Origin of the sequence: Clostridium sediminicola (genome assembly GCF_050402865.1) — a bacterium.
In the GTDB taxonomy this organism is placed as follows: Bacteria; Bacillota; Clostridia; order Clostridiales; family Clostridiaceae; genus Clostridium_AF; species Clostridium_AF sediminicola.
In genome coordinates this window covers 1-57,671 of sequence record NZ_BAABMF010000010.1, presented here as the reverse complement: position 1 = coordinate 57,671, position 57,671 = coordinate 1, and the positions used below count along the sequence as shown (strand labels likewise).

Annotated in this window: 64 protein-coding genes and 1 pseudogene (1 of these 65 running past the window's edge); 14 read left to right on the top strand and 51 right to left on the bottom strand. The window is 30.2% G+C overall.

The genetic code is table 11. The features are described 5' to 3' along the window. Positions 1-245 carry the 5' portion of a GNAT family N-acetyltransferase gene (locus tag ACQ3F0_RS15955; RefSeq protein ID WP_428866366.1) on the bottom strand. The gene continues 211 nt to the left of window position 1, outside the view, so the window shows 245 of its 456 coding nt (coding positions 1-245); it begins with the start codon at positions 243-245; its stop codon lies beyond the left edge, outside the window. A 558-nt stretch (positions 246-803) separates the two neighbouring features. On the opposite strand from ACQ3F0_RS15955, the gene ACQ3F0_RS15950 reads away from it, so the two are divergent. Continuing rightward, complete coding sequence (locus ACQ3F0_RS15950; RefSeq protein ID WP_428866365.1) at positions 804-998, top strand: hypothetical protein; 195 nt, start codon at positions 804-806, stop codon at positions 996-998. Positions 999-1,007: 9 nt separating this feature from the next. On the opposite strand, the gene ACQ3F0_RS15945 is transcribed toward ACQ3F0_RS15950, so the two are convergent. From ACQ3F0_RS15945 to ACQ3F0_RS15930, 4 genes are all read right to left on the bottom strand, one after another. Then, entirely contained in the window at positions 1,008-1,493 is a 486-nt protein-coding gene (locus ACQ3F0_RS15945; protein WP_428866364.1) for a pyridoxamine 5'-phosphate oxidase family protein, read from the bottom strand. Between the two features lie 49 nt (positions 1,494-1,542). Then, positions 1,543-2,139, bottom strand: coding sequence for a DUF6273 domain-containing protein (locus ACQ3F0_RS15940; protein ID WP_428866363.1), 597 nt, complete (start codon positions 2,137-2,139; stop codon positions 1,543-1,545). Between the two features lie 498 nt (positions 2,140-2,637). Then, entirely contained in the window at positions 2,638-3,153 is a 516-nt protein-coding gene (locus tag ACQ3F0_RS15935) for a hypothetical protein (protein ID WP_428866362.1), read from the bottom strand. Between the two features lie 253 nt (positions 3,154-3,406). Beyond that, on the bottom strand, positions 3,407-3,688 hold the full coding sequence (locus ACQ3F0_RS15930) for a transposase (RefSeq protein WP_428866361.1): 282 nt from the start codon (positions 3,686-3,688) through the stop codon (positions 3,407-3,409). Between the two features lie 374 nt (positions 3,689-4,062). Here ACQ3F0_RS15930 and ACQ3F0_RS15925 point away from each other — a divergent pair, with 374 nt between their 5' ends. After that, the gene (locus tag ACQ3F0_RS15925) at positions 4,063-4,800 is read left to right on the top strand and encodes an NAD-dependent protein deacylase (RefSeq protein WP_428866360.1); all 738 of its coding nucleotides are present in this window, start codon (positions 4,063-4,065) and stop codon (positions 4,798-4,800) included. 182 nt (positions 4,801-4,982) lie between these two features. Here the strand turns inward: ACQ3F0_RS15925 and ACQ3F0_RS15920 are convergent, their stop codons facing one another. Then, positions 4,983-5,180 (bottom strand): hypothetical protein, encoded by a 198-nt coding sequence (locus ACQ3F0_RS15920; protein ID WP_428866359.1) that lies wholly within the window; start codon positions 5,178-5,180, stop codon positions 4,983-4,985. A gap of 281 nt (positions 5,181-5,461) precedes the next feature. Here ACQ3F0_RS15920 and ACQ3F0_RS15915 point away from each other — a divergent pair, with 281 nt between their 5' ends. Together ACQ3F0_RS15915 and ACQ3F0_RS15910 are read left to right on the top strand one after the other, a co-directional pair. Then, on the top strand, positions 5,462-5,809 hold the full coding sequence (locus ACQ3F0_RS15915) for a DUF3796 domain-containing protein (protein WP_428866358.1): 348 nt from the start codon (positions 5,462-5,464) through the stop codon (positions 5,807-5,809). Next, positions 5,802-6,017, top strand: a complete 216-nt coding sequence (locus ACQ3F0_RS15910) for a helix-turn-helix transcriptional regulator (RefSeq protein ID WP_428866357.1) — start codon at positions 5,802-5,804, stop codon at positions 6,015-6,017. The genes ACQ3F0_RS15915 and ACQ3F0_RS15910 overlap by 8 nt, the downstream gene beginning before the upstream one ends. A gap of 222 nt (positions 6,018-6,239) precedes the next feature. Here ACQ3F0_RS15910 and ACQ3F0_RS15905 read toward each other — a convergent pair whose 3' ends face one another. Beyond that, positions 6,240-6,386, bottom strand: coding sequence for a hypothetical protein (locus ACQ3F0_RS15905; RefSeq protein ID WP_428866356.1), 147 nt, complete (start codon positions 6,384-6,386; stop codon positions 6,240-6,242). 569 nt (positions 6,387-6,955) lie between these two features. Here ACQ3F0_RS15905 and ACQ3F0_RS15900 point away from each other — a divergent pair. From ACQ3F0_RS15900 to ACQ3F0_RS15885, 4 genes are all read left to right on the top strand, one after another. Next, positions 6,956-7,654 (top strand): response regulator transcription factor, encoded by a 699-nt coding sequence (locus tag ACQ3F0_RS15900; RefSeq protein ID WP_428866355.1) that lies wholly within the window; start codon positions 6,956-6,958, stop codon positions 7,652-7,654. Beyond that, the gene (locus ACQ3F0_RS15895; protein ID WP_428866354.1) at positions 7,651-8,688 is read left to right on the top strand and encodes a sensor histidine kinase; all 1,038 of its coding nucleotides are present in this window, start codon (positions 7,651-7,653) and stop codon (positions 8,686-8,688) included. The genes ACQ3F0_RS15900 and ACQ3F0_RS15895 overlap by 4 nt, the downstream gene beginning before the upstream one ends. Positions 8,689-8,760: 72 nt before the next feature. Continuing rightward, positions 8,761-9,444, top strand: coding sequence for an ABC transporter ATP-binding protein (locus tag ACQ3F0_RS15890; protein ID WP_428866353.1), 684 nt, complete (start codon positions 8,761-8,763; stop codon positions 9,442-9,444). Next, positions 9,441-11,252, top strand: a complete 1,812-nt coding sequence (locus ACQ3F0_RS15885) for an ABC transporter permease (protein ID WP_428866352.1) — start codon at positions 9,441-9,443, stop codon at positions 11,250-11,252. The genes ACQ3F0_RS15890 and ACQ3F0_RS15885 overlap by 4 nt, the downstream gene beginning before the upstream one ends. A 100-nt stretch (positions 11,253-11,352) precedes the next feature. Here the strand turns inward: ACQ3F0_RS15885 and ACQ3F0_RS15880 are convergent, their stop codons facing one another. From ACQ3F0_RS15880 to ACQ3F0_RS15870, 3 genes are all read right to left on the bottom strand, one after another. Continuing rightward, positions 11,353-11,661, bottom strand: a complete 309-nt coding sequence (locus tag ACQ3F0_RS15880; RefSeq protein ID WP_428866351.1) for a hypothetical protein — start codon at positions 11,659-11,661, stop codon at positions 11,353-11,355. A 164-nt stretch (positions 11,662-11,825) separates the two neighbouring features. Further along, complete coding sequence (locus ACQ3F0_RS15875; protein ID WP_428866350.1) at positions 11,826-12,887, bottom strand: serine hydrolase domain-containing protein; 1,062 nt, start codon at positions 12,885-12,887, stop codon at positions 11,826-11,828. A gap of 64 nt (positions 12,888-12,951) precedes the next feature. Beyond that, positions 12,952-13,125, bottom strand: a complete 174-nt coding sequence (locus ACQ3F0_RS15870) for a hypothetical protein (RefSeq protein ID WP_428866349.1) — start codon at positions 13,123-13,125, stop codon at positions 12,952-12,954. Positions 13,126-13,757: 632 nt separating this feature from the next. Here ACQ3F0_RS15870 and ACQ3F0_RS15865 point away from each other — a divergent pair. Next, positions 13,758-14,075 (top strand): annotated as a pseudogene (locus tag ACQ3F0_RS15865) (Sir2 family NAD-dependent protein deacetylase); the annotation flags it as partial. A 169-nt stretch (positions 14,076-14,244) separates the two neighbouring features. Here ACQ3F0_RS15865 and ACQ3F0_RS15860 read toward each other — a convergent pair. From ACQ3F0_RS15860 to ACQ3F0_RS15825, 8 genes are all read right to left on the bottom strand, one after another. Further along, on the bottom strand, positions 14,245-14,415 hold the full coding sequence (locus ACQ3F0_RS15860) for a hypothetical protein (RefSeq protein WP_428866348.1): 171 nt from the start codon (positions 14,413-14,415) through the stop codon (positions 14,245-14,247). Between the two features lie 186 nt (positions 14,416-14,601). Continuing rightward, positions 14,602-16,101, bottom strand: a complete 1,500-nt coding sequence (locus tag ACQ3F0_RS15855) for a phytoene desaturase family protein (protein WP_428866347.1) — start codon at positions 16,099-16,101, stop codon at positions 14,602-14,604. A gap of 3 nt (positions 16,102-16,104) precedes the next feature. After that, positions 16,105-16,677: a TetR/AcrR family transcriptional regulator gene (locus ACQ3F0_RS15850; RefSeq protein ID WP_428866346.1), complete on the bottom strand. Its 573-nt coding sequence runs from the start codon at positions 16,675-16,677 to the stop codon at positions 16,105-16,107. 421 nt (positions 16,678-17,098) lie between these two features. Next, positions 17,099-17,842: an ABC transporter permease gene (locus ACQ3F0_RS15845; RefSeq protein WP_428866345.1), complete on the bottom strand. Its 744-nt coding sequence runs from the start codon at positions 17,840-17,842 to the stop codon at positions 17,099-17,101. Then, complete coding sequence (locus ACQ3F0_RS15840; RefSeq protein ID WP_428866344.1) at positions 17,829-18,563, bottom strand: ABC transporter ATP-binding protein; 735 nt, start codon at positions 18,561-18,563, stop codon at positions 17,829-17,831. Before ACQ3F0_RS15840 ends, ACQ3F0_RS15845 begins: the two co-directional genes overlap by 14 nt. Positions 18,564-18,620: 57 nt before the next feature. Further along, positions 18,621-19,388, bottom strand: coding sequence for a MerR family transcriptional regulator (locus tag ACQ3F0_RS15835; protein WP_428866343.1), 768 nt, complete (start codon positions 19,386-19,388; stop codon positions 18,621-18,623). 372 nt (positions 19,389-19,760) lie between these two features. Beyond that, complete coding sequence (locus ACQ3F0_RS15830; protein WP_428866342.1) at positions 19,761-20,807, bottom strand: oxidoreductase; 1,047 nt, start codon at positions 20,805-20,807, stop codon at positions 19,761-19,763. 70 nt (positions 20,808-20,877) lie between these two features. Beyond that, positions 20,878-21,453, bottom strand: a complete 576-nt coding sequence (locus tag ACQ3F0_RS15825) for a TetR/AcrR family transcriptional regulator (RefSeq protein WP_428866341.1) — start codon at positions 21,451-21,453, stop codon at positions 20,878-20,880. 403 nt (positions 21,454-21,856) lie between these two features. On the opposite strand from ACQ3F0_RS15825, the gene ACQ3F0_RS15820 reads away from it, so the two are divergent. After that, positions 21,857-22,348 carry a nuclear transport factor 2 family protein gene (locus tag ACQ3F0_RS15820; RefSeq protein WP_428866340.1) on the top strand — a complete coding sequence of 164 codons (492 nt, stop codon included), beginning with the start codon at positions 21,857-21,859 and terminating at the stop codon, positions 22,346-22,348. Positions 22,349-22,765: 417 nt separating this feature from the next. Here the strand turns inward: ACQ3F0_RS15820 and ACQ3F0_RS15815 are convergent, their stop codons facing one another. The 9 genes from ACQ3F0_RS15815 to ACQ3F0_RS15775 form a co-directional block, all read right to left on the bottom strand. Further along, entirely contained in the window at positions 22,766-22,903 is a 138-nt protein-coding gene (locus ACQ3F0_RS15815) for a hypothetical protein (protein ID WP_428866339.1), read from the bottom strand. Between the two features lie 121 nt (positions 22,904-23,024). Beyond that, positions 23,025-24,050: a sensor histidine kinase gene (locus tag ACQ3F0_RS15810; protein WP_428866338.1), complete on the bottom strand. Its 1,026-nt coding sequence runs from the start codon at positions 24,048-24,050 to the stop codon at positions 23,025-23,027. Next, on the bottom strand, positions 24,043-24,732 hold the full coding sequence (locus tag ACQ3F0_RS15805; RefSeq protein WP_428866337.1) for a response regulator transcription factor: 690 nt from the start codon (positions 24,730-24,732) through the stop codon (positions 24,043-24,045). Before ACQ3F0_RS15805 ends, ACQ3F0_RS15810 begins: the two co-directional genes overlap by 8 nt. A gap of 8 nt (positions 24,733-24,740) precedes the next feature. Further along, a complete protein-coding gene (locus tag ACQ3F0_RS15800; protein ID WP_428866336.1) occupies positions 24,741-26,771 on the bottom strand; it encodes an FtsX-like permease family protein in 2,031 nt (676 codons plus the stop codon). Next, on the bottom strand, positions 26,761-27,534 hold the full coding sequence (locus tag ACQ3F0_RS15795) for an ABC transporter ATP-binding protein (protein ID WP_487250442.1): 774 nt from the start codon (positions 27,532-27,534) through the stop codon (positions 26,761-26,763). The genes ACQ3F0_RS15800 and ACQ3F0_RS15795 overlap by 11 nt, the downstream gene beginning before the upstream one ends. Before the next feature lie 1,008 nt (positions 27,535-28,542). Then, positions 28,543-29,184 carry a hypothetical protein gene (locus tag ACQ3F0_RS15790; RefSeq protein WP_428866335.1) on the bottom strand — a complete coding sequence of 214 codons (642 nt, stop codon included), beginning with the start codon at positions 29,182-29,184 and terminating at the stop codon, positions 28,543-28,545. Positions 29,185-29,283: 99 nt separating this feature from the next. Beyond that, on the bottom strand, positions 29,284-29,625 hold the full coding sequence (locus ACQ3F0_RS15785; protein WP_428866334.1) for a hypothetical protein: 342 nt from the start codon (positions 29,623-29,625) through the stop codon (positions 29,284-29,286). Positions 29,626-29,955: 330 nt separating this feature from the next. After that, positions 29,956-30,210 carry a hypothetical protein gene (locus ACQ3F0_RS15780; protein ID WP_428866333.1) on the bottom strand — a complete coding sequence of 85 codons (255 nt, stop codon included), beginning with the start codon at positions 30,208-30,210 and terminating at the stop codon, positions 29,956-29,958. A gap of 395 nt (positions 30,211-30,605) precedes the next feature. Then, positions 30,606-30,914 carry a hypothetical protein gene (locus ACQ3F0_RS15775; protein WP_428866331.1) on the bottom strand — a complete coding sequence of 103 codons (309 nt, stop codon included), beginning with the start codon at positions 30,912-30,914 and terminating at the stop codon, positions 30,606-30,608. A 316-nt stretch (positions 30,915-31,230) separates the two neighbouring features. On the opposite strand from ACQ3F0_RS15775, the gene ACQ3F0_RS15770 reads away from it, so the two are divergent. Then, positions 31,231-31,488 carry a hypothetical protein gene (locus ACQ3F0_RS15770; RefSeq protein WP_428866329.1) on the top strand — a complete coding sequence of 86 codons (258 nt, stop codon included), beginning with the start codon at positions 31,231-31,233 and terminating at the stop codon, positions 31,486-31,488. A gap of 149 nt (positions 31,489-31,637) precedes the next feature. Here the strand turns inward: ACQ3F0_RS15770 and ACQ3F0_RS15765 are convergent, their stop codons facing one another. Together ACQ3F0_RS15765 and ACQ3F0_RS15760 are read right to left on the bottom strand one after the other, a co-directional pair. Beyond that, positions 31,638-31,913 carry a serine hydrolase domain-containing protein gene (locus ACQ3F0_RS15765; protein ID WP_428866327.1) on the bottom strand — a complete coding sequence of 92 codons (276 nt, stop codon included), beginning with the start codon at positions 31,911-31,913 and terminating at the stop codon, positions 31,638-31,640. A 13-nt stretch (positions 31,914-31,926) separates the two neighbouring features. Further along, entirely contained in the window at positions 31,927-32,187 is a 261-nt protein-coding gene (locus tag ACQ3F0_RS15760) for a TfoX/Sxy family protein (RefSeq protein WP_428866326.1), read from the bottom strand. A 330-nt stretch (positions 32,188-32,517) separates the two neighbouring features. Here ACQ3F0_RS15760 and ACQ3F0_RS15755 point away from each other — a divergent pair, with 330 nt between their 5' ends. Continuing rightward, positions 32,518-33,459 (top strand): helix-turn-helix transcriptional regulator, encoded by a 942-nt coding sequence (locus ACQ3F0_RS15755; protein ID WP_428866325.1) that lies wholly within the window; start codon positions 32,518-32,520, stop codon positions 33,457-33,459. 55 nt (positions 33,460-33,514) lie between these two features. After that, positions 33,515-34,462 carry a phosphotriesterase family protein gene (locus tag ACQ3F0_RS15750; RefSeq protein ID WP_428866323.1) on the top strand — a complete coding sequence of 316 codons (948 nt, stop codon included), beginning with the start codon at positions 33,515-33,517 and terminating at the stop codon, positions 34,460-34,462. 87 nt (positions 34,463-34,549) lie between these two features. Here ACQ3F0_RS15750 and ACQ3F0_RS15745 read toward each other — a convergent pair whose 3' ends face one another. From ACQ3F0_RS15745 to ACQ3F0_RS15705, 9 genes are all read right to left on the bottom strand, one after another. Next, a complete protein-coding gene (locus ACQ3F0_RS15745; RefSeq protein ID WP_428866321.1) occupies positions 34,550-35,770 on the bottom strand; it encodes an ABC transporter permease in 1,221 nt (406 codons plus the stop codon). Next, positions 35,763-36,632, bottom strand: a complete 870-nt coding sequence (locus ACQ3F0_RS15740; RefSeq protein ID WP_428866320.1) for an ABC transporter ATP-binding protein — start codon at positions 36,630-36,632, stop codon at positions 35,763-35,765. The genes ACQ3F0_RS15745 and ACQ3F0_RS15740 overlap by 8 nt, the downstream gene beginning before the upstream one ends. Beyond that, positions 36,617-37,345, bottom strand: coding sequence for a hypothetical protein (locus ACQ3F0_RS15735; protein ID WP_428866318.1), 729 nt, complete (start codon positions 37,343-37,345; stop codon positions 36,617-36,619). Before ACQ3F0_RS15735 ends, ACQ3F0_RS15740 begins: the two co-directional genes overlap by 16 nt. Further along, the gene (locus tag ACQ3F0_RS15730; RefSeq protein ID WP_428866316.1) at positions 37,342-37,800 is read right to left on the bottom strand and encodes an RNA polymerase sigma factor; all 459 of its coding nucleotides are present in this window, start codon (positions 37,798-37,800) and stop codon (positions 37,342-37,344) included. The genes ACQ3F0_RS15735 and ACQ3F0_RS15730 overlap by 4 nt, the downstream gene beginning before the upstream one ends. A 197-nt stretch (positions 37,801-37,997) precedes the next feature. Then, a complete protein-coding gene (locus ACQ3F0_RS15725; RefSeq protein ID WP_428866315.1) occupies positions 37,998-38,339 on the bottom strand; it encodes a hypothetical protein in 342 nt (113 codons plus the stop codon). 976 nt (positions 38,340-39,315) lie between these two features. After that, positions 39,316-40,326: a hypothetical protein gene (locus ACQ3F0_RS15720; RefSeq protein WP_428866313.1), complete on the bottom strand. Its 1,011-nt coding sequence runs from the start codon at positions 40,324-40,326 to the stop codon at positions 39,316-39,318. Between the two features lie 393 nt (positions 40,327-40,719). Further along, positions 40,720-40,857, bottom strand: a complete 138-nt coding sequence (locus ACQ3F0_RS15715; RefSeq protein WP_428866312.1) for a hypothetical protein — start codon at positions 40,855-40,857, stop codon at positions 40,720-40,722. A gap of 640 nt (positions 40,858-41,497) precedes the next feature. Beyond that, positions 41,498-42,697 carry a hypothetical protein gene (locus ACQ3F0_RS15710; RefSeq protein ID WP_428866310.1) on the bottom strand — a complete coding sequence of 400 codons (1,200 nt, stop codon included), beginning with the start codon at positions 42,695-42,697 and terminating at the stop codon, positions 41,498-41,500. 10 nt (positions 42,698-42,707) lie between these two features. Next, entirely contained in the window at positions 42,708-44,771 is a 2,064-nt protein-coding gene (locus ACQ3F0_RS15705; protein ID WP_428866308.1) for an AAA family ATPase, read from the bottom strand. 92 nt (positions 44,772-44,863) lie between these two features. On the opposite strand from ACQ3F0_RS15705, the gene ACQ3F0_RS15700 reads away from it, so the two are divergent. Next, a complete protein-coding gene (locus ACQ3F0_RS15700; RefSeq protein WP_428866307.1) occupies positions 44,864-45,799 on the top strand; it encodes a tyrosine recombinase XerC in 936 nt (311 codons plus the stop codon). 159 nt (positions 45,800-45,958) lie between these two features. Here the strand turns inward: ACQ3F0_RS15700 and ACQ3F0_RS15695 are convergent, their stop codons facing one another. The 13 genes from ACQ3F0_RS15695 to ACQ3F0_RS15635 form a co-directional block, all read right to left on the bottom strand. Further along, positions 45,959-46,396, bottom strand: a complete 438-nt coding sequence (locus tag ACQ3F0_RS15695) for an SMI1/KNR4 family protein (protein ID WP_428866306.1) — start codon at positions 46,394-46,396, stop codon at positions 45,959-45,961. Between the two features lie 84 nt (positions 46,397-46,480). Further along, positions 46,481-47,224, bottom strand: coding sequence for a hypothetical protein (locus ACQ3F0_RS15690; RefSeq protein ID WP_428866304.1), 744 nt, complete (start codon positions 47,222-47,224; stop codon positions 46,481-46,483). A gap of 353 nt (positions 47,225-47,577) precedes the next feature. Continuing rightward, a complete protein-coding gene (locus ACQ3F0_RS15685) occupies positions 47,578-47,970 on the bottom strand; it encodes a hypothetical protein (RefSeq protein ID WP_428866302.1) in 393 nt (130 codons plus the stop codon). Between the two features lie 189 nt (positions 47,971-48,159). Further along, positions 48,160-51,069, bottom strand: a complete 2,910-nt coding sequence (locus tag ACQ3F0_RS15680) for a hypothetical protein (protein ID WP_428866300.1) — start codon at positions 51,067-51,069, stop codon at positions 48,160-48,162. 42 nt (positions 51,070-51,111) lie between these two features. Next, a complete protein-coding gene (locus ACQ3F0_RS15675; protein ID WP_428866299.1) occupies positions 51,112-51,645 on the bottom strand; it encodes an ABC-three component system middle component 1 in 534 nt (177 codons plus the stop codon). After that, positions 51,638-53,032 (bottom strand): hypothetical protein, encoded by a 1,395-nt coding sequence (locus ACQ3F0_RS15670; RefSeq protein WP_428866297.1) that lies wholly within the window; start codon positions 53,030-53,032, stop codon positions 51,638-51,640. Before ACQ3F0_RS15670 ends, ACQ3F0_RS15675 begins: the two co-directional genes overlap by 8 nt. Before the next feature lie 658 nt (positions 53,033-53,690). Next, complete coding sequence (locus ACQ3F0_RS15665) at positions 53,691-54,074, bottom strand: hypothetical protein (protein WP_428866295.1); 384 nt, start codon at positions 54,072-54,074, stop codon at positions 53,691-53,693. Between the two features lie 90 nt (positions 54,075-54,164). Beyond that, positions 54,165-54,848: a peptidoglycan recognition protein family protein gene (locus ACQ3F0_RS15660; RefSeq protein WP_428866294.1), complete on the bottom strand. Its 684-nt coding sequence runs from the start codon at positions 54,846-54,848 to the stop codon at positions 54,165-54,167. Between the two features lie 275 nt (positions 54,849-55,123). Continuing rightward, positions 55,124-55,348 (bottom strand): DUF2922 domain-containing protein, encoded by a 225-nt coding sequence (locus ACQ3F0_RS15655; RefSeq protein ID WP_428866292.1) that lies wholly within the window; start codon positions 55,346-55,348, stop codon positions 55,124-55,126. Between the two features lie 327 nt (positions 55,349-55,675). After that, positions 55,676-55,903: a DUF1659 domain-containing protein gene (locus ACQ3F0_RS15650; protein ID WP_428866291.1), complete on the bottom strand. Its 228-nt coding sequence runs from the start codon at positions 55,901-55,903 to the stop codon at positions 55,676-55,678. A gap of 81 nt (positions 55,904-55,984) precedes the next feature. Next, entirely contained in the window at positions 55,985-56,146 is a 162-nt protein-coding gene (locus ACQ3F0_RS15645) for a YvrJ family protein (RefSeq protein WP_428866289.1), read from the bottom strand. A gap of 166 nt (positions 56,147-56,312) precedes the next feature. Continuing rightward, the gene (locus tag ACQ3F0_RS15640; protein WP_428866287.1) at positions 56,313-56,672 is read right to left on the bottom strand and encodes a MerR family transcriptional regulator; all 360 of its coding nucleotides are present in this window, start codon (positions 56,670-56,672) and stop codon (positions 56,313-56,315) included. 61 nt (positions 56,673-56,733) lie between these two features. Further along, entirely contained in the window at positions 56,734-57,456 is a 723-nt protein-coding gene (locus ACQ3F0_RS15635) for an SDR family oxidoreductase (protein WP_428866285.1), read from the bottom strand. Positions 57,457-57,671: the final 215 nt, after the last annotated feature.

The following is a 57,671-nucleotide window of genomic DNA, read 5'->3' as shown; positions in this document are numbered from 1 at the left end:
TTTTCACGACATTTTTTCTTAACCGCTAACCAAACTATTTCATTTTCATCTTTATTAATTGCAATTATCCCATTAATATCATTATTATTAGTATTTATAATACAAAAAGCTGATAAATTAGATATGCATTCTTTTATTCCATTTTTGAAATCTTCACATCCCACCATTTCACCAAATAATGGTTCGACCTCTCTAGCTAATTCTAACCATGTATTGAAATCTTGTTCTGTAACAAATCTAATCATAAATGACCTCTCTTTCTATATTTAATACTTAAACTAATCATGTCTTTCCACATACTCAAAATATTGTATTCTCTTAAAAAATTATACTAGTTTTTTCAATAATTACAACATAATATTTTACAATTATATCATTGTAATTATTCTTTTCAATAATAATAAGAGAGCCTTGCATATACAAGACCCTTTTCTGTTACCCCATTAACTCTTTCATTATCTTTTCCAATAACATTTATTAGTTCATCTTCTATTACTAGTTTTGCACTATATGCTTTACTACCATGTTTGTCGTACTGACCACATATGTAGCCTCATCTATTCTTTTTATAGTGATAGCAAGCTCGTCGGCAAATCCTCCTCACTACGAGGTCCGGGGCATTTAGCGACTGAATCGCAGCTTCAGATTAGATTCATATATTAATTATTCTTGTAAGACATATATAAAAATAAATTTAATGGAGTCAATATATCTTTTTTCATTTTAGTTTTATGATATAATAAATCTCAAGCAAAATTACATTAACATATGTACAGATCTTTTAACGAGGGTAGGGTAAGAAAATGAAAACAATATTTATAAAAAATGAGTCAATGAATTTTTGGTGGGGCGAATATGGTTTTACACAGATTTGTGATGAAGAAGTTAAAATGTCCTATGAAGAAGCAGTAGAGATGGATAGAGAAATGGGAATATGTGAAGTACACCTTATGCTAGGAAAGTGTACTTCGGAGAATGCTCATTTAGATATCGTTTAATTCCTTACCTTATTTTCCTTCTTCAATCTCTAACTTATTCACAAAGTCCATATTGTAACGCACAGCACCGTGGTCTCTAAATATCGTGGCTTTTGTTATGCGGATTGCCAAAATAACGCAGTTTTCATTCTGTTCATTGTTTGCCTGGTCGTACCAATCGATAAATGCATTGCGAAGTTTAGCCCTTATTTCAGCATTTTTCGGGTCTAAAACCCATCCGAGGTTTTCGCCAACCCCACTTCCGGAAATCCCCTCGAAACAAACCGCAAATGCAACCGCTTTGTTTTGAGCTATCTGCTGCATCTTATTTGATTTTGCCCAAGTAGTAACATAAAACACGCCGTCTTCATAATAAGCGTCCACTTCACGTACATAAGGACAGGGGACTCCGTCAGCGCTCGGTTCCATTGCGATGGTTGAGAGAGCAATAACATTATCTTTTCCGTTACCGCAACTTTCTTCGATTAATCTTAATCCTTCTTCGTATCTGCTCATCCTTAACTCCTCCTCTAAATTTTTCATCATTATAGCCTGGCGAATTATATTACAGCTTCAGCCACAAAGCGGGGCGAACACCGCCTCTACACATGCCTTCGCTGATGTTGCCTTTCAATATATTGTTTCCTTGGATACCTATATTACCATCACCGTGGACGTATACAGCCTTTATATTAACGCGCCCAGGCGACCGAAGCCACCACCACCATATTCCACTCTTATACATGGCAATTCGCTTGCTATTATTTTGGTCTTTTCTTTGGAACCAATATCTTTGATTTTTCCCCGGATTTAGCAGTTTTGAACTGCTATCACCGAAATATTGGCACACTGCTTCCTCAATACTTAATAAAAATATTCTGTCTTGCGTATCTTCCCCACCTTTTGAACCATACCACTGATTGTCGAGGTTTTTGTTTAATACTGGTATTATTCTTGCTTTATCAATTGCGTCGAATTTGTTATAAAATTCACTGTTAAGATATTTTCTTAACGAGCAGTCTGCCCATGTTATATCCTTATAAGCATCATGATAAGCACGTTGTTCTATAATACATTCGGTTATAATCAATGCCACATTGTTTTGTATGTCAAGCACTCTCCAATCGTAACAGCCAAATGATATTTTATCTCCTACTTGCATATTTACCTCCCATACCTAATATAAATAATCTTTTAAAATGTAGGATTGCTGGAATTCTGACTCTTGAATTTTCGTTACAGTTTTTCGACAACTCTACCCACCTCTTTTTTTAACATACTAGTAATATTATACCACATTTTAATTATTGAGAATGATAGAGCTGTAGCATATCTGACCACATCAAAAAAACACGATCTTTTATAGTACGGTTCACCGTATCATATTCTAAATCTTCATAAATTTGTTCAATAATTAACAATTTTACTCTCTACATTCAACTTCCTGGCATTAGCCCAATAGGTATAATTAAGCATTAATTAGGATATGTTTCAAATTACTAATTTAGTATAATATTATCAACAAAAGCTATTCTAGTTTTTGTAATAGGTAGTCCCTTTGCAAAAATCAGTAATGAAATGAACGATTTTTGTTGCTAATAAATACTGGAAAACATCGCAAGTAATTGGATTACAAAATAAAAATAACATAAAATATACTTTAGAAATCTAACAAGTTTAACTCATTTATTATTTTCTTCCATTCTTCAACAAGCAACTGATTGTAGTGAACATTCTCTGAGTGCATATATTTTTCTAAATCTTTGTAGGATACTTTATGCTCAATTAATACTTCATCGATAATTTTATGTATCTTTAAAATTTCTGACCGCTTTAAGTCATTATATTTATCTGCTAATCTATTATCAAATGTTCCACTTTTACCAGAAACATCTAACATTCCATACGCTCTACATATCTCATTATATTCTTCATACATTTCATAATAAAATTTAGAAATTTTCTCTTCATCAACTTGTTCTATCTCATCATTTTCTAACAACTCAATGATTACAAAATTATTACTAGCGAATTTCCATGATTCAATATAAATAGTATCATTCACATAATTTCTCAAACTATTATATTTCCTACCCATTATTATAAACAGTGTAATTAAAATTGCTATTATAGTTGATAAAACTTTATTTTTCCAAATATACTTAACTAATCTCATACGTCTATCCTCACCTAAATCACATTATTCACATAAAAGTTTTTTATACCATCCTTTACTCTTTAACTGTTTTTTTATACTATACTCATAAACCTTGCTTGAATATATTTGTTAATTATTCACAGTTTATTAACTAGGTCCTGTGCACTTACTGAGTGCGTAGCGTCCCAGTTTTTTTTAACACATTATCAACTTTCTCATAATCCTTTGAATTTATATTAATAACAAGCTCTTCCGAACCTTTCCCTAAAGTTTATCTTTGATGACCACAATAATTATACTTATTATTGAAATAACGAGGATAAATACTATTTATTCTCTTCATAAAGAATTTCATATGTCTATCGTATGTATTTAAAAGTAGATGTACATGATTATCCATAAGACAATAACATAAAATTTCATATTCATTATTGTAATATTCAATATTTCCTTGCAATTGTGTTAGGTAAACTTCAAAATCTTCTTCATCTCTTAAAATGACATTCCTTCTATTCCCTCTAATAGTTATATGATGAGTAGTATTAGGATACATACTCTTTCTTTAACCAAAACTATTATTTGTGTTTTTCTTTACAGTTTGTTAATCAGTACCGCTTCTCTTAGTGAAGAGGCTCTGCTGACGAACTTGCTAACTAGAAATTTAAAATATATTTTTATCCTAGAACTTAAGTTTCCTAGACTTATCTATAATTTTATTATAAATTCTCATAAAATAAGGTTCCTTTGAATACTCCTGAGACCTTTAGGTTGAGCTTGCTACTTCCTAAGTTATTTTAGTTGTCCAATCTAAATAAAACAAATATAAAGGTATCACTATGATATTTTTAATATATTTATGTAGTTTTATTTTATCACAAATTATGCCATAATAAAGGTATTAAATTATGTTTTGGAGATGATTATTTTATGGAAACTAAAATAAAAAAGTTAACTCAAATTATAAAAGATAGTAACAACATAGTATTCTTCGGTGGTGCTGGTTGTAGTTGTGAGAGTGGTATACCCGATTTTAGAAGTTCAGGTGGTTTATTTAATGAAAAGTTAAATCTTACCTTTACTCCTGAGCAATTAGTTTCTCATAGCTTTTATATAAAATATCCTAATGAGTTTTTTAACTTTTATAAATCAAAACTCATATATCCAAATGCTAAGCCTAATGGTTGCCATATTGCCTTAGCTAAACTTGAAGAACTTGATAAATTAAAAGCTATTGTTACCCAAAATATAGACGGACTGCATCAAATAGCAGGAAGTAAAAATGTTTTTGAGCTTCACGGGTCTGTTAACAGAAATTATTGTGTTAAATGTCATGATTTTTATGATGTGAAATTTATTTTAGAAGCTAAAGGGGTTCCTACTTGTACTAAGTGTGGTGGTACTGTTAAACCTGATGTAGTACTTTATGAGGAAGGTTTAGATGATAGTGTAATTAGAGGCGCAGTAAATATAATTACTAAAGCTGATACTCTTATTGTTGGAGGAACTTCACTTGTAGTTTATCCTGCTGCTGGTCTCATAAATTATTTTAAAGGTAAAAATCTTATTCTTATAAATAAAAGTACAACTTCTGCTGATAACAAAGCTGACTTAATTATTAATGATAATATAGGAAAAGTATTTAATGAAGTTATGAAACTAATATAAAAGTGGGTTTACATTCTATTCTCTACGGTATCTAGTTTACAAACAATAAGAGATACAACAGTAAAAGCAACAAGAGAAATGGCGCTTGTAGCAGGCAATAACCTCCAGTTATTGCCATGATACCTAGGGTGGCACCTTCCCCCTTTGCGAGGGAACCTAAGACCGAGCTTGCTCTTTGTCTTCTAATTTATTTTGTCTACAAAATCTTCTAAACTGTCTGCTCTTGCAGAAAATCTCGCCCATTTCCTTAAGATTTCAATATTATATTCTTTATTAAACATTTCAATAATATCTTCTGTAACGATAGTTATGGTACTAGGACTTATTCTAGGCTTACTTTTTAATCCACAAATATCAGTTTTGCCTGAAAATTTGTACAAGCTCCTTGAAACATATGCATTTACCCCTATTGGTAAAATATTTATTAATGCAATAAAAATGTTAGTTGTTCCTATGGTATTTATATCTTTGGTAAAGATTTTAAAGAATCATTTATAAACTCCCAAAAATATTTAACATCCAATACTTGACATTTAATATAGGTATGCTATAATTACATCATAAATTGTTATAAATACATAACATTTTACGATGTATTTATAACAAATATAGTAATATCTATATTATTAACATCTATAAGAACAAGAAGGAGGAAGTAAAAATGAAAAAGTCTAAACTGTGGTATTTGGGTTTGCTAGGACTTGTTGGCCTAGGAGGACTGTTCACTGAAAATTATGGGATGTTTGGTTTCTTTGGTTTTTTTGGTTTCTTTGGACCAATATTGAAACAACAAGACGAACTTTTGCAGTTAAATACAAGAAAAGCATCACTAAATGCATTTGTATTGTCAATTGTAGTTGTTGTAGTAGGTATTTTAGCTGTTTCTATCTATGAATCTCTAGATATGGCAATACTATTTTTGATATTGATATTTATTATTCAAATCCTTACCTTTACTTTTAGTTTGATGTATTATGAGAGGAAGGGTGGTATAAAGGAGGATGAATAATCAAATTATAATTAAAAATCGTATCAAAGAATTTCGTGCTCGGCATAACTTAACCCAGGAAGAACTGGCTAATCGTGTAGAAGTTCGACGAGAAACTATCGGACATATTGAGAAAAGTCGCTATAATCTATCCCTAATACTTGCTTGGAAAATTGCTCAGGCTTTAGAAAGCAGTATTGAAGAACTTTTTCAATTTGAACAAGAATAATTAGAAGCTTTTATTTCCTAGAATATTTATTACTCTTTTTAAATTAGCAAAGGATAATTTCTAATTATCTCCATATTTCTAGTGCTACCTAAGACTAGAAATATGGAGGATTGTTTTCTTCATTTCTTCATATTCCAATATTAATTCATTCATTTGAACAGGTATAAGATTAGGAACAAAAGCATATATAGCTACAAAGACACTCCACTTCACTAAGAAATTCTAATTTATTTTGTCTACAAAATCTTCTAAACTATCTGCTCTTGCAGAAAATCTTGCCCATTTCTTTAAGGTTTCAATATTATCTTCTTTATTAATCATTTTAATAATATCTTCTGTAACGATAGCTATTTCGTTTAAGTTTTCCAATATATCTTCCCTTCTTGCTAAAACTGAACCTTCCTCTCTACCTTCCTCTCTACCTTCTTCTCTACCTTCTTCTCTACCTTCTTCTCTACCTTCTTCTACGCTTTCTTCTTTTGCAGTTTCTATTACATTAATATTATCTCTATATACTTTTAAACTTTCCTCATATTCTAATAATTCCTTAGAAGTAAATTTAGCTATTTCTGCTACTTTGAAAGTTTATAATTTATTTTCCTTCTTATTATATTTTGGTAGTTCAATAAATATAAAAGTTAATTTATCATAAAAAACTTTATTATTTTGATTTTTTAACTATACGGTATTTAGCAAGCAATAACTTCCAGTTATTGCTATAATCCCTGGAGTACTACCAATAATATGAGTACACAATTTCATATCATTGATAGTAATAGAGCATATTCTTTGCGGCCTGTATCTTGATTTTATTCGGTTGACCGTATACAATTATATATTGAATAAAATTGAAAGAAGATGTAGCTGATACCCAAAGAAGCTAAAAAGCCTGTTTAAGGCAGACATACCCGTAGAAAAATAAAGGACGGTGAAGACATATGAAACGCATTTTCTTTGTTGAAGATGATTTGAGTTTAATTAATGGTTTATCTTTTGCGATCAAAAAGCAAGGATACGAAATAGACGTTGCCCGTACAAGCCTTGAAGCAGAAACATTATGGATAAATGGGAAATATGATTTAATAATTTTGGATGTGTCACTTCCCGATGGCTCTGGCTATAATTTATGCAAAAAAATCCGCAAAACATCAAAAGTACCGATTATGTTTCTGACTGCTGCTGATGAAGAAACAGATATTATAATGGGACTTGATATAGGCGGCGATGATTATATAACAAAGCCGTTCAAACTGGCAGTATTTCTATCAAGAATAAATGCTTTACTTCGCAGAAGTAACAATTTTAATCAAACAGATACCGAATTAAATTCTAATGGTATAAAAGTACAACTGTTAAAAGGAGAAATCTATAAAAATGGAGAACAACTTGACTTAACAGCAAGTGAGTATAAAATGCTGTGCCTGTTTATGAGAAATCCAGACATTGTACTTTCCCCAGACCAGATTTTAAGCAAACTATGGGATTGCAACGAAAACTATATAAATAACAATTCCCTCACTGTATATATCCGCAGACTGCGTACAAAAATTGAGGACAATCCAGGCGACCCTCAAAAAATAATGACGGTTCGGCATATGGGGTATAAATGGAATACTGTAGATTGTGGTGTGCGATGAAAATACTGGTAAACAGGAAGATTAAAAAACTTTTTTGTGTGGAATTGCTGATTATCATTGCCTTTACCTTGATTTCTGCTACTTTCATAGGCTTAAAATTTAAAAATGCAGCCTTGTGTATATTGATATGCTCCTTGTGTATGAGTATCTCGATATTAGCAATAGGTTATAGTTATTTCAAGGAACAAAACGCAATCATGGAAAATGCAGTAACGCAAATTAAAGAGTATATTTCCGGAAATCAAAATGCACGTATTGAGTGTGATGACGAAGGTGAGCTATACAGATTATTTCATGAAGTAAATTCCTTAGTTTCCATTTTGAATGCCCATGTTGAAAATGAAGGTAAATCAAAAAAGTTTTTGAAAAATACCATATCCGATATTTCCCACCAGTTAAAAACCCCACTTGCTGCACTTAACATCTATAACGGTATTATGCAAGAGGAAGCAAAAGATTTACTGACAATTAAGGAATTCACTGTACTTTCTGAACAGGAACTTGACAGAATAGAAATGCTGGTACAAAATCTCTTAAAAATCACAAAGCTTGACGCTGGAACAATTATGATAGAAAAAACTATGGAAAATGTATCTGAAATGATGGATTGTATAGAAAGACACTTTTCATATCGTGCCGAGGGAGAGGAAAAGAAAATATATCTGTCAGGTAATGATACCGTCACCTTATTGTGTGACCGTAACTGGCTGATGGAAGCAATCAGCAATATTGTTAAAAATGCTTTTGATCATACACAAAACGGCAATGCTATCCGTATTGAATGGAAACAATTTGCTTCTGTTGTTCAAGTTATCATAAAAGACAACGGTAGCGGTATTCACCCAGAGGATTTACACCACATTTTCAAAAGGTTTTATCGCAGTCGTTTTTCTAAAGACTCGCAAGGTATCGGACTTGGACTTCCGCTTGCGAAAGCTATTGTTGAAGCACACAGCGGAACAATCGAGGTTGACAGTGAATTGAGTATTGGCACTACTTTTACAATTAATTTTTTAATTCCTACAAAATTGTAGGGTGAGTGTCATATAACCGTAGGATTGGCATGATAACCTTTCAATATAAAAACAGAAAGAGGTGGATAACCTATGAATTTATTGGAAGTTAAATCAATTTCTAAAACCTATGGCAACGGTGAAGCTACTGTACACGCATTAAAAGATGTTAGCTTTTCCGTTCCGAAAGGCGAATTTGTTGCAATCGTCGGAGAATCCGGCTCCGGCAAAAGTACACTTCTGAATATGGTAGGCGCACTTGATACACCTACTTCCGGCAAGGTATTTATTGACGGTAAAGATATTTTTTCAATGAAAGATGCCAGCATGACAATCTTTCGGCGCAGAAATATTGGCTTTATTTTTCAGAGTTTTAATCTGATTCCAGAATTGAATGTTGAGCAAAACATCATATTTCCTGTACTGCTTGACTATCAGAAACCTGATAAAAGATATCTTGAGGAATTGCTTACCGTGCTTAATTTGAAAGAACGCCGTAACCATTTGCCAAGTCAATTATCAGGTGGACAGCAACAACGTATAGCAATAGGACGTGCTCTCATTACGCGGCCCTCGCTTATCCTTGCGGACGAGCCGACTGGTAATCTGGATACACAAAATAGCAGTGAAGTAATTGCTTTACTGAAAGAAGCCTCTAAGAAGTATGAACAGACAATTGTTATGATTACTCACAATCGAAGTATCGCACAAACCGCAGATCGGGTACTACAAGTGTCCGATGGCGCACTGACCGATTTGGGGAGGTATCGCGAATGAAAAGCTATCTAAGCCTAATCCCCATTTCTGCAAAAATGCACAGACGGCAGAACCGCATGACGCTTCTGTGTATCATATTTGCCGTATTTTTGGTAACTGCTATTTTCAGCATGGCAGAAATGGGTGTTAGAATGGAGGAAACAAGATTACTGAATAAGCATGGCAGTCTGGCACTTCAAGGATTGAGCAACAATACAACTGTGCAGACATTATTTTCTGTGGCAGTAGTATTGTTTATTCTAATACTAATTGCAGGAGTATTGATGATTTCAAGCAGCATAAACAGTAATGTTGCCCAAAGGACAAAGTTTTTTGGAATGATGCGTTGCATTGGAATGAGCAAACAACAGATTATCCGTTTTGTAAGATTGGAAGCTCTTAACTGGTGCAAAACTGCGGTTCCGTTAGGGGTGATACTTGGAATTGTTGTTACATGGGGACTATGTGCTGCCTTACATTTTCTTGTCGGTGAGGAATTTTCAAATATACCCCTTTTCGGAGTGAGCTTCATCGGTATTTTCAGCGGAATAATTGTAGGAGTTGTTACAGTACTCATTGCCGCCAGATCTCCTGCAAAACGTGCCGCTAAAGTATCACCTGTGACAGCAGTATCGTGTAATGCTGAAAGCACAAATAATATGCACCATGCAGTAAATATCCGTTTTTCAAAAGTTGAAACCGCTCTTGGCATTCATCATGCAGTATCGGTAAAGAAAAATTTATTACTTATGACAGGCTCATTTGCACTTAGTATCATTCTTTTTTTGAGCTTTTCGGTTTTGATAGATCTTGTTGGCTACATAATGCCCCAGTCATCGAACACTTCTGACATCAACATTTACAGTAATGACAGTTCAAATTCGGTAGACACTGTACTGCTTGATAAAATCAGTAATATGGAGGGCGTAAACCATGTATTTGGTCGCAGGAGCTATCTTGATGTTCCGGCAAAAGTAAATAAAGATAATATAGCTTCGAACAAAATTGATATTATTTCTTATGATGAATATGATTTGGATTGTCTTACAAAAGATAAGCAACTTAGAAAAGGCAGCAATATTTCAAAAGTGTATGGGGACAGTGGTTATGTACTTGCAATTTGGGATAAGGATAGTACCTTAGAGATAGGTGATAAAATACAAGTAGGAAATAAAGAACTTGAAATCGCAGGTATGCTGAAATATAACCCATTCAGCGAAGATGGCAGTACAAACGGAACAATAACGCTTATTACTTCTGGAAAAACCTTTACGCACATAACAGGTGTATCCGATTATTCACTTATTATGATACAAACAACAAAAAACGTAACGGACGAAAATGTTGAAGCAATCCATAATGTGGTAGGTGATGAGTACACCTTTAGTGATAAACGTGACCAGCGAACTACCAGCACATATATGGCATTCCAGCTGTTTGTATATGGATTTTTGTCAATTATCACATTGGTTACTGTACTCAATATTATGAACAGTATTTCCATGAGTGTGTCCGCAAGAATAAAACAATACGGAGCAATGCGTGCAGTGGGTATGGATGAACGTCAGATAACAAAAATGATAGCCGCTGAAGCGTTCACCTATGCTGTGTCCGGTTGCACCGTTGGCTGTGTAGTTGGTTTGTTGATTAGCAAGCTATTATATGACAATCTTATTACCACTCATTTTAGCTATGCTACGTGGCATTTACCTGTTATACCAGTAATGATTATACTTGCGTTTGTTCTTGCTGCGGCTATTGCTGCGGTTTATGTTCCATCAAAACGGATTCGGAATATGGCAATAATTGATACAATAAATGAACTGTAAGCGTATTATTTATGGAATGGCGGATTTGATTTTCAGAGCCGCCGTTTCTTTGTGTTTACACAAACCTGTGACGGCTTACGGGAACCCGAGACCGAGCTTACTATTGAATAAACCTTTTCTTTAATTCTTTTACTTTCTCTACTGATAATTTTAACATTTTAGCAAAATCTAAAATGTTAATGGTAATTACCTTTGATAAATTTATGATACTATTCACCCCTATGACCAGTACAATCAACTCAGTAAGTACAAATGATATCCATACCCCTGTCATTCCATAAAGGCTACTTAAGATCAATACTGCTGGAATCATAACAATAACACTTCTCATTATTGATATAAAAAATCCCAGACCAGCTTTTTCGGAACTACTTAAAAAGGATGTAAGGATAATGTTGACGCTACCCATTCTCTACAAGTTCACCATGACTATAACCTACCCCACTAGAATAGTTATGATAGCCTTCGAAATTATATTCTGTATATGGTTAGTAATGGAAATAAATCTTTACATAAAGAGACAGTAGCATAATTCATAGGTTATTCATTATAACCATTCTCCTTCTGGTACTTTTACAATTTATTAACTACATTAAGTAGCATAAATCGAACACCTTTTCTTTCATATGAAAAATCATTAAAGCATCCAATGATATATGCATCTTTTTCCTGGTGATAAAACATAAACGAACCTGTTGCCCCTATAGCCCCCCAGGAATTGAATTTTTTAGGCATCAACAAAGGCACGGTTTTAATCTTCCAAATTCCGTATCCATAATCAATTCCTAGTCCAAATCTAGCACAATTATTCTTCATTTCTTCAAGGGTGTTTTTTGTCACTATTTGATAGTTCACCAAAGCTTTCATGAATTTGAGTAAGTTTTCATTAGTAGCCACTACTCCTCCACCGGTATAGTCAAGACCGGCATACCCTTTAATATCATTTAATCTAGTTTCGCGTATAAAAAAATCGGCAGTAGGAAACTGGGATTTTTCCATTGGCTCTGAATAGTGATTCATATATGAGTGCCTCATATCAAGAGGTTTAAAAATATAATTTGTTAATGCAACATGAAATGGTTCACCGGTGATACTTTCGATTATCAAACCTAGTAAATGGTAATTTGTATCTGTATATTTAAATCCTTTACCCGGAGGAAAATGAGGTCTTGCATTATTTTTTACCCAGGCAACTGCTTCTCTGGGCGTTATATTTAGATTATGATCCTTAATAAGTTCATCTAGGAGAGTCCTAAAATTATCAGCTAACCCCGATGTTTGATTTAGCAGATGTTTGATCCTGATTTCATCAGTACAGTCCTTCCCCTTGTATAAATGCAAGTTATTCAATAATTCATGATCTAAGTATTTAGTGATTTTATCATCAAAAGACAACTTTTTCTTTTCTACTAATATGCCGATAATTGCTGAAGTAAACAATTTACCCACACTAGCCATATAGATTGGCTGCTGCGGGTTGGCAGGCATATTATTCGTTAACCCTTCTGCAATATTTATGTGAATGCCTTCTTTTTCCGAATGAACTAATAAATAAGCGTTCTTTATTTTACTATCTTTTTGCACTTGTTTTCTAAACGAGTTTTCTATTGATTCTGTTAAATTCTTTGTTTTCATTCTTTTAATTCCCCTCTACATAGAAAATTCTTGTTTTACTACTAGACGTAAGTTTATAAGATGATTAATTCTTGTTTTGCCCCTGTATAATTGCACCAATAACTACTCCAATTCCAGCTCCTACTCCTACAAAAACTGCAATATCCTTTGACAATAAAACACTAATAATTACACCTATACTAGCACCAAATATAATACTTAACGGTAAAGCAAATTCTTTCATATTCTTTTTATCCATAATATTCATCCATCTTATTATCTATAGATATACTACTTCGTAGATATATCTATTTAATTCGCAATGCGCAGTTAAGGATTATTTTCTTCGAAAATCTTTGAACTACTAAAAGTAAGTTCGTCACCGTCGCTTCCTCACAAAGCCTCTTGGGGGTGGGTTGAGCTTGCTAATAGATATAAATAAGTTAATGAAAGTTTAATCAATAACTTATTATTACCATTGTACCAAATTTTGTTATTTGTTAATAATATGATACCGTATATAAAAGTATGTATTGAATCAATTCCCCCAAAAAGAAGAAGACTGCAAATAAATTTGGGGTTAAAATTTATTTGCAGTCTAAAAATTATTCTCGTATCCGTTGTTTTTTTTCATTTTTCTTAACTTTAGATAAAAAATAGTCATGCCATAAATATAAAACATTAGCAAGTTCATCACCTTCGCTTCCTCACTATGCCCTCCAAGGTCGAATAATATTTTATTAATAATATATCAATATCTGTTCATAACCCCTGAGGATCTTAGTAGCAAGCAATAACTTCCAGTTTGCTACAGGTAGAGTAAGTCAGAGGCTCATCGCCTCCTTCTCCTCATCAAACCGTGCATAAGGTTTTCCCTCACACAAAACCGTTAAATTTATTTTAGACGCTAAAGGGGTTCCTACTTGTACTAAGTGTGGTGGTACTGTTAAACCTGATGTAGTACTTTATGAGGAAGGTTTAGATGATTGTGTAATTAGAGGCGCAGTAAATGCAATTACTAAAGCTGATACTCTTATTGTTGGAGGAACTTCATTTGTAGTTTATCCTGCTGCTGGTCTCATAAATTATTTTAAAGGTAAAAATCTTATTCTTATAAATAAAAGTACAACTTCTGCTGATAACAAAGCTGACTTAATTATTAATGATGATATAGGAAAAGTATTTAATGAAGTTATGAAACTAATGTAAAAGTGGGTTTACATTCTATTCTCTACGGTATCTAGTTTACCAACAATAAGGGATACAACAGTAAAAGCAACAAGAGAAATGGCGCTTGTTGCAGGCAATAACTTCCAGTTATTGCCTGCAACCTGGGGTACTACCAAAAACTAGTAACAGAGTGGATAATTTTTGGATTCTATTCACTGGTTGTAAAATACTCAAATCCTTCCATAACTGCTATATCAGTGGCATTGAATATATCTTGTGGGAATTTCTTGAGTCTTTTCAAAAACTTTTTTTCTTCTTTACTTGTCATTTTATCAATTTTTATTTTAGTTGAATAGATGATTTCTACCACCTGTTTCATTCTTATCTATCTGATTTTTTAATCCCAACAATCACAACACTCACTTACACTATACTTAATAAATACAAAATCCCTTTATTTTTGCACATTTATGTGTTTCCGCTTAAAAGTAAGACCACCATAAAAAAACTTCCCCAAACATCTGTCTGAGGAAGTAAATTATTCACTATTAAATTTAAATCGAGTTTAAAAATTTACAAATTGCTGCTTTTCTTTCTTGCAAATCCGCATCATTGTGTCTTTTCCAGTAATCACTGCCACTGATAGTCCCCCAGGCGGCTGTAACCACTGACCACTTAATAGCATATTATCGAGGCCTTTGATACGTCCTGTATGAGTTAAGGACTTTCCACTGATAGTCGGCCAAAATCCCATAAAGGCTCCACGATAAGCATTACAGTACCGTACATAGGTTTGTGGGGTAGCTACATCAAGGAGTTTCAGCTTTCCTTTCATGTGGGGAAAGCGAGTTTCCACTGCATCCATTACTTCTTTACCAATCCGAGTTTTTTCCTTATCATAAGCTTCCTTATCTTTTACTAAAACTTCCCACTCATCTAGTTCTGGCTTAAATTGATTAATTGCAAAGGTAATTACAGTGTGCCCCTTCGGGGCAAAGTTAGGCTCGTAATCATAGTGGGTCATTTGTAAATACTCTATTGGTTTCCGATTTTGGTTGATATTCAAAGATTCTACAAGAAATTTAAGAGTCCTGGGAATATCGTTCATCGTACCTTCATATCCTATTCCGATATAAATGTTTGATGCCAAAGGATATATCTCTGGATTGTTGTACCTTTTCTGAAACTCTGGATCGGGATAATCTCCCTTTAGTAGCTTCTCATATAAAGCCCTAGCATCACAAGCGGCAATAAAGTAGTCTGCCCCGAAGGATCTACCGTCCTTACATTTGATGCCCTTTACTATATTTCCTTCAATATCTGCTTCCACCACTTCACAGGAAGCTTCCACTGCTCCACCTAAATATAGATATTTCTCCACCATTCGCTGAGCTAGTGCCTTAGAACCCCCTATAGGAATAGAAGACTGCCCCCCAGTAAAAGTTCCGAGAGGAAAAAGAACGGATATTGCACTGTATTCTCCTTCTGGCATGAAAGAAGCTATAGCTTCCCTCAACGCTTGATGTTTGAACTTCATGGCCAATTCCTTCACACTCATTTTTGCGTATTTCTGCACAATTGGACCAATACTTTTCATTGAGAACATATACTTTATCTTTTCTATTATATTCATCATATCCATTGGCTTTTCTGCTGGTATTGAAAAAGATTGTAGTTGCTTTATATCCCTACAAAACTCCTCTATGACTTCTTTGTCTTTTGGCGATATCTCCAACCAACTTGACTTAAGGCGGTCAATATTACGATAGAAATGTACTTTAATGTCATCATGCTCAACAGCAATAAAACTCTCAGGGTGGTAAATCTTAACCCCGTCTAGAGCCCCCACGGTGGTCCAAAGATCATGAATTGGTGTTCCTTCTTTCGTTCCAACGAGCCAGTGAATACAACCATCAATATGATAGCCTTTCCGATCCCAGCCAGTACACTCACCACCTAAAGTATGATGTTTTTCCAATATAATACTATCAAAACCATTTTTTTGAGCAAATATCCCAGCACTCAATCCAGCAATCCCTCCACCAATTATAACTACTTTTTTCACTATTTATTTTTCCCTCCGTTTTAATTTTTGTACAAGCAAAAGCTCCTCTCCAACTTCCATAAGTAATTCTTCAACATCCTTATCATTGAGCCAAGACGGCACATGACCATTGGCAACCATAGCCGATAGCCCCATTTGAAAGGCTCTCATTTTAAAAAATAATCTTTTCCGTTCATCCAATGTCCAATCACTCATGGTTTGATCCTCAGCCATAGCTTCAAGCATAGTTTTTTCTATTTTTTCATATGATGTCATGTATTTATTTGGTTGCATTGTAAGTTCTCGAAAAAAAACTGGATACTTTCTGGCAAACTCTAAGCTGGCCTTACCAATATTTCGAAAAATATGAGGTCCTTCTTGCTTTGCCAACAATTCATCTGAAATAGCAAAAACTCTCATAACCACAGACTCAATTAAATTTTCAATTGTTTCGAAATTAACATAAATTGGAGCAACCGAACATCCCAACCGTGTTGCTACGCTGCGTGTAGTAATTGCGGTAAGACCTTTTTCTTTCGCAATCTCAAACGCAGCTTCTATAATGTTTTCTTTATTAAACTTAGTTTTGGGTGGCATATAAACCCTCCTTATATATTACACATGTTATATAACGTTAGTTATATATTAATGTACTATCTTCACCGTGTCAAGTGTTAATCCATAAAGTATATGGTTATCTTACCTGTACAATCGATTAAATTGTTCGTGCTGTTCTGTCCCCTGTTTTCTATAAAGTCCTCAGTAAAGAAAAATCCCCCTAAACATTCGTTTAGAGGAACATAGTTTATTTGCACATTAAAAAGTTTATTATATTTTAATGTATTCTACAGTATCGTAGTAAACCTTGTAAAATAGGCATTTATCAGGACCTAAAAATCATAACATCTTTTTTTGATGATATCTCACTATACCAAAAGGCGTAATATTGTATATGCTAGAATCAATTATAAAAAATTTTACTACTATACTATTAGATTAGTTTTAAAACATAATTCTTTTATTCCCATTTAAAAAATTTAATAGAAATAACCGAACAAACCAAAGATATCACAGCTATTATGATAATTGATAAACTAACATTATCGATAGGCAAACCAAGAGTGGCGGACTTTAGAATTTTAATGCCTTGTGTTAGTGGTAAAACATCAACTATCTTTTGCATGGCTAACGGCATTATTTCATACGGTAATGTTGCACCGGAAAAAATAAGCATAGGAAAATATAAAGCACTTGCAATAATTCCCGCGATTTTTGAGTTTTTTGCAATACCACCAACCATCATTCCAATACTAAACAGTGAAGCCATAACAAGTATCCAACCAAGAATGAATTGAAAAAAACTTCCATGCATCTGAAAACCAAAAAGTAGCGTTGCTACAATTAATAGTAAAATCAACGACACTAAAGCATAAAGAGCGTAGATAGTTACTTGCACGAGCAAAATAACTGTCGGTTTAACAGGTGTTACCTTGAATCTTTTTAGAATATGCTTGCTTCTGTAATCTGAAACAACCAAAGGTAATCCCATCACTCCTCCTGCACAGATTGCAATAGAAGCTATTGCACCAAAAGACTGGTCTAAAAATGTATAAGTAGCACCATCAAAAGCAGGTTTGTTGCCGTAAATACTCCCAAGCACTACAAGAACGATTATCGGCATACAAATTGCAAATATAAACATATCCATGCCACGTAGAGATATCTTAAGTTCTGTTTTCAGCATTGTATTAAATGTTTTCATTTTTCATTACCTCCTCATCTGTATACCAAAGATACGCATCTTCAAATTTTTCATAGGGGCTTTTTTCTATAGCTTCCTTTACTGTTCCATAAAAAACTTTTTCACCCTTATTTAAAATGCAAATAGTATCGCATAAAATCTCTACTTCATCCATAAAGTGAGAAGTTAAGAGAATGCTTAATCCTTTGTCTTTTAAATCGTTTAGAAATTGCCAAACATCTTGTCTGGCTCTTGCGTCAAGCCCTGTAGTAAGTTCATCCAAGAACACAACATCAGGGTTAGAAATTAAAGCGAGAATAATGAAAAGTCGTTGTTTTTGCCCACCAGAAAGTTCTTTGACAAGAGTTTTGCTTTTATCCGCTATGCCAAATTGAGAAAGCAAATCATTGTAATCAGCTGGGTTTTTATAAAGGGAAGCAGTCACTTCGCACAATTCTCCCACCCTAATATTCTCTTGATAATTTGCTTCTTGAAACTGAACTCCCACTTTTTCAAACAATTCTTTGCGGTTAAATTTGGGGTTTAGTCCCAATATAGACACCGAACCACTATCTAACTCCTTTGTGCCTAATATGCATTCAATAGTTGTGCTTTTTCCTGCACCATTAGCACCCAGCAAACCAAATACAGTACCTCGCTTAACAGAAAAGCTTAAATTGTTTACTGCTTTGAGTTCTCCGTAAGTTTTTGATAGATTTTCCACCTTAATTATATCATCCATCATATTATCCTCCTCTTGTTTGATATAAAAATAATAACACCAAACAAAAGTCTGGTGTTATAGTGGAGGGTTTGAATATTTATTTTTCATGTCAAATAACATACATTCCATTGTTTCTGCATTTTCTTTTGCGGAATTCAATGATGCTATAAGCTTATCGCAGACAGAAATAACATCTTCATTTTCCTCAGGTGAGTTTAATATTTGATGGATATTTGCGTTCTTGTTTTTTGATAATTCATTCATCATTCGTAATATAGCTGAAAGAGAATAGTTTGCACATTTCAGAGAACGAATAATTTTTAACTTTTGAATATCTTCGTCAGTATAAACACGATAACCATTCTCTTTTCTTTTTACCTTTAGTAGCCCATTCATTTCCCAGTTACGGAGAGTATCCATAGTGATGCCCAGCTTATCAGAAACTTCTTTGCGTTTTAAGCTACTCGTTTTTTCAGGTATTCTACCTTGTAATAATCTGTTTACAATGCTCACAACTTCATTTGCCTTCGCTATTTCATTTTGTATAGATAAAATATAATCGTTTGTTAATCGAATGGCATCATCAAAATGTCTCAAAGCTGATTTTTTTACAATTGCTATCATTTTTTTTCGTAGTCCGTTTTGAAGCACCTCTATTTGAAAAGCGGTGCGAGCTAATTTGAATTGGTCAATGTGCATATCAGTAAATACACGATATCTATTGTCTCTTCGTGTAGGCTTAGAGATAAGCCCTAACTCCTCATACATACGCACAGTGTTTGAGTGAATTCCGATAATCCTTGCAACTTCACTTGTCTTATATGTCTTTTTTACTGTATTCACCTACTTTCACAGTGATAAAGATTATATAAATTTTCTTGATATCTAATCACAATTAAACAGCTCGATAACTTCCTATTTACCTTATATTCAAGAGCTTGTTTGAAATTTTATCCAACACCCTTTAATTATAACATGTTTTGTAAATACTCATTATTAATCTTATTATGATTTTTTACTTATAATAAGGTATTTTTATCGGAAAAATAGTTGTAACCAAGTAATTTCAATGGTTAAGGCTAAAAACCGCCGTTACTTGTGGTACGGTTCACCGTAACGGGTGTAAGTGCGGTTTTCAACAAAATCGCTCAATTATGATTTATTAAGGAAGGCCGTATGATCTAAACCAGAAATCATACGGACTTCCCGAATAACCTATAGCGTATTCAGAATACATCTTTTTCTACCAGCAGACGCACACTTGCTACAGCTGACACAACGTGATTTTTCCTGACCATTTTTTAGACGTGTAATAAGGTCTGGTTCAGTGATAAATGGTCTAGACAATGAAACCATATCTACACCAGATGTTAATACAGTTTCCATATCATTGAAGTTTCTTACACCTCCAACAACCATAGTCGCGATATTCCTATCACCTTTGATCTCAAGGGCGCGATCCAAGAAATAATTATGATCTGAATATTTCTTCGTTGCGAAATCTGAACCACTGAATTCAACCGCTTCTATACCAAGCGCCTCAAACTGAAACATCATGTAATCTAGATCGTCATTATACGTAGCAGTTTCTATCAGATCATTTGAATCAATCTTTATGAATACTGGATAATCTTCACCACAGGCTTTTTTTATTTCTTCCAATATCTCGCGTACAATTCTAAATCTGTTTTCTGAACTTCCACCATAGTTATCCGTACGCTTATTGATAGATGGCTTCAGGAATTCGCATAAAAGATACCCATGAGCAGCGTGTAACTGCACACCATCCATTCCGGATTTTTGTGCACGCACAGCGGCTTCAACAAAATCACTTTTCACTCTAGTAATTTCATCAATCGTCATCTCTCTTGCAACTCTACCATCTTCTAGATCAAATTCAGACGGTCCGAATGGATCTTGTGAATAAGCTTGGATACCAGCATGGTTGATTTGTGCAATAACCTTCGTGTCGTGCGGCTCTACAATTTCCTTGATTTTTTTTGCATGTTTAATATGATCGTCATTAATCAGTTCATTTGAGCCGGGTGCAACAATACCGTCCTTTGAAACGAAAAACTGCCCTGCAATAATGAGCCCGATTTCATTGGATGCCAATTCATCATACATTTTAAGCTCATCTGCGCTGATGGTCCCATCAAGATTACCAAGCATACTATGCGTCGCTGATCTTACAATTCTATTCTTGATTGCCATGTTTCTTAGCTTTAGTGCTTTAAATACTTTCAGATTTTCAAAATTCATAATACTCATCTCCTTATTTATTCACATTTATTTAGACCGGTTTACTTAAATATTTGAAAATATAACCACTTTACTTTAAGTAAAATGGTAGTACATTACTAATGAAGTTGTTAAGTGGCAACTCTGAATTCTCATACTTCATCCTCAATACTGCACCATGATAGTTATCATAAATCATATGTGTCAATCGAACAGGATCTATTTGATTTGAGATGAGTTCCAAGGTGGTTGCGCTCTCAATCCATTGTATTATGAAACCTTTGTGTTTATCCATATTGCTATGAATTAACTCGATAATATCCTCATTTTCCACACCATCTGAAACAATATTCATCATTGGACATGTTCTAAGGTTGCCGTTATTGAAAAAGAAATCATTCGAAATAGAATAAAACTTCGTAATTTTTTCAATGGGATTCAGAGTGCTATCATTATCTATCTGTTCCAAAATGAATTTTACTTTTCTGTTATAAAGCTTTATTGCTTCGATAACAAATGCATCTTTGTTTTCAAAGAAATTGTAAAAGGATCCTTTGGGAATCCCGCAAGCCTTTAATACGTGCTGAACGCCTAACCCTGAAAACCCCTTCATCGTTAGAATTTCAACACCAGATTGCAAAATTTCCTCTCTATTGTATTTTGACATATTTCCTCCTAAACAAATATAAGACCGGTTTACTTATATAGTACTTCTTCTTTAGTTAATTGTCAACGAAAATCTATACAATTATGATTATCAATGAAAATCTATACATTCTCATTGACAAGCAATAAAAAATAAACTATAATATAAGTAAACTAGTCTAATTTATGCAGTGATGTATTACCATTTACTTATCATAAGTTGAAGTGGTTATATTTTTACAGGATATAAGTAGAACGGTCTAGTAATTTATGCATTTAGTAAGTACCCGCTATTGACGTTCATAAGACTAAGGATGAAAAATGAAAACGTAGAAGAAATTTTATTGAGGATCTGTTTTTACAACTCCTCAGGAAAAGGTTACTATATCAATCAAAAAAATATAAATGAAAATAGGAGGCTTACAATGAGTCAATCACAAAAATATCCAATAATTGATATCAACAAACATTTACAAGAAAATTGGACAGAACAAGAAACAGAAAATGCAAAGATCGTCGTGGACTTTTTTCAACATTTGATGAATGAACATGACTTTGACTACACAATGAAAAAATATGGTAATGGTCCGTACACACAACATAACAGAGCTATACCAAATGAAATGTCAGGACTTATTGGCTATGTGAAAACACTGACCAAGAGATTCCCTGAGTATTCTTTTGATGTGAAGCGAATATATGCTGATGGTGATTTCATTCTCTTGCATAGCCATACCACAATGATGGCGAAGCACAGGGGCAATGAGAAAAAAGGATTCATAATTACTGATACATTTCGATTAAAAGATGGAAAACTGGTAGAGCACTGGGACGCAATCCAACCAATTGATACTTTCTCAAGACTGTTGTTCTTAATGACAGGAGGAAGTATAAATAATAGCAATCCAACTTTCTAACAAACTCATGTAGATCAAAGACCATCTCATTAAGGGATGGTCTTCTCTTGCTCATTTTTAATTTTCTCTTTTACATTGATGTCATTTATGTTGTAATTATAATCGAACCACTTGAAAAGTACCCCAAGATTTATAATTCCAAGCTCATCCACAGAGCGGGACGAACTCCGCCGCTGTTATCGCCTGTTGAATGGTGAATCGTTTTGTTGCTGTCTGAATTAGCACTCACATTATTAGCCTAATGTAATGGGTATATGTATAATTAGAAGTTTAAGAATATTGGATTACTTATGATACGTTTCACCTTACCGTAAATAAAAAAGTTTAGACTTCCCATATACAATATAATTAATATTATTTCAATTTCAACTCCTCATTATATTTTTTGTAAAAATAAAATAGACTAATAAGCCTATCTTAACAATTTGCACTTTTTATTTTTTTAATTTCTAATATATCCAATCCTGTTTTTGTAGCTATTGTTTCATCATCTAAAACATCTAATAAATTTTTAGCTATTTCTACTACCTTTCTTTCCTCTGCAGAACTAATCATATTACCTCTTTCATAAAGTGATCTTTCCTCAATAAAATAATGTTCTTTTATACATATTTCCTTGATTAGTTAACTGAACTTCAATATCTACGTGCTATATCTTAGTCTATCTTTCATTTATTCAATCAATTACCTTAGGAAATACTAGTGAGATTTCAAACCCAGCAATATAATTATCATTTACCTCTAAGCCAACTTTCAAGCTTTCAGCTACTTGTTTTGCTAAATATAATCCCATTCCTGTTGAATTTTTTCTTTGTTCTCCAATCTCACCTGTGAAGCCTTTTTCAAATATAAATGGTAAATCATACGCTTTAACTCCTATTCCATCATCTCTTATAGTAAGGTTTAAATTTTTCTCATTTTCATCTGAAGTAATAACTATCTGTGGATCACTTACTTCAATATTTTTATATTTTACTGAATTACTAATTATTTGTCTTATAATAAATTGAATTCCTCTTTTATCAGATAGTACTTTATAATCCTCAATGTCTAATATTACATCTATGCCTTTTTCCTGTAATATTACTTTATATTCTTCAATTACTTCTATACAACTCTCTTTTAATGATAGCTCTTTAAAAAAGTAATCATTACAAGTCGATTTTAGCCTTGCATAATATAGCATTCTTTCTATATCCTCTTGCATTTTTGTTCTTACATATTGTAATCTTTTATATACTACCGGTGATATTTCTTCTTTTCTATTATCTAGTACAAAGGTCATTAACCCTAAAGGCGTTTTTATCTCATGTGCCCAAGCTTCTATGTACTCTTCATACTCATCAATTCCTTGCTTATGAATATTTATAGTATTTTGATTTTGTCTTAAAATTTTACCTACATCTTTTATTGCTTGAGCTTCTTCAAAATGAAACAATGTGATAATTTCATTTTCCATATCTTTAGTAGGCTCATCTAAAAACCTACTAATTGCTTGTTCTATTTTTAAATCTTTTTTATAGATACTAAATGCTGTAGCACAATATAAAATTAAAGAACCAATAACCATTGTAGGAAAAATATAAATAAAAGCTTTATCATTACTTAACCATAACAATCCTCCAAATATAAAGTTCAGTGTAAGTATAACAACAAACCAAAGTCTATTTTTTTCAAACACTCCTCTTAATCTTTTAATCATTACTCTTATCTCCTATAGGCTCTAAGGAATAACCTTTACCCCTAATTGTACTTATCTTATAATCAGTATCTAAATTATGTAATGATTTCTTTAGTCTAGTCATATTAACATGAAGAGCATTTTCATCTATATATTCTGTTGTACCCCAAAGATTCTTAAATAGCATCTTCTTAGTAACAATCTTTTGGTAATTTTTAAGTAATAACTCCATAATCTTTCCTTGATTATCAGGTAAAATCATAGCTTTACCTTTAACATTAATAGTATAGGTTTGTAAATCTAAGCTAATATCCTTTATCTCTGCATAGTGCTTTCTATCTTCTAAACGACGTAACAAATTTGTTATTCTTGCTAATAAGCGTTCTTTATGACAAGGTTTATTTATATATTCATCTGCACCAATATCAAGAGCATGTAACTCATCCTTCATTTGATTTCGACCTGTTAAAACAAGTATTGGAACATTACTTTTATGTCTAATTCCCTTACATATTTCAAACCCAGATATTCTAGGTAAATTTAAATCTAATAATACAAGGTCTGGTGAAGCTGCTATAATCTCATCTATTGCATTTGAAAATTTAGTTATACAAAAGGTATCATAACCTTCCTTTTCTAAAATATACTGAAGCTCTTCTCTCATAAAAAGCTCATCTTCTACAATTACAATCTTCTTCACCATTATCACCTCTAATTATCTTCTCTTCTTCTATCCATTATCTTTAAAATATTTTTATCACTGCTTTTCTTTACAAATTGCATGTAAATTAATTCTATCACACATATTAAGACAATAATAGGAATTGAAATAATCATTAGTTTACCAACTTGCTCCTTCATTGTCGTTGTCATAATACCTGTAAATAATGACCTTACTGCAAATATACTACTTATCGCTGCAATTGCTATTGGTAGTGAAAAATACCAATCAGTTTGATTTCTTGCAGATTTACATAGCATTTCATAGCTTGCACCTAAGTATGTTAATGATTGATACCTCTTCCTTGTTTTTTGTTGGTGCATTAAAAATTGTACTCCCATAACTGTATTTGCTATTATTAGAAAAATAACTGCTAAATAAATAGTTGTATAACTTGCTGCAACAGTATAAAATAACTCTCTTCCTATATTTTGAAGATAACTTTCATAACATATATTAGTAGTATTAAGCTTTTCATTAACCTTACTAATAGCTTGCATTAAACTATTTTCTTTAACAAATTTTTGATTTAGAGTTGCATTCCAATAAGTGCTAACATTATTTTCACTAGTATATTTATTAAAAACTGTTTCCGGCACTATTAAACCATAGCTAATAGTAATAAATCTATCTGTTACAATGCTATCAGTATAACATTTGTCTATTAACTTATATTCTTCAACATCAAAATATAAAGTAGGTCTTTCCTTTAAAGCATTTTCCATTACAGCTCCAACTTCAAACTCAGGATCATTATAAAGAGCTACTTCATTATCCTTTAATATAATTTCCTCCTTCCCTTGTAACTCTAAAAGCTTATTATATGAAGTTACAGAAATTAAATATGGTATATCCATATATTGAAGATTGTTTAATAAAATATCTTTACTGTCTTCATCCTTTTGATTTTCTACTGCACTTATCAAATCTTTTGCTGAAAAACTATTACCATGAAAAATTCCTATATTCATATCATATAGCCCATCAATATACTCATTTAACTCCAACTTATTTATTACTGACTTGATTTCCTTATCTTCTGCTTTAAATGTGTAGTCTATAACATGAGCTTCCTTTGAATTAAATAAGTATCCTACTGGAATACCATATGCAAAACAGCTAATTGCCATCAAAACTAAAAGTGATGAAATAGCTAAAGTCTTTGGTTTTAAAAATACTGATTCTTGTAATTGTCTAAAGGTGAACATTTTTAATCCGCTTTTGTTAGTTTTCTTTTTAAGAATTATTTCAAATAATACACCTATACCTTGAAATAATAGGAAGGTTCCACTAAGTCCTAATATTACTGTAATTCCCATGAACATTATGTTTTTCCATGATAATCCCATAATTGCTATAGCAAATGTAACTGTAAGTAATATTCCTCCTAAAACCAATTTAATACTAACAATTACTTTACTTATTTTTCTTTTCTTCTCTCCTTGAGATTCTGAAAGTAATTCTGTAACCTCTTTTCTTGAAAATTTACCACTTAAAATAATAAGTGCTACAAATCTAATAATAAAATATCCTATAATAGTTCCTATAACTGCTGAAAATGAAAATGAAAAATTATGTCCTAATATACCTAACCCTACAATTTTAGCTGTTACTAAACTAATAATTTCAGATATAAAGATTGCAACTGGTATACCGATTAGTAATGACAATACACTATTCCATGACTCTTCTGCAAAAAGCATTAATAATAACTTACTACGCTTCATACCAAGCATTAAATACATTCCAAGTTCTTTACTTCTTCTTTCTAGTTGATATTTCCCTGCAAAATATACGAGAAAAAATAAGATAAATAATGATAATCCATATAAAGATGGAATCAATAAAAATAGCTTGTCTATTGCTTGACTTTCCATAGTCTTTAAAAATATAATAACATCTTGTTTTTCAAGAGATAAAATAATATAAAATGCAACAATAGATATGATTAATGATACAAAAAATAATCCATTTTCTTTTCTATTTCGCTTACTATTTCTATTAACTAAATCATAAAACATTTGCACTTCCACCTCCTAGTTGTGCCATAACTAGAAGTATTCTTTCATAAAAATCTTGTCTAGATTCCTTTGGCTTTTTACGTCTTAGCTCATGAAAAAGATTTCCATCTTGTATAAATAAAATTCTTGAACAAAAGCTAGCTACATTTGCATCATGAGTAACCATTAAAATAGTTGTTTTTTGATCCTCATTTAAATCAGACAGTTTTTGCATTAATGCTTTTGCATTTTTAGAATCTAATGCTCCTGTAGGTTCATCTGCAAGAATAATTTGTGGATTTAAAATTAAAGCCCTTGCTGCTGCAACACGTTGCTTTTGTCCACCTGAAATTTCATTAGGAAATTTATCTAATACATCTGTAATCTCCATATACTCTGCTAATTTTTCTACTTCTACCTTATTATTCTGTAGTTTATTATGAATAGCCATTGGAAGAAGCATATTTTCCCTTGCAGTTAAATTTTCTAGTAGCTCAAAGTTTTGAAATAGATAACCTATCTTATTTCCTCTATAATCTGCTAATTTATTTCCTTTAAAGTCCTCGATTCTCTCTCCGTTTAATAAAATATTACCTTCTGTAGGGTGAGTTGTGGTTGCAATACAATTAAGCAATGTTGTTTTTCCTGAACCGCTACTTCCCATAATTCCAATGAATTCACCATTCATTACTTGAAAACTGATTCCATCTAAAGCCTTAGTTACAAAATCTTTTTTACCATAATATTTTTTTAAGTTTTTAACTTCTAATATTCTCTCTATCATTATAATCCCCTTTCACCTCATAACTTTATAGTTAACAAATAAAACTCCGGAATTTAATTTATTTCTAATTGTTATCTTCCATAATTATTATAAATGGAATTGCTAAAATAAAATACTTACAGTTGATGAAAGGTTTTGAAAGTAAAAGCTGAAGCAATAAATACTCCATTTTTCTTTTATGATTATAGTTATGTTGAATTTTCTTTTTAAAGAATTTGATATAGTATTGATAATTTATTATTAGACCTTTACTATAACCATATCATTTCCCTCCAAAAATATAATATAAGCTAATGATACTTTTTATGTCATTGGCTTGATTTCATAGTTTTAATCACTTATTACAATTTTGATTGTCTACAGATACGCTTCACCGTATCCCATCCTAAATCTTTATAAATTGAACAATAGTTAACAACTTGACTCTTTACATTCAACTTCCTGATATTAATATCTCATTCCATGGTATCAGTTTCATATTATTAGCCTAATGGGTATAGACATTCGCTGTGATTATTATATTTCCTTTACGGCACAATACATTTATTTATTGTAATACTGAATATAATGTTAATTATTAACGGATATTTTATCAAAACAGGATAGAGCATATAAATAACTTTTTCATGATTAACCATTTTTATTTCTTAAATTATTTAATAATCAAATATTCTACAAATATATAAAAATTACTTTGAATTCTACATTTTAGAATAAAAACCACCTATCTGTCAAAAATTTAGTTGAGATGGTTAGATGAAATTTTATTTACATTGTATGGATAATGGGAAGGTATTACTTCATGTTTTATAAGTTATTTAAACACTGATATACTTTTTATTTTAACTGGTATATTTACCTAAGAGTCAGGTATCTTCTGGGCCGAGCATCGACTCATTTGCTTGTACTTTCTAAACAAGGAGCAGATTTCATTGCATTCTTGATTATTTTTCTTCTCAAATACAAACTATATACAGCCTATGTATAAACACATGTGAACATTAATAATTATTTTATATTTTCCATATTATATATATTTCCAATAATAAAATAACCATCATTTTTGTATTCTATTTTTCCATCAGTGATTATTGGTAAATTGCCATTTGAAAACTTGTTCATAGAAAAGATTTTAATATCATCATTTTTTTGCAATTCTTCTTTTATTTGATCATAATTTGATTCACCATCTCTATTTATTGATTGCAACATTGCCAAATTACAAAAATATCTATTATTGGCCTTTACTTTATACCATTCTTCATTCACTACACAATTTATTCCCTGTAATTGATATTTTGCATAATCTAATGCTTTTTTAGCATTTTTCACGTCAGTAACTCCACTACTTGCTCCATAACATGATCCTTTTAGTTCAAAATAACATATATTTTCTTCCCTGTACCATATTATATCTCCTCGACACCCTTTTGAACCATTTCTCTCTATACTAGCTTCTGATACTGCAAATGAGAATTCTTGTTCATTCTCTTCAATATATTTATATATTGAGGATATTAACAAGCTATTAAATCCAGCTTCCTCTACGATATATGGTATTTTATGTCCTGTTTTTGAACATATTGCCCATATTTTATTAATTTTCTTATTTAGATACTGTCCTATTATTTCTCTTATAATTCTTTCCATCTAAAGTCTCCTTCCATTTTTTCATCATAACTAATTCTAAATTCTAATGCTTAGGTCATTAATATACCGTTTTTTAATGCAGACACACTCCTTCATTATTTAATTTGATATATCTTTAAAAGTATTAGCCAATTCATATAATAATTTACAAATACTTTTATCAAACTCCTCACTATTATAAAAATCCATCCCAGACATCTCACTTCCAAGTATTATACTCAGTTCATAGTGTTCTTCATCTTTATTTAACAAATAACAGTATACAAAATCAATAAATAATTCTAAGTCATTTAACAGAATATATCTATTATAGTAACTATAATTAGATAATATTTTTATCATTATTTTTCTTTTTAACTCAGAATTTGCAATTTCCCTAATATCCATAAATATACCATTTTCTTTTAAATACCTCTGATAAACCTTTCTAAATATGCTCACAATAGTATCTTTAGAGTTTTTAATATATTCCTCTTTGTTTTCAGTTTCATTAAAACCACTAAAATTAATCGTATTCAGAGGTGCACCTACTAAATCAAAGATTTTCCATCATATTTCCTGATTTTTCTTAGTTTACCTCTAGTTGTAATTCAAGTATATTATGTTTTTATACTATTGTATTATAAATCTTTATTCAAATAGAAAAAAGAATTCTTTTTATAAAAAAAAGAACTCTTTTCTTAAGTTGATGACATTGCCCGCCCACCCGCCAAGAGACTAAATTATAAATAAATTCCTATATAATGTATTTTGCAACTAATTATGATATAATTAACAATAATCATTAAATTGATAAGTAAAATCATCAAAGGCGGGATGTCTTATACTTAATTTTTTCGTTACAAAAACATTTCCTATAATACCCTTTATTTTAGGCTTTCTTTTAAGTATGTTCTTGTATCCACTATTGGATAATAAATATAAATTATCAAATAAAATAGATTCTAAGTTAAAAGGTAATAAATATTGGAAACCAGTTTTTATTACTGTTTCTTCACTAATTTTCATATTAATTTTGGGTATCATCGGGATTTATTTTATAAATATCCCTGATATGTTATATTTCAGTATTTGTGGTATTATCGCTGGTGTAGCCAGTAAAATTACTATTAGTAATAAGATCAACGGCTAACTATTTATCCTAAACAAATTTTAAATCAACATTCTTTCTTAATAATGGAATATTTTTTTGCAGGAAAATAGAATATCATCCTAATAAAAATTATATATACACCTAACGTAAAAATAGCTGGATTTAGAATACTAAATATCAAAATTCCTGAAATAATAAAATATATAGCAATAACACTACTCTGAATAAAAAGCAATTTATTACGATAAATCAAACCGTATTACTTTTTAACATGGTTCAATAATAGTGTATACTTTAAGCAGTTTTTTATAAAAGGAAAACTTATAGTCTAATTTTCTTTTTCTACTATTCCTATACCCAAAATAACATCTGGTAAGACGGCAAATAAACCTATTACTATTCCATATACTATAGAGTTCAAATCAAAAAAGTATCCAATTGCAACAATAATGGAAATATCAATAATAAATACAACACCTCTTAATAGTTTTCTATGTTTTACATTTCTAACTATTTTATACCAAGGATCAAATAGTTTTAAAAAACTGTTGCTAGATGTATTTACTATTGCACTAAATATTGCGAAAGATATAAACATCGGTACCAATCCATATAAGACACGTGCCTCAAAACTCATCCTACTTCAATCCTTTCTATAACTAATATCTTGCAAAGATGAATCAATAAATAAACATGTTTTCTAAATTATATCTAATACGTAAAATATTATCAATATAATCAGTTGTTAAATATATGTAAATATGAAGATTCGCTTGCCTGCTCCTCTATAGGCCTGTTATCCTTGTCAACAGTTGTTAACATCCCTAAGCAGGCTGAGCGAAAACCATCAACAAATGTCCAATTATAGTATAATATAGATATACATATACTGATTGGAGTGTGGTTTAAGTGAATTATGTATTTGGTAAGCAAAGAAACCAAGTTCTTAACCAATGGCAGAAAAAATACGTGAACGATTAAAAAATGAAATGTCAAAGTATAAAAAGAGGCAAAATATTGTAGATCATCCTTTTGGAACCATAAAAAGGACTATGAACTTTTATTACCTTCTTACTAGAAAATTTAAAATGGTAAGAGGTGAGGTTAGTGTTGCCATTTTTACATATAATCTAAAAAGAGTGATATCAATTTTAGGGAATAAAGGATTGATTTTGCTTATAAAAGAGAAAATGCAATTGAAGGTGGCATAATAAGTCATCTTTTTAATTAATAATTGATTATTTTCTTAATAAAAACAGTTGATAGCAAGCTCCTTCAGTTTCACTTCAGGCGCAAAATACCCCGGACCTAGTGAACATACTGTTAATTATTTACAGTATGTTCACTAGGTCCGGGGCACTTACTGAGGACATGCAATGGCCGAAGTTGCTTTCTTTTCTATAGATGCATCCAGTTCAAGCTTTCCTTCATCAACAAGCTTCATAATACCCCAAGCTGTAATAGTTTTAGAAATAGAGCCTACCTGAAATATTGTGTCTCCCTTTACTGTAGTTTTTTTACCTTTGTCTGCAAATCCATAATTATAGTTAAATATAACATTTCCTTTTTCTATAATTGCTATACTAACGCCTGGTATATTATATTTCTTCATTAACTTTGGGACTCTTGTATCCAATTGTTGTTCGAAACTATTTGCCTTTATGGATATTATAAAAATCTTTTAGGTCTGATTTGCGTTGCTGAGGTAACGCTGTTTTCTTAACACCGTGAATTGCACCTTCTAGTGCTAACAATCTATTAATACACGCAGAAGCATCAATTTCTTGTATTTTCAGCCACGCCTGTTTTGCACCAATATCTTTTAATTCATCATAAGTAAATATACCTACTTTATTCAACTGCCTTTCAACTTCTTTTCCTATATTAGGTAGTTTTGATAATTCTCCCATTATGAAACTTCCTTTCAAATTACTATTTTTCTAAAGATTATATGAATAATCTTTACTTCGATTCAACTATCTCTAGCTTCTATTATAACAAAATTTAGTTCATCCTGATATTTTTTCCCATACATTCATCCAACTTTAATGAAAACCGTACTTACTTATTATACTAGAATTTATGTAGTATAATGAATTAGTATCAGGCTAACATTATACATTCCAATATGCTATAATAAGCAAAGATGTATTGTAACTAGAGGTAATAACGAAGTATTTGTATTCGAAAACGATTTGAGAAGTTTTCATTATATAATATATAAAAATAATGGTGGGTATATGAAAAAATCAGAAAGATTGAATGGACTAATATTTGCATTAAATGAGAGAGGTAGGCTTACTGCAAAAGACCTTGCTGAATTATTTGAAGTTAGTGAAAGAACTATTTATAGAGATATTGATGCCTTATGCCAGCTTAAGGTGCCAATTGTCGCTTATGAAGGATTAAACGGAGGATATGAAATAGATTCAGATTATTTTCTTCCTAGTATAAAGTTAAATGAACAAGAAATCCTAATGCTACTTATTGCTTTAAGGGTTGGCGAGGAACTAAAGTTACCAAATTTATCTGGTGATTATCAACTTTTAAAAGCAAAAATCATAAACACTTTTTCAAAAGAGGATCATGACCGGGTAGAGAATTTGCTTGATAAGATGAGTTTTTATTTTTCAAGAATTGAACCGGCTGAGTATGTAGTAGGTGTATTTTCTACCATTATAGAAGGACTTATGAATAATGTTCAGATTAGTATGGAATACTATGTGCCTAAAAGGAATCAATTAACTGAAAGAATTTTATCTCCTACTGAGTTTTTTTTTGACGAAGGTGGATGGTATTTAACTGGTTTATGTCATATGCGAAATGAAAAAAGAACATTTCGTTTGGATCGTATTCGAGGAATTTCTCTTTTAGAAGAAAAAAATCAAGTTAAGTGTGATCACCTTAACAATATTTCGAATCATTATATTGAAGAAACTTATATATTAGATCTTTTACCCTCATTCTACCGAGTGATTAAAGATAATTCTTACATGAGCAAAAGTCAAATTCTTTCCGAGAGCTCTTTAATTAGGGTTCAGGTAACAAGCCAATTCAAAGATGAAATAACAAAGATTATCCTTTCAAATCCAAATAAGGTAACAATTATAGAACCAGATAGCTATAAAAAAGAAATCCAGCAATTAATAGAAGCTCTTTCAAATAAATATTTACAACTCTGACAGGTATATGTCAGAGTTTTTTTGTTATTATTCTTAAAAAGAGGAGGAACTATAAATGATTTATACTGTAAAAGGACCTATTAAACAAAAGGAGATGGGAATTACCTTATCTCATGAACATTTTAAATGGGAATATGATGAAGATTTAGCTCTAAGTATGTACTATGAGAAAAGATATGATGATGAGGCTAATGAAAAATTTTATGAAAGGCTGTTGCCTATAATGATGAGCCTTAAGAAAGCAAAATGTAGAGCAGTCGTAGAGACTTCACCACCAATTGGAGGACAGAATCTAAGATTGTTGAAGAAATTATCTGAAACCACAGATATACATATTATTCCTTGTACTGGTATGAATATCACCAAATATGCTATTGAGTTATTTCCAAAGGAATTCTCGAATCAGTTAGCAGATCGCTGGATAAATGATTTCAATCTCGGTCTTGATACAATCGATAATATTTTGATTCGACCAGGATATATTAAGTTGTTATTAGATAATGGAAAACTGTCAGTCATTGATAGAGAAATGCTACGTGCTGCTGTTAAAGCAAGTAATGCTACTGGTATGCCAATTCATTGTCATATCTTTGCATCTGAAATGGTTGAACATGTTATTGATCTTGTAAAGAAAGAAAACATGGACCTGTCGAAATTCTTATGGGCACATGGAGATTATGAAAGTAATATATCAGCCATAGTAGATGCCATAAAAGCAGGAATTTGGGTTGGCATTGATCAAATTAGATCAGAAACCCACCAACAAAGATGTGACTTAATTAAAACTCTTATAAACAAAAAAGTGGAAGGACATCTGTTACTTTCTCAAGATTATGATTTTTACGAGATGTCTGCTAATAAAGAAGGTATCAAAAATTCAACTAGTTTATTGAACGAGTTCATTCCCTATTGTATTGAACAAGGAATTGAGAGTTCAAAACTTATCGAAATGTTAAGCAAAAATCCAAGTATATTCTATAATATTGGAGAAAACGAGATATAGTAATGAAAAAGATCCGCCAGCTGGTAATAATTTTTTCACTATTACTAGCTGGTAGGTGTATTGCTTATAACTTCCAGTTATTGCTATCTAGTTAATCTGATGATTTTTAAAAGAACGATAAGCAAATGGCAAAATAATTATAGTTATAAATAATGCAAATATCGGCATAAAAATATATGGTTCAATTGATAGTCCAAATAATTCATATAGTATAGGTGAAGTTACTGACCAAAGTGCCATCATGTTTGATGGTAAAAGGTTGAATAGATTATAAAGTAATACATTAGTTTCTGATACATTTATCATCATTGGTGCAAAAAGTATAATGCTTATGATGATAATAACACCAAATGGTGATTTAAATTTTGATGAGAGCAATACGGTAATTGCAGTTGCAAAAATCGATCCTAAGAAGATGCAGACAGAAAAAATCAAAGCAACTTGCCACATTTTAAGAGGGTAAGTAGAAAGTGGCAATAGTAATTGAAATGGTGCATTTGCTCCATCAAAACCAAAAATTAGCATACACTCGAAATAGGTTAATACTGTTAGTATAATGCAAACTACTGAGCCAAATGAAATACTTGTAAATAACTTTGCAAAAATCAGCTTACTTTTGCCGAATTTTGATGATAGTATAAGTTGGTCCGCACCTGTGGTGTATTCACCAGCAAACATTGGTGCGATACAAATTGCTATGGTAAAAGCAACAGTAATACCTGTTGTATACATAATAGCAAAAAATCTCATATAGCCATCAGCATAATCATAAACGAAAGGAGTTTCTATTTTGTTATCAAGCTTTAATAATTTTTCTTTTGAGTTATTATTTATATTTTTTGTGTTGATTTCATCATGAACTTTAGTACTACGGGACTCATATAAATTGTGTATATCTTCTATACTTAAATTTTGCATTGACGTCAAATCAAATCTTTTAGATTCTCTTCCATTATAAACAGTGCGAACTATATGATATATGGGGCTGTATTGTCTAGCATATTTATCATATTCTGGTGTAGTATGATATCTATCACTTAAAGGTACTTTTGAGTAGGCATTCTTCGCTTCTAAAATTAAATCTTCATCGATAGGTCTACCTGCTAAAGCTCTTGCGTATTCTCTATCTGTAACCATAGCATCATATTTGCTTTCTGAAGGTACTCCATCAACATAGTGGTAGCCAATAAGTGTTCCGACAGTACTTAAAATGGTTAGTACAGTTACTATAAATAGTGTTATAACAGTACTTTTTCTTTTAAAAATCTTTTTGTACTCAAAACCTACAAGTTGAAAAAAACTATTCATTTTCAATCACCTCACTGAAATAATATAAATATAAATCTTCTAAAGTTGCTTGAACTGAAATTGCTCCATTACATGGCATTTTATCGCATACAATCCTTAAAAATGTTTTATCATTTTCTTGTCTAATGTTGATTATAGGATAAGTAGAGGTTAAATTATCTGCTGTTTTGCTATCAACATAACATTCATAAACTTTGTTTTCTATAACCTTTATAATATTTTTAAGACTTCCGCTGTGGATAAGCTGGCCATCTTTCATCATTAAGATTGTATTTGCAATATTTTCTACATCAGATACGATATGGGTTGATAAAAGTACTATTCTATCGGCTCCAAGCTTTGAAATAAGATTACGGAAACGTACACGTTCTTTAGGATCCAGCCCTGCTGTTGGCTCATCTAATATGAGAATCTTAGGATTATTTAGCATCGCCTGGGCAATTCCTAGTCTTTGTTTCATACCACCAGAGAAAGTTTTAATTTTCTTCTTTGCTACATTAGATAGTGCTACCAGTTCTAGAAGCTCTGTTGCCTTTTCTTTTGCTCTTTGTTTAGTTAAACCTTTAAGACTACCCATATAGCAAAGAAATTGCATTGCTGTAAAGTTAGGATAGTAACCGAATTCTTGCGGTAAATAGCCTAAGCTATCACGATAATCCTCATGACTTACATCAATTTCATTAAATTTCACTTCTCCGCCTGTAGGTTTTAAAACTCCACATATCATACGCATAAGTGTTGTTTTACCTGCACCGTTTGCTCCTAAAAGTCCGTATACTCCTTTTGTAAGGGTTAAAGATATTCTATCAACTGCAATTTTATTTTGATACTGCTTTGTTAAGCGGTCTATTGTAAGTTCCATTGTAATTCCTCCATTCTTTTTACAAATTCAAATAATTCTTTTACTATAGCTACAATCAAAATGAAAAATGTAATACTCCAAAATGTTAAATATTTATCTGCAAAAATACCATTGTATATGATATTTAATAAGTTATTCAATAAACTGATAAAACAACTGACACCACCGCAAATATATATTGTTTCCCTTGAATGAAGATGATTAATAGTAATAAGTGATAATGTACAAGTAAGCAAAAATGGAGTAAGTAAGTACATACCTAAACGAATAATGTTATAATCAGTTTTTCCAATCATCGATATTAATAATATACTGAATAGGACAAAATAAAAAAATCCAAGTACTCCTAAACGAACAAGGACAACATCGGCAAAGCTATGTTTGCAACTCAATTCAAGTTCACACATATTAAAAGATTGACTTCGTAAAATTTCTGTAATAGCAACAAGTGCTACAAAAGGAAGAATGGATGAAACAATCCATATTACCTTTAAAATATTATCACTAGAGTATGCATATAAACCATATAAATCACCGATTAATATTAGGCAAGATATAAGCCATACTCTTTTTCTAATATAGCCTATTTGACTTAAAATAAAATCAAGCCGATTTGCTTTAGGGTAATTAACTGTTTGTAAAAATTCTGTTTTCTTTATAGGTTCTGGTGCATCAAAAGCTGATTTGATTTGTGATTTGAATTTTTTATTCAAGAAAAATCCTCCTCTCTTAAAATAAACTTTAATTGTTTCAACGCTGATTTTACTTTTCTATAAATAGCAAACCTTGAAAGTCCCATAATATAGCTAATTTCTGCCATAGATAAATCATTTGCAAATCGTAATAAAACAATTTCTTGTAAATCTTTTGACATGGTACTAATAGCCTGCTTTAATGCAATGTTTGTCTCAAAGTCTTCAATGGTATCTATTGATTCAATATCATCATCTAATGACAAATTTTCAGTTTTTTTATATGTATCTATACACAAGTTTTTAGCTATTGTATAAAGATAAGCAAGGGGCTTACCCCTATTAATATAGGAATTTTGGCTAAAATATTTAAGAAAAGTTTCTTGTGTCAAATCTTCTGCAATATGTGGGTTTTTTACTTTGAAATAACAGTATTTATATATTTTATCGTATTGATCTTCGAGCTCTAAAGACACTTTAAAACCTCCTTTCAATATGTATAACGAATGAGTATAGTAAAATGTGCGGATAAATTTAAAAAATTTGTGATTTTATTTTTAGCAAGCAACAGGCGCAAAATACCCCGGACCTAGTGAAGATACTGTTAATTGTTTACAGTATCTTCACTAGGTCCGGGGTAGTTGCGAGAGCTTTAGGTTGAGCTTGCTTATAATTATTCTAATAATGATATTACCCACTTATTACATGAAGTACACTTATGCACTGTTATAACAAATAAATCAAAATTCTTATTATTTGCCATTATGCTCATAGCATTTCTTTCTTCTTTAGTTATAAATTCATCATTTTCATCAATATATCCAATTATCTCTACTAAATGATTTTTCTTAGTCTTATCACAACATCCATTAGAACCTGCAATTTCTATTGTTTGATAATCTAAACTTGGACTTAATTCTTGTATAATATCTATTATATCTTCATAGTCTTTTAAATCATCTACAAAATCCTCTTCATAAAATACTAAGTCTTTAACTTGAAATAGTTTATTCATATAATTCTCCACTCTATATATATTAATTTTATATGGATAAAAGAACATCCACACAATAATCATTATAATATATGAATATTCTTTTATCAATTATATATTATAAGTTATTGGACTGCCCTCATTAGTTAAAACCTAAAAGGTCTTGTTCCAACATCCACCTCAAAAAAAGCAGCTACATCTATACTTTTTTGAGATAACTTTAATTAAAATCTATTTTTAGATATTTATATAAAGTTTTCTTGCACCGGAGGTCTTTATGGGCACATAGTGTCCTAGTTGCTTTTTTTATAGTAAGCTAAATTATGGATTCATTATTAGGTTTTACTTGATAAAAAAATCCCAGTGGAATTTTCAGTTTCTACTGGGATTTTGTGAAATTATTCTTTATGGACAACTTCTTATATTTAGACAAAAGTCGGGTGGTACCTGACCCCTTAGCGAGAGAGCTTGAGATCGAGCTTGCTTATACTTAACGGTAAAGCAAATTCTTTCATACTCTTTTTATCCACAATATTCCTCCATATTATTATCTATAGATATACTACTTCGTAGATATATCTATTTAATTCGCAATGCGCAGTTAAGGATGATTTTCTTTGAAAATCTTTGAACTACTAAAAACAAGTTCGTCACCGTCGCTTCTTCACAAAGCCCCCTGGGGGTGGGTTGAGCTTGCTAATAGATATAAATAAGTTAATGAAAGATTAATCAATAACTTATTATTACCATTGTACCATATTTTGTTATTTATTAATAATATGTACCGTATATAAAAGTATGTATTGAATCAATTCCCCCAAAAGAAGAAGACTGCAAATAAATTTGGGGTTAAAATTTATTTGCAGTCTAAAAATTATTCTCGAATCCGTTGTTCTTTTTTCATTTCTTTTAACTACTTTTGCGACTTTTCCATAGCTCTAGTCGGGTGGTACCTGACCCTTTTGCGAGGGAACATGAGACCGAGCTTGCTTAAATTCTAATTATTCAATTCTTTACCTGTCCTGCCTCTAAGTATACCAATACCAAAACATATAGCTACTCCAATTAACATAAATATCTGTTCTAATGGGTTGTCCATTACATATATAAAAAATTCAATAGTTACATCCACCAAATTATTAAAGGTAACCTCTACCTTTGCAGTTAACATAATATGCTCAATAAAAGCAATAGGCGTTTGAATTAAACATAATATACCTAAAAATAGCCTTATACCTAAACTAAAATGTTCTTCTACATAATACTTATTAAACACAGCAATAATAAATATTGAGGTAAAAATAGGTATTGCTATAAAATTAGTTTCAAATTTATATATTGTAAAACCATAAATTAAACTAATAAAAATAGTTATCAAAAATGACCATAAGATTGCTTTAAAAATGTTTTTTCCATTGTCTATACTTTCATCAATCATTTCCGATACTGAATAATCACAAGTCCCAGATACTTGATCCAGTTGTTTTTGCATAGTTAATAATAATTTTTCAGCATCAATTTCTTTAAATAATAGTAAAGAAATTTGAATAGAACTAGTTGGATAACCATAAAGATTATTAAGAGAATTTGATAGAGTTCTTTCTTTTTTCTTAGCTATATCCTTTTTAAGCAAAATACCAAAGGCAGCATTATTGTTGAACTCAAAAACATTTATTTCATGAATTTCATTCCAATATGCTATATGAACTTTAAAGGGCGTAGAATACTTTATATAATCCCTTGTAATTTCAATATACCCATTTTTATTCTTATTGTTAATTATGATTCCAAAAGCAAAAAACACACTCAGTACCAACATAAATAATCCAGACAAAAAACCCAATTTGGGTTCATCCTTACTAACAATAATTAGAAAAAAACCTGCTATCATTGCAAAAATAATAGAACAAACTACAAAAAGAATACTATTCGCTTTGTTCAATTTTGCACTTTGATGAAATGGTAGTTCATATGACTGCATTGTTTCAATAGAATGAATTGATTCCATAACCGCTCCCCTTTAAGATATATACATATTTTTTAATAACTAAAATGAGATTTTTCAAAATTCACCAAATGAACTTCTTTGCAAATTCTAATTAAATTATAAAGAAATATGTAGTTCATATCAAAGGTAATTATTGTAATGATAGTATTGAATATATATCATGTGCCAATCTATATAATTTTCGGGAAATGTCCGGTACCTCTAAACCTTTATGGTGTTATTTCACCATCAAACTCAAAAAAGCTGCAAATAAATTTGAATTTTAAATCTATTTACAGCCTTACTTTTAATAAATACCATTTATTATTATCTAATTTGTTTAAAGTACAAGTTCTGTAAATTCTACATTAAACGGGCAGTACCTGGAACCATAGTGGTCCAAACTTGTTTGGATCACTTGCTACCTTCTGTACTGATCCCAGCGCCTGCAAAGATAACTAAGTTATCTTTGCAGGCTGCTTCTAAAATTTCAATAGGTAAATCAAACTTATGGTTATTACTACAAATCTTACAGTCTTCTATATATTTCATACAAATACTCCTTCTATTTAAATAAACTTTATAATATGATGATTGCAATATAATAAGGATTTAATTAAATTTATTGATTCTACCTTCATTATTGCAAAAAATTTTTCCTTAATATTCCATTGTCATGTCCAAAATCCCTTCTTTTTCGCATATTTTTATCAGTCAAAACTAAATAAAATCCTAATAATAAAGAGTTCTCCCAAAAACTTTTTTAAGAGAACACGTATGCTTTATAATACTATTATTTAGCGTATTGTCATAATCGTATCTAATTATAATTCTGTATACTCATTAATCTAACTAACAATGATATAAAGCCGCACTTACTTATGATACGGTTCAGTTTATCACATTCTAAATTGATTATTATTACTTATTTTAAGCAACTGAATTACCACTCACATTATTAGCCTAATGGGTAGTTATATATCAGATTTTATAATACACAATAATGATATACCTTTTATTTTTATTGGTATCTTTACCAAAGGATCAGATGCCATAACAAAGGAAGGCTTGCCTGAGTAAGTTTCTCTAAGGGATTTTATGAGGGCATCAAATAGCTGAAGTGGCTCCTCGATTTTAGTTATTTGCTCAGTCTCCCGATGTCATTACTATAATTAGAAACTATTGTTTACTACTATCTAAATTTAATTTTCATATCAGACAACAAATCTTTTGTTAATTTTCCAAGTGGAATCTTTCCTAACTCCACTTCATCAAAATAGTTTCCAAAAACAAACCTTAGTATTTCTTCTTCAGTTTTAAACATTTCAGGAAGCTCCCGTAAATATTCTTCTATTTGACTTTTATTATATACAAGTACTTTTTCAACTAAATTTTTCACATATTCATTGTGACTCTGGTAAATTTCCTGAATATGAAATGTCTTAATCGAATTATCAATTTCTTCTTTTTTACACAAATTACAAATTGAAAACGATGGTTCTCTATTAAATAGATGGTCAATATTATCAAATGTAAATATAGCATCTTCATCAAATCCGCTCTCAAAAGGATAAACATGTTTTTCCATCCAAAAATTCTTAGCTAATTTAAATCTAGAATTACAAATTTGACAGCTCGGAATAAAATTGTAAATTGATAATTTTAAAAACGGAAAATGGACTTCACTATAATAGTGGTCTAAATCTGCAGTTGTTTTTAATCCTTTTTTGCTATTCATATTGCTAATATATTGCCTATTACAATATGGACATACTTCAACTTTAAATGCCGATATTACTTTATGTCTATATTTTTCCACGAAGTTATCATAATCAAAAATATCTTGAAAAACTTCATTCACTTCATTTCTGATTTTAAAGTAAGGCAAGGTGCTATCAATTTTAATTTTATTAATTTTTTTCTTATTCGAATAAATAGTTCCCCTCTTAGGTTTTTCCATTAAGTCATCATTAGTGATATTCTGCAATAAATGAATATTATTAGGATTGATCGCATTTAATAGTATATTTTTTCTTTCTGAACAATTACTGCTATCTTTAGCTCTATCCTTTACGATTTCTAAATTCATTTCAAGTTCATAAAATGCCTTATCTTTTATTGGTAAATATTTAGTTAAGACCTCATAATACTGCACTATTATTGAATGTATATCTGTTTGCTTTAAATATGATATTATTTTTTTCTTTGAAACCATACCATTTTCGAAAAACCAACCTTCTAATAAATCAATAAGTACGTTCATTGTTTTCTTCTCTGCATGTTCCTTATTTATTTTATGTGCAAGATTATTAACGAAATCATTGTCTTTTGAATCATTATAAATCTCATCTATACATTTCCAATCAAATTTATTATCATCAATTTTTATCATAGATAACTCCTTATATAGATTTGATGATTTCCAATGTCTCACTTAACTTGTTTTTAGCTTCTTCCACTTTATCTTTATCAATTCCTGAAGACTCTAATAGCTGCCTTTTTAATCCTTCTATTTGAGATTGATAAGAAATAATAGTAGCATCTTTATCTACAGGAAAACATTTTTTATATAGTTCTGATAATTTATTTTTTATTAATGGCTCCCCAATTGACTCAATAAATAATTTATAGTCTTGACTACTTGCTTTTAATTTACCTTTAAAATTATTCTTTAAATACTCCGCTAGTTCTGCATAGACTTCCTCAATCTTACTTCTAGAAAATTCCCCCATTGTGCTTGACATGTAAAATGCATCATTGAGTAATGTATGAATATTACTACCAAATGTTTGCTTATGCAGTGCCGAATCATCTACAATACATTTATCTGTTGTTTTGCTCAAATAAATAGTACTTTCTTTTAAGATATCTGATAGTACAATAGGTGAATGTGTTGTAAATATAATTTGAACATTATTATCTTTAAATTGCTTAGATACATCATTTAGTAATACTTTAATATATTTTCTCTGCCATTCTGGGTGTGCATACAAATCCACTTCATCAATCAAAATTAGAATACTTTTTTGTATTGAAGCACTCTCTTTTTCAATTACTTGGTTAAAAAATGGCAGAAGATTAAGCCACGAAAACGTATTTTGAAATGCTCTTTCTCCTGAAGACATATGCAAATTACGAATGGTAATATATTTGATAACAAAGGATTGCTTTTCCTTTGCCATTGAATTAATCATGTCACAAAACTTCGTATACCTTTCTGGATCTTCGTTTAACGAAAGCACTCTGCTATTATTATGTGCAAGATCACTTTGAGGAACATTTGATTCAGCCTCTTTACAATCAATTAATACTGAGCTAATATTCTTCACTTCATGTAATGCATATTTATAGTAATCAACAATTGCTTGCTCATCATTGCCATCTTTAACCTTATGCTCACTAAGCATGACATCAATAATATTTGGAAATTGTTCTATCTCAGATATTTCGATTGCATTCAACTCAATTTTAAAGCAATAACTAATTTCAAATAATAAATTCAAATAAAGTTTACAACAAACATTACTTAACAAGTCTCTTTGTATATTTTTCAACCACTTAGAAAATTTTTTTATAGTTTGACTTAACCCTTCTACTCTTTTATTATCTGCTATATAATTCCATTGTATTATATCTGGATACTCTTTCTTAATAAGGCTTATAGCCATAGAGAAATTCACTTCTATTTCACTGTTGATTTTTGCAATATATGTATCTAATAGTCCATTAGAAATCAAGTGATGAAAATATAAAACATCGCATATTTGTTGGAAATCTGTTTCCTTCTTATTTTTAATAAGAATTTTCTGTAAAATATCATAGGATGTTTGTTTTATCATGAACGACTCTGAATGCTGTACCACTTTCTTATAAAATACATTAGACAACCCTCTTATAGAATCCGGTGTTAAGCTAATCCTGTTCAAAGATCCATGTGTAGTATACCCTGTATGACCATAAGTATATAAGCTATTTGTGAGATAAATAATCGTTGAACTTTCTAGCTCTTTCCTAAGCTCATCTTTTCTAGTTTGATCATCAATACTCAAACTTTTTACTTGAAAATCTGTTGTATTTTTAAATAAAGTATTATCAATATTATTATATATAACAATGTTATCATTATTTTCATAAACTAAAATGGTTTTGTTTTCTTCATACTCTTCTTCATGCATTTGTCGGTATGCTTCATCCCTAATTTTTGCTTTTGGATAACATTGACAATCATAAATATATTGTAAAAGCGTTGTTTTACCTGATCCATTTTCTCCAACAATCGCTGTAACATTCAAAACATTATTTTCGTACAGAAATCTTTTATCAATTGCGTTGACCATCTCATATCGTAATACTACTTTGTCACCATCTAATTCACATGAAAATTTATGCTGTGGTGAAAAATTAAAATCTTTTTTCTGTATAAACTTATTCTTACTTTTGTTAATCCAAATAAATAATAATTCCATAAAGCTCAGAACCTTTCTTCTATCTTCCCATTAATAAACATTTTGTTTATAATATCCAAAATATGTAAACAATACAGACAAGAGGTGATTATATGCAATCTAATACAACTTGTCCATTAGTTGAACAATATCTAAATTATCTTGTAGTTATTAAAGGTCGTGCTGATAATACAATTAAAGAATATCGTACTGATTTACTTATGTTTTTCAACTATATTATGAACTTACGTAGTACTCCTATTGTTGATGAAAACTTTTCTAAAGCAGATTTAGAATTTATAAAATCAATTTCTTTGCAAGATATGTATTCTTTTATTTCTTATTGCAAAATAATACTAAATTCTTCACCTGGAACTAGAGCAAGAAAAATAGTGTCAATTCGTCAATTCTGGAAATATCTAAAAACTAAAGCACATATCATTGATAATAATATTGCTGAAGAATTAGAAACCCCTAAATTGCCCAAGCGTATACCAAAATATCTTAATTTAGAAGAATCTGTTCGCTTATTACTTGCATGCAATAACTCTCCTCGTGATCATTGTATAATAACTATTTTTCTAAATTGTGCATTACGATTATCTGAATTAGCTAATTTAAACATTGATCAAGTAAATAATGATATTTTAACAGTAATAGGTAAAGGAAACAAAGAACGTAAGATATTTTTAACTCCTGCTGCTAAAAAATCTATAACTGGTTGGCTTCAGATTAGAAATTCAATTAATGTTAATTCTAATGCTTTGTTTATATCCAGAAATAATAACCGTATTACTACAAGAGCTGTACAAAATGTCGTAAAGAAATATGTTATAGCTTCTGGGCTTGACCCTAAACGCATATCAACTCATAAACTTCGCCATACTGCAGCAACTCTTATGTATAAATATGGTAGAGTAGATATTCGCTCTCTTCAACAGATTCTCGGTCACGAAACTATTGCTACAACTGAAATCTATACTCATGTTGACGAACATCAATTACAATCCGCAGTGAACTCTAATCCCCTTGCTATGATGTTTAATTAGTTTTTAGCTGCTATCAATTTTGATTGCAGCTGTTTTTATTTATTATAGCTCTCTATAGCTCGTCCATTATATGTATAATTAGAAGTTTTGCATTAGATTTATAATACAAAATACTAATATTTCCTTTCTCTATATTATGCAGTTAATTACTATCAACTCTTAGTCATTTCTTAATCCTATTTTAATCAGAAAATCAAAAATGTTCTTAAAATCTGTTAATTTTACTGCTTGTTCCTCATGATCATAAAATGATACTTTTGATTCACAGGTGTTTCCATTCACCATGAAACCATAGTAGTCACCTACTCCATTATCTGAGAAAGCAATAAACTTACAACCGAATTTGGCTTTTCGATTTTGGGATATAATATACCATTCACTATTGCTTTTCCCTGAATATACATAAGTAAATGCAAAATACCCTCCTCCAAAATTCTTAATAAATTGTATGTACTCAATAGGTAATTTTAGATTTAATTTTTCTTCTATTACGGCAATATCATTATCTGTAGAATTTTCATCTGAATCTAATGCAAACCATATAGGATTCCACTCTTTTTTTTCATTTACAATCTTAGTGAAAACTTCATATTCCATAGTTACCTCCATATTTTAGCTTTTCTCTATAGGGGGCAGGTGAGCTTCTAGACACGTAATGTCCCAGTTCCTACCTTTGAAGTTCTACTCTCCAATAACATTCAATAAATTTCTTATATAATCATCTACATAATCTAAATCATTTGTGATAAAAATATCCTCTTTTTTAACTATTTTATGTACACTATATACTCTATCTTCTATGTCTTTTACTTGCATGAAAAGACGAGCATTCATTAGATTAACTCTATAGTTCCCAAATTCTATTATATACTTAAATATTCTTGAATCTTCGCTTAGATGGCTTTCCATTTTTACACTTTTTACTTCATTCCAGCCATAATGCTTTTCTATAAATAAAGTTCTCACTTCTCTAATATTGACACCTTTACTATCAATTTTACAATAACTGAAAAAAGAATTAAGCGTAAAAACCAAAAAAATACATGTGAAACTTACAAAAAATTTCTTCATAGTTTTTGGATTATCATCTTCTGTTCTAAAACTTTTTAACTTTGTTTTATTTATACATTCAAATGATACCTGAACTAATATTGCCCATATGTAAAATAACCCAAATATAAATTCAAAGAATACCCATAACCCCAAAGTTGGAGTAAAAATAAGTGTATTTTTATCAATAAATAAATTTAGTTGTATCCAAGAAATTTTATTATGTATAACTAAAAAGTAGAGAACTAAACTTGCAATTAAACATAACATGATATCAAAAAATATTAAATAATCCATAGCTTTATTCTTTTTTTTACTTTTACCCTTTAGAAGCTTTTTATTGCATTGACTTCTTATCTTTTTATTTACGCTCATAAATTTACCTTTCACAATATTTTAATAAACTTAATATCTATTTATTCAATCTTAAAGGTTTTTGTGTTTTTGTCCATTAATATGTATAATGGGAAGTTATACATTGTATTAACTGGTAAATTTCACACCCTGATTTTACACCCCAGTGGTAGTGTCGATACCTTTAGGTTGAGCGTGCTATCTAGTATACAAAAATTCACGCCCCCTAAATAGATTAAGAAGATATGCAATTGCGAAAGAGCTTAATCTTTTCCCTTAATTGTTTCTCCCTTAATAAAACCCCATAACTGTTGACTAACTAGAATTTTTCTCAAATCAATACTTTATTTTCACGAGTTAATATCTTATTATATTTAGTTCATGTTAGTATATATAAATTCTATCATATTGCTCTTGTTGTCATATGAAGCAACATAATTATAACTATTATTAATAATATCAATGTAATCCTTATTATTACCTTTTAGAAAATTTATGAATTCTGCTTTTTTTCTTTTCTGTTCATTCATATTTACTATAACCTTATCAACGATTTTTAAATTTTTATCAACTAATTCTAGTTTCACTATATGGTCTTTATCTTCTATCACATTAACACGATATATAGAAAATCTGTTATTATTATATGCAAAGAACAATAATTCTTCTCCTTTTTCATTATTATTTGTGCAAAAATACGATACATAGTAATCTGAATATTGTTGAAAATTCTTTATTAAACCAACATAATCAAATAATGTACTCATCATGAACTCCTCCTTAAATATAGATCTTCATCAGTGTTCTTTTATCTAGATTATTATTAACTATATCTTTTCTTTCATAACAACAAATTAAAACCACGCATCAATTTGTAGTAAAGATTGAATGTAGTTTTTTAGTATTTAGCAATTCATATATCTCCTCATTTAAAAACCTACTACAACAAATTTTTTTTACTTTATATTGCTTTCCCTCATCAACACAGGTCCATTGTTATTATAGCTAATAAACTCGAAAGACTTATTTGGAACAAATCTAAATTTTTTTACCATTAATCTATGAAAGTCTTGATCATGTGTTGATATTATAATTTGTTTTTTATTCTCTTCATTACCAGTAGATAAAAAATTTCTTAATACATCAATAAATGATATTACATTTAAATCATCCATATTTTGAATAGGATCATCTAACATAATAGTTTTAAGATTTGAACATTGTTGCCTTAAAGCCATACCTAAAAATATACTAACAGCAACAACATTTACTTGTGCTGAACTAAATGTAAAAGCAGGGTTAACTTTGTTCTTTAATTTTTTATTTATACAATTTATATTTAAAATATCTGAACCTTTATTGTTTTTATTAAAATTAAACTCTATTTCTGTAAATAATGGGTGTGGATTAACTCTTCTATAGATATTATTAATAAACTCTTGATGTTGCATGATAATATGCTGACTAATTTCTTGTATTGCTTCCGTAGAAGCATCTATTAACTTTCCTAAAATACTAATTTCTTCATTATTCTCTTTCGCTTGTTTGCTCATTTCATTATATTGTTTTACTAATACTTTTAATTCCTTATTCACCTCTGAATTATACAGTTCTTGGTGAGTTTCCAAAAATCTTTCATTTAAATATTTCAACTCATTTTCTAAATTATCTACACTATTAATTTTACTATTAACATCTAAAGTTTTGTATTTAATATCCTCTTCTAAATTATCCATTTTTATTCTTAACTCTGCTGCTTTTTTTTCAAAGGTACATATCTTTTGTTTAGTATTTTCGATATCATTTTTTATCTCATTAGCATGTAATGAGAGGAGACTAAGTCCTCTCTGATTTAGAAGGTTATTAATCTTATTGATCTCTATCGTTAACTCCCTCTCTAACTTATTAATATCAATGCTTAAACTCATAGACTTTATAAACTCAATTATATTATTGTATTTTTGTCGTTCTTTTGTCTGATTTTCATTTAACATTTTATATTCATCGTCATAATTATATTCTTTTCTTCTAATGTTTTTACCTAGTAATACTATAGCATTTTTTATATTTTCTAATTCTTCAACAAAATCTTTGTTATATTTATTATATCGCTCTTTTGATTCGTTCAATTTGTATTGGAAACTTTTTAACTTTTTTTCTAATCGCTCTCTCTTTCCTATACTAGAAGAAAGCTCACTATTATCCTGTACTAATTTACTTTCAATAATTTTAATTAACTCGTTTCTCTCAAAATCGCTACTACATACTGGACAAACAACTTTTGAATTCGTATCATTAGCATGTTTAATGTATCCTAGTGCTTCTGACAAAATCTTATTTAACTCTTCTTCTACTATGCTTAATTTCTTGATGTTATTGTCAATTTCTTTAACATTTTCCTCTATTTGCAAAGTATCCTTTTCTATTATTGAGTAGGTATTCACCTCACTCTCTATATTCTCCTTATAATTTTCAACACTTACTTTTATTAAATCGTTTAAGTTAACATGACTTTTCATTACCATGTCTATTTCTTGCTTATAGTCAACAATAGAGATTACATTATTATTAATTGTAATTTCGTTAGCATCATCAAATCTTGGAGTATTGTTTTCAAGTAGTTTTATTTCACTTTTAATTCGCTTCTCTATTGAATCATCTATACAGTTTTCTAACTTAATTTCTTTTATAATAAAATCAATTTGATTATGTAATGTTGTCAATTTCAACAAAAACATTTGTGTTTGTTTTAATTCATTTGAAACTTTTAATAAACTTATTTGATTTTTTCTACTGAATTCATTGTATTCACTATATGTAGGTAATTGTTTTTGCAACCATAATAGTTGATGTCCTCTTTCAACGAGGGGTATAATCTCTTGATTCATTTTTAATTCAGATTTGTTTCTATTATATAGTTTTAAATTATATTCTACATCGTTCAATTTTTCTTTTAGTCTAAGGCTCTGATTTTGAATATACTTCATTTTTTCATGAGTTTGAATCGCATGCTCTTTAATGCTACTTATTATATTTAATGGATTCAAATTATTATCCACACAATAACTCTTCATATTAAGTTTTTCAATAATCTTATTGTATTTATCAATTAAACAGTATATCCAACTCTCAACAGTTTGACAATCTCCCATATTAATTTTTATATCTCTATTAACCATTTCTCTTTTACTATTTATTTTGATTTCTAACTTACTCTTTCTATCAATTAATTCATTTAAATCATGTTCTAGAAGTTTTCGTTTTCTTTCCAACAAGTACTTATACGCATAAAATCCTTGTGTTCCAACCATCATTGAAACTTGTTTATACCTATCTGGCCCCTTTATTCCTTGGATAAATTTCTTGATTTTATCTTGAGTTAGTGTATGATATTGCTTAAAAACATCAGTAAAATCAATCTTATCTCTCCATTCATCTTTGATAAACAAATTATTTAAAAACTCTTTAGCTTTTTCATTATCCATAGTTTCAATATCAGAACCAGTTATACAAACAATAGATTTCTTATAACTATAATCTGTTGATTCTGTGAGCGAATATTTTGATTCTCTTTTTAATAGATATCTATTTTTTTTGTTTCCAAATTCAATATATACTGTCCCTGTACTTTCAAATGGCTGAAAATTAATGAAGCAACTATTATTCTTTTCTTCATTTGGTTCATCAAATCTAGATAGTTTTCCAGTAAATCCCCATTCAATTGCATCAAAAACAGAAGTCTTTCCATAGCCATTAGGACCTGCTAGAATTATAACATCTGAACCATCTTCAAAATCAAAGACTTCTTCTTTACGATATCCTCGAAAATGATCTATAGTAACTTTAAAAATCTCTATATCTAACACAACGTCATCCCCATTCTAAATATTTCTATAAAATTACATATTCTAATTATTATTATTATTTAGTTTGTCCATAATTTCTTTTACATCGAGGTTAGTTTTTTCATTTACAAGTTTAAAAAAAAGTTCATCATTTGCTACGTCTACATCATTAGTAAACTTTGAGTACACTCCTGCGATTGGTAACTTGTAATTTAAATCTCTTCTAAACAAAACTTCAGATTGAGCATTAATGATTAATTTTTTACAACAGAATCTATCTCTTTCAATCTCAAATCCTTTCATATCATCAATTTGTTGATCCCCTTTATATATTAATATATAGTACATATCCCATCTAATGTCATCATTCTTATAAATATAATTTTGTAACTTTAACGCAATGTCTTCATCTTGATAGAATTCCCACTTATCATATAATTCTTGAACACTATCAAAAATTTTACATATAACAATATACTTTTTTCTGTCTATATCAATAAAATATTTATCAATATATCTCAGCTCATCTGAAATCTCCTCTATAAAGTCCTTCCCTAATACTTCCTTTAAAACTGAATAAATATACGTATTATCCACAGCTATTGCCCTCCATAGTTTTTGCTAATATTCCTTTAATTTCTTCAATAGAATCTTGCCACTCAAATTCTAAACAATTTCTACAATGGAACTCAAAACTATATTTATTCCTAAAATTAGTGAACTTTTCTTTACGTTCATCTCCCATCTCAGTCTTAGTAAATTGTTTGATTATTCCATCAAAATCAAAGCTAGCCCCTGGTTTAGTAATATCACATTTAGCACAAGTACTTCCTACTAGTACATCTTTTATACCCTTCATTTGATATCTATGATTACTTTCAATATGTTTTATTAAATTCAATACAATTGTCTTATAACTTTCATTTCTTTCTGAAAATAAATATGTTATGTATTTATTTTCAGAAAGCTTAATTCCTTTACCAATTTCTCCTTGTAACTCAGCATTTGGGAACGTTAAACTAATTATTGATACATGAATGATTATATTGGACAAATTGTATATATTTTCTTTATATTTAATTCTGTTATTTATCCCAAAGCTTAATTTGGGAAATGGAGTTTTTATTGCATTAATAAATTTACTGAACTCTTTTTCTCCCTTTTCATTAAAAGTTTCTAGTATTTCAGTTACCTTTTCTAATATACTAGATTTTACCCTATCAGATATTTCTCTTGACTCTATATCATTATATATACGTTCTAGTGCTTCATTAAATTCGATATCTTCGATGTGCACTTCCTTCAATTTAAAAAACAGCTTAGTAATATCTTGATATTTTGTCCACAACATTTTATGCAAATCTACTTCTGTTATCATCCTAACTTTTATTTTTTGTAATATTTCCTCTAGATCAATTTTTATATCATCATATTTACATTTTAATGTCTTATATTTATTAATTACTTGTTTAGTCCAACTTTCTAATTCATCTTCATCTAAAACATTTTTATTAAATCCCTTGACTAATGTTGCTGCTTCCTTATTAAAATCTTTTGCAACAACCAAATAATAAGTAAAATTATTAATATTACTTATTAAATCTTTATCCTTACCTCTATCCAAATAAAATAGAATAAATTTAATGATTTCTTTAGCTGTTTGAGGTTTAGTAATATCTTTCCCATAACATTTGCATTGAACAACACCTACAGCTTGCCCATTTAAATGCAAAGTACAATCTCTACCTTCATCTGGACCCTCTTTCATTAATCTTACATCATCGTAAACTTGACATCCATTCTGCCAGCTATACTCTCCTTTACAATTAATATCTTCTTTAAAAATATAGTAAAGAAGAATCTCAAATATGTGATCATCCATCAGAGAGTACGGGAAATAAAACCCTTCTAAATAGGGTTTTTTATTCTTATATTGATATATTTCAGAATTAATTGTTTCATCATCAATTTGTTCTATATACAATTTATCCACCTCAAATCCTATCATATTGTTTCCCATATATACTAAGTTACGAAATTTGAATCATAATACTCCTAACAATAATAAATCTAGTATATTTTCAACTTCCCATTTTAAACATTTGTAGCATGTCCATTCCATGAATACTAATCCTACTAAATGAATGTAACATCACAAATCATATCCACCCAAAAACTTACCAATGTAAATTATACCATATTAAGTATAAAAATATTATAAATCCCAAACATATTTCTTCAATTTTCTCCATTTTATTGGTTAATAAATAAAATATAGGTAAAACAGTTTAGATAGCGGATATTAGATCTATTAACCAAAACACATTAACAAACGAACAACTAAAAAAAGTATAATTCTATAATTAAAATCTTGCTCAAGAAAATTAAAATAATGTGAAAATGATATGAATATAAGTTTACAGATTTTATCAAAAAGAATGGAAATTTAGATATGTTTTGATGATTTAGGATATGTGTATAAATGCAGAAAAGTATTTATAAATTTCCCGCATAGTAAAATAAATCAGGTTTCCCTGATTTATTTCATTTCTTTTAATTCTCATATTTTTTCTTAACAAAGATAAACAAGTTAAACTTAATTTTAACTTGTTTATCTAAATGTAGAGGCTTATTAATATTTCTTAATCAAAGTATAAATTCAATTCTTTATTAATGTTATGTATCATTGTTACAAACATTGTATTTAAACAAATGTCATGTTTTTTATCCTTATTATTTTTTTTCATTTCTCTGATTAAATCTAATATATAATCAAAATCCTTATTGGAAATAGCTAGTTTGAAAATATCATATAATTCTTTATAGCATTCGTAAAATTCAATTTCTTTTAACAGCCCAGTATAAAATTCTAAATCACCATATGCTTTTATATTTCTTTCAATATTTTTTATACTCTTCATTTTACTTGGATTAATTATTAATTCTAAAACATCATATTGTCTATTTTCTCTAAAATCATTTTGAATAGTTTTATTAATGTCACTAGGATTCATATTCTCTAACACTCAATCACTTCCATTCCTTCATATGTTCTAGTTTTCCTCATCCTTATATATTAGCATATTTTTACATAAATTCAAAAACAAATCACTGTTTCACCCAAACAACCGCCCCCACGTAACCTCTCCAACAACCCCATCTACCTGAATTTTTTTCTCTCTCTGAAACACCATAACAACTCTCTCAGTATCATCCCCAAAATACCCATCATCACCACAATCCCCAACATCATAACCAAGCTCCATTAACCGCTGCTGAATCTTCATAACATTCTTATCATATTTACTACTATTCTTCTTTATCAAATAACCTGGATATGAATTATTAGCTGCAGAACCATTAAATAATTCATTTACAATCTCCTGAAGCGGAAAATAAACTCCAGGACACTCAGTATTAACGAACTTATTATGACCATAAATTTTTTCAATAGAGTATTTCCTTATTTGATACTTGCATACCTCAGTGACCGCTTTCATTTGTACATCAGGCATAGTTTCCACCATATAATTACCTTCAACACAAATACCAATAGAACCAGTATTATGTCCCTTGCAATGTGCACCAACAACATTCTCTTCACGACCTTTATATACGGATCCATCTTTCCTAACAAAAAAATGATACCCACAACCGGCCCACCCCTTCTTTAAATGCCAATAATGAATATCCTTAATACTGCAGCTGGAGCTTGCTGCATGATGTAGTATTATTTTATTTGGCTTATTTCCATATCTCATGTTACTCATGAACTTTAAATCTGAATCAATAATTTTCATTTATTTTTCCTCCCTATAATGAAAAGCACCCACTGATTAGTGAGTGCATCATGCTAATTATATATTTATGTTTCAAATCATTTTTGCCATAGAAAGAATATATTGCGTAAAAGGTATTTGAACAAACTTTAGAAATTCTTTTCATTTCCTTAATAGATGCGTTAAGAAAAATTCATGTTTGAGCAAAGCGAGTTTGAATTTTTTAGTAGCTATTAAGTAAATGAATTAGAATTTCTTAGTGTAGTGAACTACCTTTCTAGCTCTATATTCCCCTTCTACAGTTCGTTATCAAACAACTCAGTCTCAGTTGTCTCAACAATAGCAGCCGCATCTTTAGCACTTAAAGCATCTGGACCAAAAGCAAAAATATCCTTTGCAATTATAGTATCCATTAACGCTTCTGCTTGAGCTTGTGTGATACCATCCTTTACATCCGTAACAGTCATAGATTTTGATTCTCCTGCAGCATCCTTAAATTTCATAACTAGTTTTTTACTCATTTTATATACCCCCATAAATTTATTTTTATAAATATTATTTACTATATGTAGACAAACTACATCTAAACTTAAATAACAAAATACATTAAGAAAGTTAAGAATTAAGAGTTAAAAGTTAAGAGTTCAGGATACCTTTCACTGATGTGAAAGCTTTTAATTAAAAGTGATTTAAATAATTCCTTTTGAACAACAAAAGCACCATATTCCTATTACTTAAGTAATTTCTTAACTAAGTTAAGAACGGTAACAAGGCTTAATTAAAGATTTTCTGAAAGAAAATCATCCTTAACTCTTAACTAATCACTCTTAACTCTTCACTAGCAAAGCTTAAATTCCCTCTTCAAGTAATTCCGCATCTACTCTCTTGATTTCAAAGACTGGATGTAACAGAACTCCTTCAATAGCTTTTGCAACATCAAAAACATCTTGATCTTCTGCATCAGTTTTTACCTTTGAAAAACTCTTAGTTCTTAAAACATCTTCACCCTCTTCAGTTTGTCCAGTAATTACCCTGAAAACTAAATCAGATTTCAATTTTGTTGATTGAACTGCCATATGAATTCCCCCTTTTTTTCTTATTCACTTTGTATATATGCAGAAAAAGTTTTTTTCTAAAAAAAAAAAATGAGGTTTCCCTCATTTTTTCCCATTTCCCGCTATATTTGCAATTACTATTGTTAGATCTGAAATAGATTTATTGAGCTCCTCAATTTTCTTTTCAAATCGAACCAAGAGATATATACTAATACTTATAGGGAAACCAAGAGTAGATATAAAAGTTGTTATTTCTTCATACATTCTTCTACACCCCCCATAAAGAATCCATTGTATGGTTAAACCACAAAAAGTAATTTAGTTAAACTGGAATCTCTACATTAATATATACTCTATAAGTAACTTTTCAAATCTTTCAATGCTTTTATATAATAAAGCTCTCTATGTTCAATTTTTAGGTTATACTAATCTAGCACATATCATTACCATCATAAAACGCTATTTTCTTATCAATTTTTTTTATACCTGCCTTAATCTCTTCCAATTGTTCTTCCATAACTTTTCGATGATTAAGTAGGATATCCTTTCTTTCTGGAATTGTACTATCTCCCTCAATACTTAACTTAACAATTTTTTTAATCTCAGATACAGGCATTTTTGTTTGTTTAAGGCAGGTTACAATATCTAGCCAAACAATATTCTCTTGGGTGTATATTCTTCTACCTGCCTCATCTCGACTGATTGGTGGTAGTATGCCTTCTTTTTCATAATACCTTAATGTATGAGCTGTTAAACCAGTCAAGGCTGATACTTCTTTAATTTTATACATTATCTTACCACCTTTCTATCAAGCATTATATCATGATTATATAGATATTTCAGTTCTATAATTAGGCATCTTGCATTGTATCAGTAATGATAATTTCTCTTAAAGATACTGCCTGTGGTAATTCATAAGCAAACTTAATAGTATTTGCAACATCCTTTGTAGTAATATTAGTTGCTCCTACAGATTCTTTCCATTGATTATACCCATCTATGATACCTTTGTCTGTTGTATGTCCTAATAATTCTGTAGAAACAGCTCCTGGACAAATTGATAACACTCTAACATTATATGAACTCATTTCTTGTCTAGCAACTTCTGTCAAACCTGTAACACCATATTTACTTGCACAATATGCTGCATGATTAGCAAATGGTTTTACACCAGCAATTGACGAAAGATTAATAATTGTTCCATATTTTCTCTCTTTCATATCATTCATAACTATTTGCATACCATTCATAACACCCATCACATTAACATCCAGCATTTTTTTCCATTCTTTTGGATTTTGTGTTTCAATACTTCCTAGAAGCATAACGCCTGCATTATTTACAAGTAAATCAGTCTTACCATAAACATCTTCAGCTTCTCTTATGGCTTTTTCAAATGCCTCTGCATCTGTTACATCTACTTTTCTACACATTGTATTTGGAAGATTTAAGGCTTCCATTTTTTCAACTCTTCTTGCTAATAAAAGCATTGGATATCCATCTTTTGCGAATTCCTTTGCCATCTCCATTCCAAATCCTGAACTTGCTCCTGTAATCACTACTAATTTTTTCATATTTTCACCATCCATTAATATTTATTTTATTTGAAACTTCTTTATGAAATTAGTTTACTTCTTAGAGTTAACTCTAAGTCAAGCAATTTTTATTGTATAGACCAGTTATAAAAAGTCAATAATTTTTTTCGAAAAATTTATTTTAAAAAATGGTACACTTAATAAACCATCATTTTTAAACAAACAATGGACAAAGATTAGTTTGGTAATGTACG

What these genes read in the sequence shown, in the direction of transcription:
- ACQ3F0_RS15950 (WP_428866365.1), top strand. Translation starts at nt 804, where the DNA reads ATGAAAACAATATTTATAAAAAATGAGTCAATGAATTTTTGGTGGGGC.
- ACQ3F0_RS15945 (WP_428866364.1), bottom strand. Translation starts at nt 1,493, where the DNA reads ATGAGCAGATACGAAGAAGGATTAAGATTAATCGAAGAAAGTTGCGGT.
- ACQ3F0_RS15940 (WP_428866363.1), bottom strand. Translation starts at nt 2,139, where the DNA reads ATGCAAGTAGGAGATAAAATATCATTTGGCTGTTACGATTGGAGAGTG.
- ACQ3F0_RS15935 (WP_428866362.1), bottom strand. Translation starts at nt 3,153, where the DNA reads ATGAGATTAGTTAAGTATATTTGGAAAAATAAAGTTTTATCAACTATA.
- ACQ3F0_RS15930 (WP_428866361.1), bottom strand. Translation starts at nt 3,688, where the DNA reads ATGTATCCTAATACTACTCATCATATAACTATTAGAGGGAATAGAAGG.
- ACQ3F0_RS15925 (WP_428866360.1), top strand. Translation starts at nt 4,063, where the DNA reads ATGGAAACTAAAATAAAAAAGTTAACTCAAATTATAAAAGATAGTAAC.
- ACQ3F0_RS15915 (WP_428866358.1), top strand. Translation starts at nt 5,462, where the DNA reads ATGAAAAAGTCTAAACTGTGGTATTTGGGTTTGCTAGGACTTGTTGGC.
- ACQ3F0_RS15910 (WP_428866357.1), top strand. Translation starts at nt 5,802, where the DNA reads ATGAATAATCAAATTATAATTAAAAATCGTATCAAAGAATTTCGTGCT.
- ACQ3F0_RS15900 (WP_428866355.1), top strand. Translation starts at nt 6,956, where the DNA reads ATGAAACGCATTTTCTTTGTTGAAGATGATTTGAGTTTAATTAATGGT.
- ACQ3F0_RS15895 (WP_428866354.1), top strand. Translation starts at nt 7,651, where the DNA reads ATGAAAATACTGGTAAACAGGAAGATTAAAAAACTTTTTTGTGTGGAA.
- ACQ3F0_RS15890 (WP_428866353.1), top strand. Translation starts at nt 8,761, where the DNA reads ATGAATTTATTGGAAGTTAAATCAATTTCTAAAACCTATGGCAACGGT.
- ACQ3F0_RS15885 (WP_428866352.1), top strand. Translation starts at nt 9,441, where the DNA reads ATGAAAAGCTATCTAAGCCTAATCCCCATTTCTGCAAAAATGCACAGA.
- ACQ3F0_RS15880 (WP_428866351.1), bottom strand. Translation starts at nt 11,661, where the DNA reads ATGGGTAGCGTCAACATTATCCTTACATCCTTTTTAAGTAGTTCCGAA.
- ACQ3F0_RS15875 (WP_428866350.1), bottom strand. Translation starts at nt 12,887, where the DNA reads ATGAAAACAAAGAATTTAACAGAATCAATAGAAAACTCGTTTAGAAAA.
- ACQ3F0_RS15870 (WP_428866349.1), bottom strand. Translation starts at nt 13,125, where the DNA reads ATGGATAAAAAGAATATGAAAGAATTTGCTTTACCGTTAAGTATTATA.
- ACQ3F0_RS15860 (WP_428866348.1), bottom strand. Translation starts at nt 14,415, where the DNA reads ATGAAACAGGTGGTAGAAATCATCTATTCAACTAAAATAAAAATTGAT.
- ACQ3F0_RS15850 (WP_428866346.1), bottom strand. Translation starts at nt 16,677, where the DNA reads ATGCCACCCAAAACTAAGTTTAATAAAGAAAACATTATAGAAGCTGCG.
- ACQ3F0_RS15845 (WP_428866345.1), bottom strand. Translation starts at nt 17,842, where the DNA reads ATGAAAACATTTAATACAATGCTGAAAACAGAACTTAAGATATCTCTA.
- ACQ3F0_RS15840 (WP_428866344.1), bottom strand. Translation starts at nt 18,563, where the DNA reads ATGGATGATATAATTAAGGTGGAAAATCTATCAAAAACTTACGGAGAA.
- ACQ3F0_RS15830 (WP_428866342.1), bottom strand. Translation starts at nt 20,807, where the DNA reads ATGAATTTTGAAAATCTGAAAGTATTTAAAGCACTAAAGCTAAGAAAC.
- ACQ3F0_RS15825 (WP_428866341.1), bottom strand. Translation starts at nt 21,453, where the DNA reads ATGTCAAAATACAATAGAGAGGAAATTTTGCAATCTGGTGTTGAAATT.
- ACQ3F0_RS15820 (WP_428866340.1), top strand. Translation starts at nt 21,857, where the DNA reads ATGAGTCAATCACAAAAATATCCAATAATTGATATCAACAAACATTTA.
- ACQ3F0_RS15815 (WP_428866339.1), bottom strand. Translation starts at nt 22,903, where the DNA reads ATGATTAGTTCTGCAGAGGAAAGAAAGGTAGTAGAAATAGCTAAAAAT.
- ACQ3F0_RS15810 (WP_428866338.1), bottom strand. Translation starts at nt 24,050, where the DNA reads ATGATTAAAAGATTAAGAGGAGTGTTTGAAAAAAATAGACTTTGGTTT.
- ACQ3F0_RS15805 (WP_428866337.1), bottom strand. Translation starts at nt 24,732, where the DNA reads ATGGTGAAGAAGATTGTAATTGTAGAAGATGAGCTTTTTATGAGAGAA.
- ACQ3F0_RS15800 (WP_428866336.1), bottom strand. Translation starts at nt 26,771, where the DNA reads ATGTTTTATGATTTAGTTAATAGAAATAGTAAGCGAAATAGAAAAGAA.
- ACQ3F0_RS15795 (WP_487250442.1), bottom strand. Translation starts at nt 27,534, where the DNA reads ATGATAGAGAGAATATTAGAAGTTAAAAACTTAAAAAAATATTATGGT.
- ACQ3F0_RS15790 (WP_428866335.1), bottom strand. Translation starts at nt 29,184, where the DNA reads ATGGAAAGAATTATAAGAGAAATAATAGGACAGTATCTAAATAAGAAA.
- ACQ3F0_RS15780 (WP_428866333.1), bottom strand. Translation starts at nt 30,210, where the DNA reads ATGATACCCAAAATTAATATGAAAATTAGTGAAGAAACAGTAATAAAA.
- ACQ3F0_RS15775 (WP_428866331.1), bottom strand. Translation starts at nt 30,914, where the DNA reads ATGAGTTTTGAGGCACGTGTCTTATATGGATTGGTACCGATGTTTATA.
- ACQ3F0_RS15770 (WP_428866329.1), top strand. Translation starts at nt 31,231, where the DNA reads ATGGCAGAAAAAATACGTGAACGATTAAAAAATGAAATGTCAAAGTAT.
- ACQ3F0_RS15760 (WP_428866326.1), bottom strand. Translation starts at nt 32,187, where the DNA reads ATGGGAGAATTATCAAAACTACCTAATATAGGAAAAGAAGTTGAAAGG.
- ACQ3F0_RS15755 (WP_428866325.1), top strand. Translation starts at nt 32,518, where the DNA reads ATGAAAAAATCAGAAAGATTGAATGGACTAATATTTGCATTAAATGAG.
- ACQ3F0_RS15750 (WP_428866323.1), top strand. Translation starts at nt 33,515, where the DNA reads ATGATTTATACTGTAAAAGGACCTATTAAACAAAAGGAGATGGGAATT.
- ACQ3F0_RS15745 (WP_428866321.1), bottom strand. Translation starts at nt 35,770, where the DNA reads ATGAATAGTTTTTTTCAACTTGTAGGTTTTGAGTACAAAAAGATTTTT.
- ACQ3F0_RS15740 (WP_428866320.1), bottom strand. Translation starts at nt 36,632, where the DNA reads ATGGAACTTACAATAGACCGCTTAACAAAGCAGTATCAAAATAAAATT.
- ACQ3F0_RS15725 (WP_428866315.1), bottom strand. Translation starts at nt 38,339, where the DNA reads ATGAATAAACTATTTCAAGTTAAAGACTTAGTATTTTATGAAGAGGAT.
- ACQ3F0_RS15720 (WP_428866313.1), bottom strand. Translation starts at nt 40,326, where the DNA reads ATGGAATCAATTCATTCTATTGAAACAATGCAGTCATATGAACTACCA.
- ACQ3F0_RS15715 (WP_428866312.1), bottom strand. Translation starts at nt 40,857, where the DNA reads ATGAAATATATAGAAGACTGTAAGATTTGTAGTAATAACCATAAGTTT.
- ACQ3F0_RS15710 (WP_428866310.1), bottom strand. Translation starts at nt 42,697, where the DNA reads ATGATAAAAATTGATGATAATAAATTTGATTGGAAATGTATAGATGAG.
- ACQ3F0_RS15705 (WP_428866308.1), bottom strand. Translation starts at nt 44,771, where the DNA reads ATGGAATTATTATTTATTTGGATTAACAAAAGTAAGAATAAGTTTATA.
- ACQ3F0_RS15700 (WP_428866307.1), top strand. Translation starts at nt 44,864, where the DNA reads ATGCAATCTAATACAACTTGTCCATTAGTTGAACAATATCTAAATTAT.
- ACQ3F0_RS15695 (WP_428866306.1), bottom strand. Translation starts at nt 46,396, where the DNA reads ATGGAATATGAAGTTTTCACTAAGATTGTAAATGAAAAAAAAGAGTGG.
- ACQ3F0_RS15690 (WP_428866304.1), bottom strand. Translation starts at nt 47,224, where the DNA reads ATGAGCGTAAATAAAAAGATAAGAAGTCAATGCAATAAAAAGCTTCTA.
- ACQ3F0_RS15685 (WP_428866302.1), bottom strand. Translation starts at nt 47,970, where the DNA reads ATGAGTACATTATTTGATTATGTTGGTTTAATAAAGAATTTTCAACAA.
- ACQ3F0_RS15660 (WP_428866294.1), bottom strand. Translation starts at nt 54,848, where the DNA reads ATGAAAATTATTGATTCAGATTTAAAGTTCATGAGTAACATGAGATAT.
- ACQ3F0_RS15655 (WP_428866292.1), bottom strand. Translation starts at nt 55,348, where the DNA reads ATGAGTAAAAAACTAGTTATGAAATTTAAGGATGCTGCAGGAGAATCA.
- ACQ3F0_RS15650 (WP_428866291.1), bottom strand. Translation starts at nt 55,903, where the DNA reads ATGGCAGTTCAATCAACAAAATTGAAATCTGATTTAGTTTTCAGGGTA.
- ACQ3F0_RS15645 (WP_428866289.1), bottom strand. Translation starts at nt 56,146, where the DNA reads ATGTATGAAGAAATAACAACTTTTATATCTACTCTTGGTTTCCCTATA.
- ACQ3F0_RS15640 (WP_428866287.1), bottom strand. Translation starts at nt 56,672, where the DNA reads ATGTATAAAATTAAAGAAGTATCAGCCTTGACTGGTTTAACAGCTCAT.
- ACQ3F0_RS15635 (WP_428866285.1), bottom strand. Translation starts at nt 57,456, where the DNA reads ATGAAAAAATTAGTAGTGATTACAGGAGCAAGTTCAGGATTTGGAATG.